30 protein-coding genes and 1 CRISPR repeat array (1 of these 31 running past the window's edge) are annotated in these 45,714 nt (G+C 70.9%); of the genes, 23 read left to right on the top strand and 7 right to left on the bottom strand.

What is annotated here, in order from left to right; translation table 11 throughout:
- The 16 genes from ACWGSR_RS15900 to cas2e form a co-directional block, all read left to right on the top strand.
- A partial coding sequence (locus ACWGSR_RS15900) for a CARDB domain-containing protein (protein ID WP_453566916.1) occupies positions 1 to 2,844 on the top strand: 2,844 nt, incomplete at its 5' end.
- Between the two features lie 350 nt (positions 2,845 to 3,194).
- Entirely contained in the window at positions 3,195 to 4,613 is a 1,419-nt protein-coding gene (locus ACWGSR_RS15895; RefSeq protein ID WP_453566914.1) for an extracellular solute-binding protein, read from the top strand.
- 122 nt (positions 4,614 to 4,735) lie between these two features.
- Positions 4,736 to 5,695 carry a carbohydrate ABC transporter permease gene (locus tag ACWGSR_RS15890; protein WP_453566912.1) on the top strand — a complete coding sequence of 320 codons (960 nt, stop codon included), beginning with the start codon at positions 4,736 to 4,738 and terminating at the stop codon, positions 5,693 to 5,695.
- Between the two features lie 15 nt (positions 5,696 to 5,710).
- Positions 5,711 to 6,586 carry a carbohydrate ABC transporter permease gene (locus ACWGSR_RS15885; RefSeq protein ID WP_376238121.1) on the top strand — a complete coding sequence of 292 codons (876 nt, stop codon included), beginning with the start codon at positions 5,711 to 5,713 and terminating at the stop codon, positions 6,584 to 6,586.
- 120 nt (positions 6,587 to 6,706) lie between these two features.
- Positions 6,707 to 8,317, top strand: coding sequence for a glycoside hydrolase family 13 protein (locus ACWGSR_RS15880; RefSeq protein ID WP_453566909.1), 1,611 nt, complete (start codon positions 6,707 to 6,709; stop codon positions 8,315 to 8,317).
- A gap of 231 nt (positions 8,318 to 8,548) precedes the next feature.
- On the top strand, positions 8,549 to 10,603 hold the full coding sequence (locus ACWGSR_RS15875; protein ID WP_453566907.1) for a glycosyl hydrolase family 28-related protein: 2,055 nt from the start codon (positions 8,549 to 8,551) through the stop codon (positions 10,601 to 10,603).
- Between the two features lie 161 nt (positions 10,604 to 10,764).
- Positions 10,765 to 12,036: a hypothetical protein gene (locus tag ACWGSR_RS15870; protein WP_453566905.1), complete on the top strand. Its 1,272-nt coding sequence runs from the start codon at positions 10,765 to 10,767 to the stop codon at positions 12,034 to 12,036.
- 14 nt (positions 12,037 to 12,050) lie between these two features.
- The gene (locus ACWGSR_RS15865; protein WP_453566903.1) at positions 12,051 to 13,661 is read left to right on the top strand and encodes a tetratricopeptide repeat protein; all 1,611 of its coding nucleotides are present in this window, start codon (positions 12,051 to 12,053) and stop codon (positions 13,659 to 13,661) included.
- A 1,029-nt stretch (positions 13,662 to 14,690) separates the two neighbouring features.
- Positions 14,691 to 15,940: direct repeats of the CRISPR family, unit length 29 nt; unit sequence CTGCTCCCCGCACCCGCGGGGATGGTCCC.
- Between the two features lie 373 nt (positions 15,941 to 16,313).
- On the top strand, positions 16,314 to 19,253 hold the full coding sequence (cas3, locus tag ACWGSR_RS15860; RefSeq protein ID WP_453566901.1) for a CRISPR-associated helicase Cas3': 2,940 nt from the start codon (positions 16,314 to 16,316) through the stop codon (positions 19,251 to 19,253).
- Positions 19,237 to 20,925: a type I-E CRISPR-associated protein Cse1/CasA gene (gene casA, locus ACWGSR_RS15855; RefSeq protein WP_453566899.1), complete on the top strand. Its 1,689-nt coding sequence runs from the start codon at positions 19,237 to 19,239 to the stop codon at positions 20,923 to 20,925. Before cas3 ends, casA begins: the two co-directional genes overlap by 17 nt.
- Entirely contained in the window at positions 20,922 to 21,638 is a 717-nt protein-coding gene (casB, locus tag ACWGSR_RS15850) for a type I-E CRISPR-associated protein Cse2/CasB (RefSeq protein WP_453566897.1), read from the top strand. Before casA ends, casB begins: the two co-directional genes overlap by 4 nt.
- Complete coding sequence (gene cas7e / locus ACWGSR_RS15845; protein WP_453566895.1) at positions 21,635 to 22,831, top strand: type I-E CRISPR-associated protein Cas7/Cse4/CasC; 1,197 nt, start codon at positions 21,635 to 21,637, stop codon at positions 22,829 to 22,831. Before casB ends, cas7e begins: the two co-directional genes overlap by 4 nt.
- A complete protein-coding gene (gene cas5e, locus ACWGSR_RS15840; RefSeq protein ID WP_453566893.1) occupies positions 22,828 to 23,532 on the top strand; it encodes a type I-E CRISPR-associated protein Cas5/CasD in 705 nt (234 codons plus the stop codon). The genes cas7e and cas5e overlap by 4 nt, the downstream gene beginning before the upstream one ends.
- Positions 23,532 to 24,311: a type I-E CRISPR-associated protein Cas6/Cse3/CasE gene (gene cas6e / locus ACWGSR_RS15835; protein ID WP_453566892.1), complete on the top strand. Its 780-nt coding sequence runs from the start codon at positions 23,532 to 23,534 to the stop codon at positions 24,309 to 24,311. The genes cas5e and cas6e overlap by 1 nt, the downstream gene beginning before the upstream one ends.
- A complete protein-coding gene (gene cas1e / locus ACWGSR_RS15830; RefSeq protein WP_453566890.1) occupies positions 24,308 to 25,291 on the top strand; it encodes a type I-E CRISPR-associated endonuclease Cas1e in 984 nt (327 codons plus the stop codon). Before cas6e ends, cas1e begins: the two co-directional genes overlap by 4 nt.
- A complete protein-coding gene (gene cas2e, locus ACWGSR_RS15825; protein ID WP_453566888.1) occupies positions 25,288 to 25,659 on the top strand; it encodes a type I-E CRISPR-associated endoribonuclease Cas2e in 372 nt (123 codons plus the stop codon). The genes cas1e and cas2e overlap by 4 nt, the downstream gene beginning before the upstream one ends.
- Positions 25,660 to 27,540: 1,881 nt before the next feature.
- Here cas2e and ACWGSR_RS15820 read toward each other — a convergent pair.
- Positions 27,541 to 29,190, bottom strand: a complete 1,650-nt coding sequence (locus ACWGSR_RS15820) for a purine-cytosine permease family protein (RefSeq protein ID WP_453566886.1) — start codon at positions 29,188 to 29,190, stop codon at positions 27,541 to 27,543.
- Between the two features lie 333 nt (positions 29,191 to 29,523).
- Here ACWGSR_RS15820 and ACWGSR_RS15815 point away from each other — a divergent pair, with 333 nt between their 5' ends.
- Genes ACWGSR_RS15815 through ACWGSR_RS15795 form a run of 5 tightly spaced genes read left to right on the top strand, consistent with a single transcriptional unit; the run spans position 29,524 to position 35,017 of the window.
- A complete protein-coding gene (locus ACWGSR_RS15815) occupies positions 29,524 to 30,783 on the top strand; it encodes an NAD(P)/FAD-dependent oxidoreductase (protein ID WP_453566884.1) in 1,260 nt (419 codons plus the stop codon).
- A complete protein-coding gene (locus ACWGSR_RS15810) occupies positions 30,780 to 31,547 on the top strand; it encodes a DUF1365 domain-containing protein (RefSeq protein ID WP_453566882.1) in 768 nt (255 codons plus the stop codon). The genes ACWGSR_RS15815 and ACWGSR_RS15810 overlap by 4 nt, the downstream gene beginning before the upstream one ends.
- A 34-nt stretch (positions 31,548 to 31,581) precedes the next feature.
- Positions 31,582 to 32,916, top strand: coding sequence for a class I SAM-dependent methyltransferase (locus ACWGSR_RS15805; protein WP_453566880.1), 1,335 nt, complete (start codon positions 31,582 to 31,584; stop codon positions 32,914 to 32,916).
- Complete coding sequence (locus ACWGSR_RS15800; protein ID WP_453566878.1) at positions 32,913 to 34,199, top strand: class I SAM-dependent methyltransferase; 1,287 nt, start codon at positions 32,913 to 32,915, stop codon at positions 34,197 to 34,199. The genes ACWGSR_RS15805 and ACWGSR_RS15800 overlap by 4 nt, the downstream gene beginning before the upstream one ends.
- A complete protein-coding gene (locus ACWGSR_RS15795) occupies positions 34,196 to 35,017 on the top strand; it encodes a DUF1295 domain-containing protein (protein ID WP_453566876.1) in 822 nt (273 codons plus the stop codon). Before ACWGSR_RS15800 ends, ACWGSR_RS15795 begins: the two co-directional genes overlap by 4 nt.
- Positions 35,018 to 35,042: 25 nt before the next feature.
- On the opposite strand, the gene sbnA is transcribed toward ACWGSR_RS15795, so the two are convergent.
- The 5 genes from sbnA to ACWGSR_RS15770 are packed head-to-tail and all read right to left on the bottom strand — an operon-like array spanning position 35,043 to position 43,184.
- Positions 35,043 to 36,041, bottom strand: a complete 999-nt coding sequence (gene sbnA, locus ACWGSR_RS15790) for a 2,3-diaminopropionate biosynthesis protein SbnA (protein WP_376238148.1) — start codon at positions 36,039 to 36,041, stop codon at positions 35,043 to 35,045.
- A gap of 60 nt (positions 36,042 to 36,101) precedes the next feature.
- Complete coding sequence (sbnB, locus tag ACWGSR_RS15785; protein WP_376238151.1) at positions 36,102 to 37,148, bottom strand: 2,3-diaminopropionate biosynthesis protein SbnB; 1,047 nt, start codon at positions 37,146 to 37,148, stop codon at positions 36,102 to 36,104.
- Positions 37,145 to 38,137, bottom strand: a complete 993-nt coding sequence (locus tag ACWGSR_RS15780; protein ID WP_453566874.1) for a TauD/TfdA family dioxygenase — start codon at positions 38,135 to 38,137, stop codon at positions 37,145 to 37,147. Before ACWGSR_RS15780 ends, sbnB begins: the two co-directional genes overlap by 4 nt.
- A gap of 26 nt (positions 38,138 to 38,163) precedes the next feature.
- Positions 38,164 to 40,668, bottom strand: coding sequence for a non-ribosomal peptide synthetase (locus ACWGSR_RS15775; protein WP_453566872.1), 2,505 nt, complete (start codon positions 40,666 to 40,668; stop codon positions 38,164 to 38,166).
- Positions 40,668 to 43,184, bottom strand: a complete 2,517-nt coding sequence (locus tag ACWGSR_RS15770) for a Pls/PosA family non-ribosomal peptide synthetase (protein ID WP_453566870.1) — start codon at positions 43,182 to 43,184, stop codon at positions 40,668 to 40,670. The genes ACWGSR_RS15775 and ACWGSR_RS15770 overlap by 1 nt, the downstream gene beginning before the upstream one ends.
- Before the next feature lie 179 nt (positions 43,185 to 43,363).
- Between ACWGSR_RS15770 and ACWGSR_RS15765 the strand changes: the two genes are divergently transcribed.
- Positions 43,364 to 44,845 carry a glutamate synthase subunit beta gene (locus ACWGSR_RS15765; protein WP_453566868.1) on the top strand — a complete coding sequence of 494 codons (1,482 nt, stop codon included), beginning with the start codon at positions 43,364 to 43,366 and terminating at the stop codon, positions 44,843 to 44,845.
- On the opposite strand, the gene ACWGSR_RS15760 is transcribed toward ACWGSR_RS15765, so the two are convergent.
- Entirely contained in the window at positions 44,817 to 45,266 is a 450-nt protein-coding gene (locus ACWGSR_RS15760; protein WP_453566866.1) for a hypothetical protein, read from the bottom strand. The two genes, ACWGSR_RS15765 and ACWGSR_RS15760, sit on opposite strands and share 29 nt — an antisense overlap.
- Before the next feature lie 291 nt (positions 45,267 to 45,557).
- On the opposite strand from ACWGSR_RS15760, the gene ACWGSR_RS15755 reads away from it, so the two are divergent.
- Positions 45,558 to 45,714, top strand: partial view of an ATP-binding protein gene (locus ACWGSR_RS15755; RefSeq protein ID WP_376238818.1) — the 5' portion only. It continues 278 nt past the right edge of the window; the window shows 157 of its 435 coding nt (coding positions 1-157); the start codon lies at positions 45,558 to 45,560; the stop codon falls past the right edge of the window.

Below are 45,714 nucleotides of genomic sequence, written 5' to 3'. Positions count from 1 at the left end.
GGCAACCAGTCGGTCAACAGCAACACCGTCACCCGCAACGGCAGCGGCTCCACGGGCTCCAACCTGGCCGTCGGCAAGCCGATCAGCGCCTCCTCCACCGTGCACAGCTTCGTCGCGGCGAACGCCAACGACAACAGCACCGGCACCTACTGGGAGGGCGCGGGCGGCAGCTACCCGAACACCCTCACCGTCAAGCTCGGCTCCAACGCCGACCTCGACCGGCTCGTCCTGAAGCTCGACCCGGCCACCGCCTGGGCCGCGCGCAACCAGACCGTCGAGGTCCTGGGGCGCGAGCAGAGCGCCTCGGGCTTCACGAGCCTGGTCGCCGCGAAGAGCTACACCTTCGACCCGGCCGGCGGGAACACCGTGACCGTCCCGGTCACCGCCCGCGTCGCCGACGTCCAGCTCAGGTTCACCGCCAACACCGGTTCCTCGGCGGGCCAGCTCGCCGAGTTCCAGGTGATCGGCGTGCCCGCGCCCAACCCGGACCTGGAGGTGACCGGCCTGACCACCACGCCGGCCGCCCCCGTCGAGTCGGACCAGATCACGGTGAGCGCCACCGTCCGCAACAGCGGCCCGGCCGCCGCTCCGGCCAGCGCCGTCGCGCTGCGCCTGGGCGGCACCAAGGTCGCCACCGCCCAGGTCGGCGCCCTCGCCGCCGGGGCGCAGACCACCGTCAGCGCCTCCATCGGCGCGCGGGAGGCCGGCTCGTACGAGCTGAGCGCGGTCGCCGACGAGGCGAACGCGGTCATCGAGCAGAACGAGTCCAACAACACCCACACCAGCCCCGCCCCGCTCGTGGTCAAGCCGGTCACCAGCCCCGACGTGGTCACCGCCTCGGTCACGACCACCCCGTCCAGCCCGTCCGCCGGCGACACCGTCTCCTTCCGGGCGACCGTGCGGAACCAGGGCAACCAGGCCACCTCGGCGGGCGGCCACGGCGTCACCCTGAACCTGCTCGACAAGCAGGGCGCCACGGTCAAGACCCTGACCGGCTCCTACGGCGGCAGCCTCGCCGCCGGTGCCTCGACCGTGGTGACCCTCGGCCCGTGGACCGCCGTCAACGGCTCGTACACGGTGCGGACGGTCCTGGCCGACGACGCCGGCGAGCTGCCGGTCAAGCGCGCCAACAACACCGCCTCCCAGCCGCTCTTCGTCGGGCGCGGCGCCAGCATGCCGTACACCACGTACGAGGCGGAGGACGGCACCGTCGGCGGCGGCGCCACCGTCGTCGGACCCAACCGCACCGTCGGCGACATCGCGGGCGAGGCCTCCGGCCGCAAGGCCGCCCACCTGGACGCGACGGGGGAGTACGTCGAGTTCACCGCCCGCGCCGCCACCAACACCCTGGTCACCCGCTTCTCCGTCCCGGACGCCCCGGGCGGCGGGGGCATCGACTCCACGATCAACGTCTACGTGGACGGCGTCTTCAAGAAGGCGCTCCCGCTGACCTCGAAGTACGCCTGGCTGTACGGCTCCGAGATCGCGCCCGGCAACTCCCCGGGCTCCGGAGGCCCGCGTCACGTCTACGACGAGGCGCACCTGCTCCTCGGCGAGACCGTCCAGGCCGGCAGCAGGATCCGTCTCCAGAAGGACGCCGCCAACAGCGCCGCGTACTACGCGATCGACTTCGTCGACCTGGAGCAGGTCGCCCCGGTCGCGAACCCGGACCCGGCGGCGTACACCGTCCCGGTCGGCTTCACCCACCAGGACGTGCAGAACGCCCTGGACAAGGTCCGCATGGACACCACCGGCAGGCTCACCGGCGTCTACCTGCCGCCCGGCGACTACCAGACGTCCAGCAAGTTCCAGGTGTACGGCAAGGCCGTCAAGGTGGTCGGCGCCGGGCCCTGGTACACGAAGTTCCACGCGCCCTCGACCCAGGACAACACCGACGTCGGCTTCCGCGCCGAGGCGGCGGCGAAGGGCTCGCTCTTCAAGGGCTTCGCCTACTTCGGCAACTACACCTCGCGGATCGACGGCCCGGGCAAGGTGTTCGACTTCGCGAACGTCACCGACATCGTGATCGACGACATCTGGAACGAGCACATGGTGTGCCTCTACTGGGGCGCGAACGCGGACCGGATCACGATCAAGAACTCCCGGATCCGCAACATGTTCGCCGACGGCGTCAACATGACCAACGGCTCCACGGACAACCACGTCGTCAACAACGACGCCCGGGCCACCGGTGACGACAGCTTCGCGCTGTTCTCGGCGATCGACGCCGGCGGCGCCGACATGAAGAACAACGTCTACGAGAACCTCACCAGCACGCTCACCTGGCGGGCCGCGGGCCTCGCCGTCTACGGCGGCTACAGCAACACCTTCCGCAACATCCACATCGCCGACACCCTGGTCTACTCCGGCGTCACCATCTCCTCGCTCGACTTCGGCTACGCCATGAACGGCTTCGGCACCGAGCCGACGACCTTCGAGAACATCTCGATCGTCCGGGCGGGCGGTCACTTCTGGGGCAACCAGACCTTCCCCGGCATCTGGCTCTTCTCCGCCTCGAAGGTCTTCCAGGGGATCCGGGTGAACCACGTCGACATCGTCGACCCCACCTACAGCGGCATCATGTTCCAGACGAACTACGTGGGTGGACAGCCGCAGTTCCCGATCAAGGACACCGTCCTCACGGACATCTCCATCACCGGGGCCCGCAAGAGCGGCGACGCCTGGGACGCCAAGTCCGGCTTCGGCCTCTGGGCCAACGAGATGCCCGAGTCGGGGCAGGGCCCCGCCGTCGGCGAGGTGACCTTCAACGGGCTGCGGATGAACGGCAACGCCGTCGACATCCGCAACAACACCTCCACCTTCAAGATCAACATCAACCCGTGATCCGCCCGCCCGCGGGTGTCTCCCGCGGGTGACAGTGGCCGGTCCAGGCCCTCTCCCGGGGTCTGGACCGGCCGCGGCGCCACGAGGCGCCCCGGCGCGCCCCCACGGCCGGCCCGTGCCGCGGGGGTCCTGGCGCGCCTCCGTGCGAGCCCCGGCCCCTGTCGGCCAGGTACACGCCGGTCACGTTTCGATTACACCCCCCTGTCGCACAATTGCGAAATCAGCGCGAGATATTGCGTTCACTTGTTGGTGGTGGTTGAGTGTGCCGCACCCCCGCAACGCCACCAGCGGTGGGGTGACCTCCACGTTCACGCATCGCTTTCCTCATCCATGCCCAAAGGGGTCCACTCATGAGAAGTGCCCGGTTCCGCCGCAGCCGTCGTGCCGCCGCGATCACCCTCGTCTCCGCCCTGTCGCTGACCGCGCTCGCGGCCTGCGGCACGAGCAGCAGCAGCGACGACAGCAGCGACGGATCCCAGCAGAACGGTTCGTCCGACCCCACCGCACCGCTGGACCCCAAGACGAAGGTCACGCTCACCATCGACTGCATGCCGCCCACGGCGAAGGCGGCCGAGCTGAAGGAGTGGAAGGAGGACGTCGCCGAGTTCAACAAGACGTACCCGAACGTCACCATCGAGGGCCGCTCCACCCCCGGCCAGTGCCTGGAGCCCCCGCGCTTCACCGCGATGCTCAAGGCCAAGTCGCAACCGGACGTGTTCTACACGTACTTCACCGACCTGCCGCAGGTCCTCGACAACGACGGCGCCGCCGACATCACCGCGTACGTCAACGACAAGACCGTGCCGCTCCTCAAGGACATCGACCCGAACGTCCTCGGCTCCCTCAAGCACGAGGGCAAGCTGTACGGCCTGCCCACCAGCAACTACACCATGGGCCTGCTGATCAACCGCAAGCTCTTCAAGGACGCCGGACTCGACCCCGACGCCCCGCCGCGCACCTGGGACGAGGTCCGCGCCGCCGCCAAGAAGATCGCCGGCCTCGGCAACGGGACCGCCGGCTTCGGCGAGTACAGCGCGGGCAACACCGGCGGCTGGCACTTCACCGCCCAGATGTACAGCGTCGGCGGCGACGTCGTCGACGCGAGCGGCAAGAAGGCCGCCTTCAACAACGACCTCGGCAAGCAGGTCGCCCGGAACCTCCACGCCATGCGCTGGGAGGACGACTCCATGGGCAAGACCCAGCTCCTCCAGTGGGGCGACCTCCAGAAGCAGATCGCCACCGACAAGCTCGGCATGTTCCTCGCCGCGCCCGACGACATCGCCTACATGGTCCAGCAACTCGGCGCTAAGTACGAGAACTTCGGCATGGGCCCGATCCCCGGTGGCAAGAACACGCTCGCCGGCGGCAACAACTACATGATCAAGAAGGGCATCTCCGGCGACAAGATCAAGGCCGCGATCGCCTGGCTGAACTTCAAGAACCTCACCGTCGGCAAGGGCCAGTTCGACTGGGCCCGCACCAAGGCCGACAAGCTGCCCGTCGGCGTCCCGCAGCCCAACTTCTGGCTGAACGGGTCCAAGACGAAGGACGACGCCGCCCGCGTGGAGCACGCCACCATGCCGGTCGCCAACTTCAAGACCTTCACGGACAACCCCGTCGCCGGCAAGGCCGAGCCGCCGAAGGCCCAGGAGGTCTACAAGGTCCTCGACAACGTCATGTCCGGCATCCTCACCAACAAGGACGCCGACATCGACAAGCTCCTCTCGACCGCGGAGACGCAGGTCAACCAGGTCCTCGCCAACCAGTGACCGGTCGGGCGCGGGGCGGGCGCACGCCCGCCCCCGCCCAGCGGGACCGGCCGGACGCCGCCCCGCCCCATCAGCCCGCCCGATCGGGCACCAGAACCGGCAGACAGCACCAAGGAGCGACCATGTCGGCCCCCAGCCTGACCCCGAGCAAGGCGGACCCCGCCCGCCCGGCCCCGCCGCGGGAGAAGACGACCGCGCCCGCCCCCGGCGGCCTCGCCCGTGCCCTGCGGCGCAACCTGACCGCCCACGGCTTCCTCATCGGCGCGGTCCTCTGCTTCGGCGTCTTCTCCTGGTACCCGATGGTCCGGGAGTTCCTCCTCGCGTTCCAGAAGACGGAGAACGGCCGCACCACCTGGGTCGGCCTCGACAACCTGGTGACGGTCGTCAACGACCCGGCCTTCTGGCAGGCATGGGGCAACACCGCCCTGTTCACCGTCCTCGCCCTGCTCCTCGGGTTCGCGGTGCCGTTCCTCGTCGCGGTGGTCATCAACGAGTTCCACCACGGCCAGGGCTACCTCCGGCTGCTCGTCTACCTGCCGGTGATGCTGCCGCCCGTCGCCTCGGTCCTGCTCTTCAAGTACCTCTACGACCCCGGCTACGGCCTCCTCAACGAGCTGTTCACCTCGATCGGCCTGCCCGAACAGCAGTGGCTCCAGGACCCGGACATCTCGATGCTCGCCGTCGTCATCGCCTCGACCTGGATGAACATGGGCGGCGCGACCCTGATCTACCTCGCCTCGCTCCAGTCCATCCCCGGCGAGCTGTACGAGGCCGCCGAGCTCGACGGCGCCGGACTGCTGCGCAAGATCTGGCACGTCACCATCCCGCAGACCCGGCTCATCCTCTCGCTCATGGCGCTCATGCAGGTCATCGCCACGATGCAGGTCTTCGTGGAGCCGTTCCTGCTCACCGGCGGCGCCGGCCCCGAGGGCTCGACGACCACGATCGTCTACCTCATCTACCAGTACGCCTTCAACTTCAACAACTACGGTGCCGCGGCGGCGCTCGGCCTGCTCCTGCTCGTACTGCTCGCCGGATTCTCGGCCGTGTACGTCAGGCTCAGCCGCGCCGAGGACGAATAGGACCGGAGACCAGCCATGTCCACACGTACGCTCATCTCGCCGGCCGTCCTCGCCAGGCCCCGCGGCAAGGTCCTCTACTGGACCGTCTTCGCCGCCGTCGTCCTCCTGTTCACCCTGGTCTTCCTCGGCCCCCTCTACTGGCTCGTGTCCAGCGGCTTCAAGGACGCCCAGGAGGTCATCCAGACCCCGCCCACCCTGGTCCCGAACACCTTCGAGCCCGAGAACTACTCACGGGCCTGGGAGGTCATGGACCTCGCCACCCTCCTCTTCAACACCCTCTACTACGCCTTCGGCGCCCTCGCCTTCCAACTGGTCCTCGACGTGGCGGCCGCCTACTCGCTGTCGAAGCTGCGGCCCGTGTTCGGCAAGGCGATCCTCGGCATGATGCTCGCCACGCTGATGATCCCGGCGACCGTCCTCGTCGTCCCGCAGTACCTGACCGTGCTCGACGTGCCGGTCGTCGAGCGCAACCTGCTGAACACGCCGTGGGCGATCTGGCTCCCGGCCGTCACGAACGCCTTCAACATCTTCCTGCTCAAGCGGTTCTTCGACTCCATCCCCAAGGAGCTGCTCGACGCGGCCTCGATGGACGGCGCCTCGCCCACGCGGGTGCTGTGGTCGATCGTGCTGCCGATCTCCCGGCCCATCCTCGGCGTGGTGTCGATCTTCGCGATCGTCGGGGTCTGGAAGGACTTCCTCTGGCCGATGCTCACCCTGCCCGACCCGTCGAAGCAGACCCTCAACGTCGGCATCTACTCGCTCTCCAACGGCGTCCCGGTGAACGTCCTGATCGCCGCGCTCACCATCGCCTCCCTCCCCACGCTGCTGATCTTCCTGGTCTTCCAGCGGAACATCATGAGCGGCCTCACGGCCGGCGGCCTCAAGGGCTGAACAGGCCCGAGCCCCCGCCCCGTCACGAGCCCGCACCCCATAAGCCTTCGCCGCCGGCCCACCCGCCGCCCCGCCACCGGGCCGGCGGCGAAGAACCGCCCTGCCCGAAAGGAACGTCCCGTGGCAGCCCCTCAACCGCCCCGCACCGACGACTGGTGGCGCGACGCCGTCATCTACCAGGTGTACCCACGCAGCTTCGCCGACGGCGACGGCGACGGCACCGGGGACCTCGCGGGCGTCCGGGCGAGACTGCCCCACCTCGCCGAACTCGGCGTCGACGCGGTCTGGTTCACCCCCTGGTACGCCTCCCCGATGGTGGACGGCGGCTACGACGTCGCCGACTACCGGGCCATCGACCCGGCCTTCGGCACCCTCGACGAGGCCGAGAAGCTCATCGCCGAAGCGGCCGAACTCGGCCTGCGCGTCATCGTCGACATTGTGCCCAACCACGTCTCCGACCGGCACGCCTGGTTCCGGGAGGCCCTCGCCGCCGGCCCCGGCAGCCCCGAGCGGGAACGCTTCCACTTCCGCCCGGGGCGCGGCGAGCACGGTGAACTCCCGCCCAACGACTGGCCCTCGCAGTTCTCCGGGAACACCTGGACCCGGACCCCCGACGGCGAGTGGTACCTCCACCTCTTCACCCCGGAACAGCCCGACCTCAACTGGGCCCACCCCGACGTCCGCCGCGAGCACGAGGACGTCCTGCGCTTCTGGTTCGCGCGCGGCGTCGCCGGCGTCCGCATCGACTCCGCCGCCCTCCTCACCAAGGACCCCGACCTCCGCGACTTCACCGAGGGCGTCGACCCCCACCCGTACATCGACCTCGACGAGATCCACGACGTCTACCGCTCCTGGCGGGCCATCGCGGACGAGTACGGCGGCGTCTTCGTCGGAGAGGTCTGGCTGCCCGACGCCGAGCGCTTCGCCCGCTACCTGCGCCCCGACGAACTGCACACCGCCTTCAACTTCAACTTCCTCGCCTGCCCCTGGGACCCGGACCGGTTGCGCCGCACCATCGACGACACCCTCGCCGAGCACGCCCCCGTCCACGCCCCCGCCACCTGGGTCCTCTGCAACCACGACGTCACCCGCACCGCGACCCGCTACGGCCGCGAGGACACCGGCTTCGACTTCGCCAAGAAGCGCTTCGGCACCCCCACCGACCTGGACCTCGGCACCCGCCGGGCCCGCGCCGCCGCCCTGCTCACCCTCGCCCTGCCCGGCTCGGTCTACCTGTACCAGGGCGAGGAGCTCGGCCTCCCCGAGGCCGACATCCCCCGCGACCGCATCCAGGACCCCATGCACGCCCGCTCCGGCGGCACCGACCCGGGCCGCGACGGCTGCCGCGTCCCCCTGCCGTGGGAGGCCGACGCCCCCGCGTACGGCTTCGGCACGCACGCCGGTACGGAACCGTGGCTGCCGCAGCCCGCCGACTGGGCCCGCTACGCCGTCGACCGGCAGGCCGCCGACCCCGGCTCGATGCTCGGCCTCTACCGCACGGCGCTGCGGCTGCGCCGCGGCGAGCCCGGTTTCGGCGACGGCCCCCTGGAATGGCTGCCGTCGCCGGAGGGGGTGCTGACCTTCGCCCGCGCCGAGAACCTCCTCTGCGCCGTCAACCTCTCCGACCGCCCCGTACCGCTTCCGCCGCACACCGGCGTCCTGCTGGCCAGCGACGAGCTGTCGGCGGACGGCACCCTCCCCCCGGACACCGCCGTCTGGCTGCGTACCTGACCACGCCGCCCACGGCGGGACGCCCGGCGCGCGGCCCCTCGGGGGAGGGGCCGCGCACCGGGCCTGCCGCTCCCACGCTCCGGGCCCGGGCCCGGGCGACGCCCGCATCACCCCGGACGGGCCCGCACCACCCAGCGCAGACGCGCATCGCCCCGGACGGGCCCGCACCACCCAGCGCAGGCGCATCACCCCGGACAGCCCCGCGTCACCTCAGACAGAAGTGAGCCCGACATGAATCCGAGCCGATCCGGACGCGGCGCGCGCAGCGCCCGAAGAGCCTTCCTGGCCGCCGCCGCCCTCGCCCTGAGCATGAGCGTCACCCTCGACGGCGTCGCGGCGGCGGGTACGGCGGACGCGGCGGACCGCAAGCCGGCCGCCGGCACCGCCCGCCCTGTGGTCACCAGGGCGGCCCTCGCCCCCGAGCTCGTCACCGGCCGCGGCGCCACCGTCGCCTTCGACGAGCAGGAGGCGGAGAACGCCGCCACCGACGGCACGGTCATCGGGCCGGACCGCACCCCGTACACGCTCCCCTCCGAGGCGTCCGGACGCTCCGCGGTACGGCTGGCCCCCGGACAGCACGTCGAGTTCGTCCTGCCCCGGAACGCCAACGCGCTCACCGTCCGCTACAGCATCCCCGACGCGCCCGGAGGCGGCGGCATCACCGCTCCGCTCGACGTCACCGTCGACGGACGCCACCGCGGGACGATGACGCTGACCTCCCAGTACTCCTGGCTGTACAACCAGTACCCCTTCACCAACGACCCGCGCGCCGACCTGCTCCACCCCGACTGGTGGATCACCGAGTGCGCGTGCGTCCCGGCGGCCACCACGCCGAAGCCGGAGATCACCAAGCCCTTCCGGCCCACCCACTTCTACGACGAGCAGCGCCTCCTCCTCGGCCGCACCCACCGCGCGGGCGACCGGATCCGCCTCACCGTCCCCGCCGGCAGCCCCGCCGCCTGGACCGTGATCGACCTCCTCGACACCGAACTGGTCGCCCCGCCGCACGTGGAGCGCGCCGGCGTGAACGTCCTGGCCTTCGGCGCCGACCCCACCGGCCGCCGGGACGCGGCCCCCGCCATCGAGCGCGCCATCGCCTTCGCCCGGCGCGTCGACCGGCCCGTGTACCTCCCGCCGGGCACCTTCCGGGTCGACCGGCACATCGTCGTCGACGACGTCACGATCGTCGGCGCCGGCAACTGGCACACCGTCCTCAAGGGCCGTCAGGTCACCCTGGCCGAGCCCGCGCCCGACGGCTCCCGCCACACCGGCGTCGGCCTCTACGGCAGGAGCGCCGCCGAGGGCGGCAGCCGCGACGTGCACCTGCGCGGCTTCTCGATCGAGGGTGACGTCCGCGAGCGGATCGACACCGACCAGGTCAACGCGATCGGCGGAGCCATGAGCGACTCCACGATCGACGGCCTCCACCTGCACCGCACCAAGGTCGGCCTGTGGTTCGACGGCCCGATGTCGAACGTACGGGTCACGAACAACGTGATCACCGACCAGATCGCCGACGCCCTCAACTTCCACACCGGCGTCACCGACTCGCTCGTCCACAACAACTTCGTCCGCAACACCGGCGACGACGGCCTGGCCATGTGGTCGGACACGACCGCCGACGCGCGCAACACCTTCTCCCGCAACACCGTCCAGTCCCCGACCCTCGCCAACGGCATCGCCGTCTACGGCGGCGAGGACAACACCGTCAGCGGCAACCTCGTCGCCGACCCGGTCCGCGAGGGCAGCGCCCTGCACGCCGGCTCCCGCTTCGGCGCCGAACCCTTCACCGGCATCCTCCGCTTCACCGGCAACACCACCGTCCGCGCCGGCACCCTCGACCTCAACTGGAAGATCGGCCTCGGCGCCATCTGGTTCTACGCCCTGGACCGGAGCATCGACGCCGACGTCCGCGTCACCGGCGACCACTACCTCGACTCCACCCACAACGCGATCATGCTCGTCAGCGAGTACGGGGTGAAGGACCAGGTCGACCTCCCGGCCGTCCACTTCAAGGACATCCGCGTCGACGGCACCGGCAACTCCGTCCTCAGCGCCCGGGTGAAGGGCTCCGCCACCTTCGAGAACGTCGACGCCCGCAACGTCGGGGCCGTCGGCGTCAACAACTGCGGCTCCTTCAACTTCCCCGCCACGGGATCCGAGTTCGCGCTGACCGACCTCGGCGGCAACGACGGCGGCTGGCTCGCGCCCTGGATGCTGCCGAACACCCTCACCTGCGACGACCGCCCCCCGGTCGTCGCGCCGCCGGCGCCGTCCACCTGGTGACGCGCCCCCGGCGGGCGTGAGGGCTGCGGGATCTCCGTCCGGAAGCGCGCGATCGGCCGCGCTCGCGGCGTCGGCCGGTCACACTGGGCGGGTGGGCAGTCGGGCTCGGCGAGGCCGGTCCGCGGTTCGGGGGGTGGAGCGTGGGGCGCAGGTTCCGGTGGGTGTCGGTCGGGGTGGCCGGCGGTCTGGGGGCGACGGCGGGTTCGTGGGCCGCGCTGGCGAATTTCGTGCCGGCGCCGGTGGCCGCGGGGCTCGGCGCGGGCGCCGGCGGTCTGGTCATGCTCGCGGACGCCTGGCGGCAGCGCCGGCAGGGAGTGGCGCAGGCCGACGCTTCGTGGTCGCGGTGGGTGCTGGCGGCACCCGCGGTGGCCGTGGGGTCCCGCCCGGGGGACCGTTCGGGAGGCGTCCTCCAGGCACTGAACCCCGACGAGAGGGTGGTGCCGTTCTCCCCCCTGCGCCGGACGGAGCTGCTGAGCCTGGCCGAGTGGTGCCGGGGCACCCGCGACGGGCGCGTGTGGCTGGTGACGGGTGACGCGGGAAGCGGGAAGACGCGCCTTCTGGTCGAGTTGGTGGAGCACCTGGAGGGTGGGCGCGTGGCGTGCGGTTGGGTCGGGCACGGCCATGCCGTCGCCGCGATGGAGACCGCGGCCGCCCGCCGTGACCGCGTCCTGCTGATCGTCGACGACGTGGACGCCTCGCCCCGTCTCCAGGAAGACGTCGCGGGCATGCTGCGCGTGCTGGCGGAAATACCCGAGGGCCGGGTCAAGGTCGTCCTGTGCGGTCGGGAGTTCTCCTCCTGGTGGGCCGGGCTCCGGGCGTCGATGGACCCGGCCGAGCAAGCGGCCCTCGTTCCGGCCGGACGCACGACCCTGAGCGGTCTTCTCGCCGGTCCCGAGGACCAGGCGCAGCAGTTCCAGGGCGCGGTCCGGCATTTCGCCCGGCACTTCGGCCGTCCCGTCCCCGTCGTCGCGCTGGACGGCGCGGACACGTCGTTCTCCGTGGCGGAGCTGCACGCCGCGGCGGCGATCGCCGCCTACGGCGGTCTTGCCGGATCGGTGGACCCCGCCACGGCCCTCCGGCAGTTGTTCACCGCCGAGGAAGCGTGGTGGCGGGTCGACGCGGCCGCCCAGCACCCCGCCGTCCCCCTGCCCCTGACGGTTCTGCAGCGCGCGATGACAGCGGCCGCCCTTCTCGGCGCCGACAGCCTGGAGCAGGCCGTCCGGCGCCTGGCCCACCTCCCGGGACTGACGGGCAGCAGCGTCGAGCAGCGCACCGAACTGGCCCTGTGGCTGCGCCAGTTGTACAAGCAGCGGGGAGGTCAATGGCTGGATCCCCATCTGCCCGCCCATCTGGTCGATCGCTACGCCGCCCTGCGCGTGGCCGCCGACCCCGGCCTCGCCGCCGCTCTCGCCGGCGCCGCCACGACCGCGTGACAGGAGCCCGGCCCATGACCGACGCCGCTGCGGTACCCGAGGCCGCGACACGACTGATCCACCGCCTCGTCCGCGGGGCCCACGCCTCCCCGGAGGCGGTCGGAGGACTCCTCGCGGTCCTCCGCACCGATCCGGCGCTGTTCTTCCCCCTCGTCCTCGCGGAGCGGGGCCACGGACGTCTCGACGCCGTCCTCGCCGAAGAGGTGCGGTCGGCCGCGCTCACCCACGAGATGGCCGACACGTGGCATCGCATGCTCCCCTGGGGTCCCGGTGTCTTCCCCCGAACGGCACTCGCCCTGGCCGAGCGGTGCTGCGAGCAGGCCGGCACCGACACCGACCGCGCCGCCGCCCACCGCAGACGGGGCGCCCGTCTGAAGGCGGTCGGCCGACTGCGCGAAGCGGTGGCCGCGACCGAGGAGTCGGTGGAACTGCACCGGCGGGCAGCGGCCCCGGAGGACCACGAGCGCCGCGCCGATCTCGCCGGCGCCCTGCGTAACCTCGCGCTCGGGCTCAGCGAGATCGGCCGCCATCGCGAGGCCGTCGCCGCGGGCGAGGAGGCCGTGGCCATCCTCCGACTTCCCGTCACCGCCGGCCGAGAAGCACGCACCACCGAACTCGCCCACGCCCTCCTCTCCCTCGGAACGGCCCTCGACGCGATGGGACGAACGCCGGAGGGCCTCGCGTCGGCCGAGGAAGCCGTAGCGCTCGTCAGGGAGCTTTCGGAGCGGGACCCGCGGGCGCACGCGGTCGGCCTGGCCGAAGCCCTCACGGGGCTCGGCGGACACTTCACCCGTGTCGGCCGCTCGCGCGAGGCACTCGAGGCCGCCCAGGAAGCGGTGGCCACATGGCGGCGGCTCGTCACGGAAGACCCCGAAGCCCATACCTCACGACTCGCCCGGTCGCTCCTGAACCTGGGCGTGCAGCTCCTCCAGGTCGGCCGGCGGCGCGAAGGGATCGAAGCGACCCGGGAGGCCCTGCACGTGGGGCGACGCCTCGCCACCGAGCTTCCCGAGGTCGCGGCACCCCTCGTCGCCCTGGCACTGCACAATCTCGGTGCCCAGCTGGGGGTGACCGGCGAGCGGAACGAGGCGTTCGAAGCCGCCAAGGAAGCCGTCCACCTCTACCGGCGGCTGGCGACCGCCGACCCCCGTACGTACACGCTCAGGCTCGCCGAAGCACTGCACAGCTTCGCGGCACGGTGCGGCGTCCTGCGGAGGCGCGGTCAGGCCCTCCGGGCCAACGAGGAGGCGGTGACGCTCCTGCGCCGGTTGGTGGCGGACTCTCCCGGAGCCCATGAGGCGGCACTCGCCACCGCGCTGGGAGGCCTGGCCGTCGAGCACGAAGAGGCGGGGCAGCACCTCGCCGCGCTCGAAACCACGCAGGAGGCGGTACGGATGTTCCGCGGCCTCGAGATCCGCAACCCGCAGGCACACACACCCCACCTCGCGCTACTGCTCCGCAACCACGCGGTCCTTCTGGAAAAATCCGGGGAACGACACGCCGCGCTGGCCGCGGCCGAAGAATCACTGGCGCTCTTCACGCGGCTCCACGGGGATCTGCCCCAGGTCTACGCCGACGGCGTGAGAGCGACCCGAACCCTGCTCGACGGCCTGCGCGAGGAGTGACGACGAGGGGCGGAGCCGGCTTCACGCCGGCAGACGCGCACTCCCATTCGACCACGACCTCTTCAGGGCCGAAGCCACCGAAAGGGAGCGACGTGCGTACGCGTCGCGGACCACCCACGTTTATGACCGGCCGGACGGTGCGCCGAGCGCATGGCGGTCACGAGCCGATGAAACGGCCGAAGAGACCATGTCGGTCCGGGTCTTCTCCGGGATGTCTCGTTCCTGTGCCGAGAGCGGCATACTCTCACCGCCGGCCAGGCTGCCCGATATGTACTGGCGGACGAACCGGGCCGGCACAGACCCGAACTCTGAAACGGGGTCTGAGGACACGTTCAGCGTGTTCTTGATCTGGCTCGCACAGCATGTGTGCCATGGCCAAAGCTGCGTTGTGTTGCTGGAACGGGAAGTCGTCCCTCAAGGGCGTTGCCACACCACCGCTGTCACCCGCACATCCCTCCTACGACGGAAGAAGCGGATTGCACGCTCCACATGCTGCATCGATAGGCCAAGGCGCAGACAGGGCACCCTCCTGCCCGTCCGCCTTCCAGCTCACCACGACGACGAAGACGGGAGAACCGCGCGTCGCGCCGGAAGGCAACGCGGTCAACGTCCTCGTACGGGACATGCGGGACCTGCACGCTGACGCTCGCCCACCGACGCCAGGATCGCGAGCGGGGGTTGCCCTTGCGGAGGTCGGCGAAGTCGAGGGCCGACAACTGAGACAACCCTGGGGGTGTACCGCAGGAATGGCCGGTGGCTGTTTTGTCTGCTCCGGTCGGCCGGGGCATCGTCACGGCCGGACCGGGATTACCGCCTGCTCGGGCGAACGGCCCCTGGTCCGACAGGCCTGGCTTACCGAGTTAGTCCCTCTTCCCTCACTCGCGCGCCGATCCGTCGGTTGTTGCAGGGCTTTTCGCGGTTCGTTCTGTCGGATTGTCGAGGTGAATTGGCTAAATGGTGGATTTGCCGGTCTCGGTGAAAGTGGTTCAGTCCGGGGTGAGACTGAGGTAGAACTGCAGGTCAAGGAGGCTGCTCCCCGCACCCGCGGGGATGGTCCCCTAAGGCCGCCTGATGGCCCGCCGCAAGGCCGCTGCTCCCCGCACCCGCGGGGATGGTCCCGAGTCCACGGCCTCGCCGGGTCTGCGCCGGGGCTGCTCCCCGCACCCGCGGGGATGGTCCCGTCGCGGCGAAGGGGTCGCGGCCGGTGGCTTACTGCTCCCCGCACCCGCGGGGATGGTCCCCCCGCGATCGGTAACGGTTCGATCCTCGGCCGCTGCTCCCCGCACCCGCGGGGATGGTCCCATGCCGGTACCGGCCGACAGCGCCGTCGACTGCTGCTCCCCGCACCCGCGGGGGATGGTCCCACCCGGCGGCCGCCGCCGCGGTGACCGCCCTGCTGCTCCCCGCACCCGCGGGGATGGTCCCAACGCGCTGTTCGCGCCGTCGCACTGGCAGGTCTGCTCCCCGCACCCGCGGGGATGGTCCCTGGGCGGCGTGCACGAACTCGTGGATGAGGGTCTGCTCCCCGCACCCGCGGGGATGGTCCCTCCACGATGCCTGGCTGATCCATGGCATGACGCTGCTCCCCGCACCCGCGGGGATGGTCCCCTGATGACGCTCGACGCCGAGCTTCCGTGGATCTGCTCCCCGCACCCGCGGGGATGGTCCCGCCGATACATACCCGGCGAAAGCCCGCACCAGCTGCTCCCCGCACCCGCGGGGATGGTCCCCGTCCCTCAAGGTCGCGCAGTCGGCCGTCAGCCTGCTCCCCGCACCCGCGGGGATGGTCCCTTACCGGCACCGAGCTGGATCGTCTCGATGTCCTGCTCCCCGCACCCGCTGGGATGGTCCCCCGACGGTCTCGGGACCGCCCTCCCCCTGGGGCTGCTCCCCGCACCCGCGGGGATGGTCCCCTGGCGGTCTTGGAGGCGACCGTGAGGCGGGTCTGCTCCCCGCACCCGCGGGGATGGTCCCAAGGTGGAGACGGCGATCCCGGTGGTCGTCGACTGCTCCCCGCACCCGCGGGGATGGTCCCGACCGGTACATCAGCCGCCGTGACGGCGCCGTCTGCTCCCTGCACCCGCGGGGATGGTCCCGACCACGTTCGATCCGGGCCGCGCGTACAAGACTGCTCCCCGCACCCGCGGGGATGGTCCCGTCACGTAGGTCGGGACGTCGCTCGGTCCCGTCTGCTCCCTGCACCTGCGGGGATGGTCCCTCGGGCGGCACGGCCGTGATCAAGGCCCACAACTGCTCCCCGCACCCGCGGGGATGCCCCCACGGGCCAGTGCTCCTACACGCTGTGTCTGACCTGCTTCCCGCAGACTCGGGAAACAGCCGCGGTCGATCTGTGCTCAACGAAGCGGACGAGGCCTTTCCTTCTTCGGCCCGCGAGGACCAGTTCCGTTCTTGCTGTGCGTAACGTGTCAACCGGAAGTCATCTCCGAGCGTGTGGACCACAGCGAGTCCGTCGAGCGGTTGGAAGGGCAGCTCTGGGCGTACCGGCTTGGTCGGCCGATGTCCTTAACGGGATCCGATCGACGTTACACGTCGGGTCGTTGCGTATAACTCTTTTCGTGGAAAGTAATGTGGTTTTCCGCCTTTTCCCTGGAGTGCGCTCCTCGGCACGGGAGCGCGGTGTATTCCTCTTCCATGGCAATTGAGGACGAGGGCCGTTCGGGCCTTCGGAGCAGGCTCGACGGAGCGGTGCTCGTACTGTGGGCCAAGCACGACAGGGATACGGACGGGTGGCTGCCGTTGTGGCAACACATGGAGGACAGTGCTTCTGTCGCCGGGATGCTGTGGGATCACTGGCTGCCCTGGAACGTGCGCCGGCTGATCGGGGAAGCGCTGCCTGGCGGTGAGGCCGACGGGCGTCTGCTCGCGGTGTGGCTGGCTGGGTTGCACGACATCGGCAAGGCCACCCCCGCGTTCGCCTGTCAGGTGGAGGGACTGGCCGATGCCATGCGGTCCAGGGGCCTGGACATGCGAACACAGGGGGCCATGGGCCCCGATCGCAGGCTGGCGCCGCACGGCCTTGCCGGTCAGATTCTGCTGGGAGAGTGGCTGGAGGAGCGTCACGGCTGGGAGCCTGAGCAGTGCTGGCAGTTCACCGTGGTCGTGGGCGGCCACCACGGGATTCCGCCCGAGGACGCTCAGATCAATGCCCTCGAGAACCGCGGACACTTGTTGCGGTCGTCGGGCGTGAGCCGGGTCGTGTGGCGTCGAGTGCAGACGGAGCTGTTGGAGGCGTGTGCCGATGAGTTCGCTGTGCGGAACCGGCTGGAGGAATGGCGTGCGGTGAAACTGCCGCAACCGGTACAGGTTCTGCTGACGGCACTGGTGATCGTCTCCGACTGGATCGCCAGCAATCCGGAGCTCTTTCCCTACTACCCGCTCGACGTACCACGCACGGGGGCGGAACGGGCGGCTGCGGCATGGCGGGGTCTCGATCTGCCCGGCGCCTGGCGTCCCACGGATCCGGCGGGTTCCGCGCAGGAGCTGTTCGCGTCCAGGTTCGCGCTTCCCGAGGGAGCGAAGGCGCGTCCGGTCCAGGAGGCGGCCGTCGTGCTGGCCCGGTCCATGGAAGTTCCGGGTCTGATGGTGATCGAGGCGCCGATGGGAGAGGGGAAGACGGAGGCGGCACTGGCCGTCGCGGAGATCTTCGCAGCCCGATCGGGCGCCGGGGGAGTGTTCTTCGCGCTGCCGACGATGGCCACGGGCAACGCCATGTTTCCCCGACTGCTGAGATGGCTGAAGGGGTTGCCTTCGCTGGAGGGCCGGTCCCACTCGGTGTTGCTCGCGCACTCCAAGGCCGCGCTGAACGACGATTTCACCGAGCTCATGCGGGGTGACCGGCCTGTGGCCGCCATGGACGTGGACGCCGGTCGGCAGGACCGTCGGCCGCCCCGCGCACATCGTGAAGCTGTGGCGGAGTTGGTGGCCCACACCTGGTTGCGGGGCCGCAAGAAGGCGACGCTGTCGTCCTTCGTGGCCGGGACCGTGGACCAGCTACTGTTCGCCGGTCTCAAAAGCAAACACCTGGCGCTGAGGCATCTGGCGGTCGCGGGCAAGGTCGTCGTCATCGACGAGGCACACGCGTACGACACACACATGAGCGTCTACCTCGATCGTGTCCTTTCGTGGCTGGGGGCCTACAAGGTCCCCGTGGTCATCCTGTCGGCCACTCTGCCAGCGGGCCGGAGGCGTGAACTCGTCGAGGCCTACGCCGGCTCCAGTGTCTGCACGGGTGACGCCGCGGCGAAGGACGCCTTCGACGCGGTTTCGACGGCTTCGGAGTATCCGCTGCTCACCGGGGTGTCCGCAGGCGGGGCCCCCGTCGTGCGGCGCCCAGCCGCCTCCGGACGAGGTGTGTCCGTACGGCTGGAGTCCCTCGACGACGACCTCGACATCCTCACGGACCGACTGGAGGAGGAACTCGCGGGCGGTGGGTGCGCGCTGGTGGTGCGCAATACGGTGAAGCGTGTGGTGGATACGGCGCGTGCCCTGCGTGAGCGGTTCGGCGACGATGTCACCGTCGCACACGCTCGTTTCCTGGACATGGACCGTGCGGTGAACGACAAGGAACTCCTGCGCAGGTTCGGGCCTCCGGGAGATGCGGCCGACCGGCCCGGGGGCCGGCACGTCGTGGTCGCCAGCCAGGTCGCCGAGCAGTCTCTCGACGTGGACTTCGATCTCCTGGTCACCGACCTGTGTCCGGTGGACCTTCTGCTCCAGCGTATGGGGCGTCTGCACCGGCACCGGCGTGGAGTGGACCAGGGGGACCGGCCCGAGCGGTTGCGTGAACCCCGGTGCCTGGTGACCGGCGCCGACTGGTCCGAGCGGGTCCCGGTGCCGGTGCGGGGTTCCGTCGCCGTGTACGGGTCGTATCCGCTTCTGCGATCGGCAGCGGTCCTGCGCCCGCACATCTCTGCGGGCGACAGCAGTCCGGTACGGCTGCCCGAGGACATCAGCCCACTGGTGCAGGGCGCCTACGGGGACGGAGCCGTGCAGCCCGAAGGGTGGGCCGAGGCTCTGGACGACGCACGGGTACAGCACGAGAAGCACCGTGCCCGGCAGAGGGAGAAAGCGGCCACGTTCAGGCTCGGTGACGTCTGCAAGCCGGGTGAACCGCTTTTCGGCTGGGTGGCCGCGGGGACGGGGGACGCGGACGACACACGGGCAGGGCGCGCCCAGGTCCGTGACAGCAGGGAGAGCCTGGAGGTCATCGTCGTCCAGAAACGGGAAGACGGAAGGCTGACGACCGTTCCATGGCTCGGTGAGGACCGCAAAGGCCGGTGGCTTGGCGGGCTGGAGCTGCCGCAGGACCAGGTGCCCGTCTCTCTGGCAGCCCGTGCGGCTGCGGCGAGCGGACTGCGTCTCCCGCAGGAGTTCTCCGGCGATGTCATGGACCGGGCCATCGCCGAACTCGAGGGACTGATCGTCGAGGCCTGGCAGTCGAAGGAGAGTTCCTGGCTCGCCGGTGAGCTGGTCCTTCCCCTCGACGAGCACGGTCGGGCCTGCCTGGCAGGCTTCTCGCTCCGGTACTCCAAGACCGAGGGACTCGAGGTGACCCGTGTCCGAGACGTATGAGGCGGACGGGAGAACACTGTCGTTCGACTTGACGGAGCAGCCGTGGATCGGAGTGCTCCAACCAGATGGTGAGCAAAGGGAACTGTCCCTACGTCAGGTTTTTGAGCAGGCCGGTCATCTGCGTCGGGTCACCGTTGATCTGCCCACGCAGGAATTTGCCCTGCTACGACTACTGCTCGCGATCGCCCATGACGCGCTCGACGGTCCGAACGACATCGAGCACTGGGCGCGGCTGTGGAACGATCCTCGGTGCTTCGCCGAAGTGGTCGATTACCTCGACACTCACCGCAGCAGGTTCGACCTGCTGGACGCGGAAGCGCCGTTCTTCCAGACGGCACAGCTGCGTACCCCGAAGGACGAGGTGTCCTCGCTCAACAGGATCGTGGCGGATGTGCCGAACGGCGAGCCGTTCTTCTCCGCACGGCTTCCTGCCGTCGACCGGCTGAGTTTCGCGGAAGCCGCGAGATGGGTGGTGCACGTGCACGCGTACGACACCTCCGGCATCAAGAGCGGCATGGTGGGCGACGCACGGGCCAAGGGCGGGAAGGTCTACCCTTTGGGGGTCGGCTGGGCCGGCAACCTCGGCGGGGTCTTCGTCGAAGGACGCGATCTGCGCGAAACGCTGCTGCTCAACCTGATGGCAGCCGATACGAGCAGCTCGGTCATGAAGGACGGGGACCGGCCCGCGTGGCGGCGCGAGCCGGACGGCCCCGGAGGATCGGAGCGCACCCCGACGGGATTGCGCGACCTGTACACATGGCAGAGTCGGCGTCTGCGCCTGCACGCCGATACGGAGGGCGTGCATGGGGTCGTCCTGGGCTACGGCGATCCCCTGGCCGCCCGGAACATGCACACCCGCGAGCCGATGACCGCCTGGCGGCGCAGCCGGGCACAGGAGAAGAAGCACGGGGAGCCCCTGGTCTACCTGCCACGCGAGCACGATCCGGCACGGTCCGCGTGGCGCGGACTTGCCTCGCTGATCGCCGACCCCACCCAGTACCAGCAGGACAGCGCCGGTGTGTCTTCCTACCTGCGGCCCGGGATCCTGGACTGGGTGGCCCGTCTCGTGACGCGGCGCAAGCTGCCACGGGGCTTCCTCATCCGGACCCGTGTCGTCGGCACCACCTATGGAACGCAGCAGTCCGTCATCGACGAAGTCGTCGACGACCACCTGACGATGGACGTAGTACTGCTGCACGAACAGGACCGTGAATACGCGCAACAGGCCATCGACGCGGTCGGAGACGCCGACCAGGCGGTCAATGCACTCGGTGACCTTGCCACCGACCTGGAACGTGCGGCTGGAACGGAGAACGAAAGTCCTCGCCTCGTCGCGCGCGACCGAGCCTTCGCGGAGCTGGAGGGCGCCTACCGCGGGTGGCTTGCCGCTCTGGGGCAGTCGGACGACCCGCTCGGGGAACGGGTCGCCTGGCAGGCCCAGGTCTACAGAATTGTCTCCCGGCTCGGCCATCGGATGATCGTCGACGCCGGCGATGCCGCACGGCAGGGACGGGTGGTGCCGTTCAAGCAGGGCACCGTGTGGCTCGACTCCGCCCTGGCGGACCGATGGTTCCGCAGACGGCTGCGCACGTGCCTGGGCCAGCCCTTTCCCTCCGATTCCCTGTCCGACACGGACGACGGGCCGGAATCTCCCCCGAAGGTGTACGTATGACGACCGCCCTCACGAATCTGCCGCTGGTGGGCGAGTTGGTCGCCCAACTCGCCCACCAGCGCATCAGCAAATGGCAGTACGGATACCTCAACGACGAAGCCAAAGCGGTCGCGGCTCTGGCCCGTCTGCGCCGTGGAGCGGGCAAGTCCGCAGGGCAGGTGCCCGACCTTTGGGAACTTGTCGATACCCGGCTCCTGCACGACGTGCGCCGCGAGGGCCGCCCGCTGAGCGAGGATGAACTGCTACGGGCCGAGGACGCCCTGTACGTCTGCTTCACTCTCTGGGCCCTGCACCAACAGTCGCGAGGCACCGGAATGCATCAGCTGCACAGACGCGAGCGCCCCAGGGGCTTGGGAGCCGCGGTCCACCGGCTGATGCCGCCGAACGACATCGACGACTCCCTGCGCAAGCGACTGGTCCGTGCCGGGAGCGCCCCCGACCTGACCGCCCTCGCCCAGCGGTTGCGGGACATCATCACGCTCCTGCGGCGCGAAGAAGTCCGCCTCGACTACGGCCTGCTCGCCGGACAGCTCTACCAGTGGCAGTGGCCCGGTGGGCCGGACCGGGTCCGCACGGCATGGGGCCGCTCCTTCCACGCCTGGCAGGACCGTCATGACCGCACACCCGATGATGCCGCTCCTGCGGAAGCAGCTCCCGGCACCTCCCCCCACACCCTCGGCTCTGCCTCTTCCACCGACAAGGACGCTTCGTGAACCGCTTCTACCTCGACGTGCACGCGCTCCAGACCGTCCCGCCGAGCAACCTCAACCGTGACGACACCGGCGCCCCCAAGACGGCGGTCTACGGCGGAGTACCCCGCGCCCGTGTCTCCAGCCAGGCGTGGAAGCGCGCCACCCGGTCGTACTTCGAGGAGGAGAAGCTCCTCGACCCGAGGGAGCTGGGCGTCCGTACCAAGAAGATCGTCGAGGTGATCGCCGGCCGCATCGCCTCCGCCGACACCTCACTCGAAGGCGGTCCGGCGCAGCAGCTGGCCGCCGAGGTCGTCCAGGCCGCCGGCCTGAAGATCGAGGTTCCCAAGCGCAAGGCGGACGCCGCATCGAAGAACGGTGACTCCGAGCCGCTCGCCGAAGCCAAGTACCTGATGTTCCTCAGTTCCCGCCAGCTCGACGGCCTTGCCGAACTCGCCGTCGAGGGTGCTGCCGACAGCAAGGCCTTCTTCAAGGAGAAGAAGAACAAGGAGCGGGCCAAGGCGTTGGCCGACACCCGCCACTCCGTCGACATCGCCCTGTTCGGCCGCATGGTCGCTGATGTCACCGACATCAACGTCGATGCCGCCGCCCAGGTTGCCCATGCGATCAGCGTCCACCGCGTCGAGAACGAGTCGGACTACTACACGGCCGTCGACGACAGGAACAAGGACGACGAGCCAGGCGCCGGCATGATCGGCACCGTCGACTTCAACTCCGCCACCCTCTACCGTTACGCGGCACTCGGCATCCATCAACTGGCACACAACCTCGGCCAGGGCCTGCGTGAGGACGAGTCGAAGACCACGCCGGTCCGCCGTGCCGTCGAAGCGTTCGTCCGCAGCTTCATCGAGTCCCTGCCCAAGGGAAAGATCAACACCTTCGGGAATCACACCCGCCCCGAGGCGGTGATCGTCAAACTCCGCACCACCCGCCCCGTCAGTTTCGTCTCCGCCTTCGAAGAACCGGTACGAGGCGGCCAGGGCGGCCACCTCCGCGAAGCGGTCGAGCGCCTGGCCGAGTACATCCCCGACATCGAGCACAAGTACGGTGACGAGGCCTCCACCCTCACCTGGGTTCTGCGGGTCGGCCCGAACACCCAGAAGCTCAGCGGCATCGGCACCGAGGCGGAAACGATCGGCGACCTCACCGCAGCCGTCGGGCGAGCCGTCGCCGTACGCCTGGACACGCCCGCATGAGCGTCCTGACCCTCAGGCTCGCCGGCCCCCTGCAGTCGTGGGGGGCCACGGCCCGATTCACCCGCCGCACCACCGAATCCGCACCGACCAAGAGTGGTGTCATCGGCCTGCTCGCCTCGGCACAAGGCATCCAGCGCGGTGACGACGAACAGCTCAGGCCCCTGGCCGCCCTCCGCTTCGGTGTACGGATCGACCAGCCGGGCACCCGGCTGAGGGACTTCCAGACGGCTATCCATTGGAACACCGACAAGTCCATGCCCCTGTCGGAGCGGTTCTACCTCGCCGACGCCGTTTTCGTCGCCGCCGTCGCAGGAGACCTCGGCCTCCTCACCGACCTGTACGCGGCTCTGCGGACACCGGCCTACCCGCCGTTCCTCGGACGCCGGTCCTGCCCGCCGGCCCAACCCCTCGAACTCGGTCTCCACCCGGAACTGAACCTGCTGCAGGCCCTGGAACGCGAACCGTGGCAGGCATCCGCCTGGCACATCAGACTGCATGCCGACAAATCGGTCGTGAGGCTTCCCGTCCTCTACGAAACACCCGAGAACGCCGTGGTCGCGGACACGGTCCGCGACCAGCCGGTCAGTTTCGCCGCCGAACACCGACGCCACGCCCTGCGCACGATCACGCGCAAGGAAGTCGAGATTCCGGTAGTCCCCCGACACGACCCGTTCGACGCGCTGCCAGAAGAGAGCGACTGATGTACCTGACCCGCTTCCGGGTGAACACCGCCCGCATCGGCGCCCGACGCCTGCTGTCCTCCCGCCAGGTCCTGCACGCAGCCGTCATGTCGTCGTTCCCCACTTTGCTGCCCACCGACCAGCCCGCGCCCGAGACCCCCCGGGTTCTGTGGCGCCTGGACCACAACGCTCCCGGTGAAGTACTTCTCTTCCTCGTCAGTCCTCATGCCCCCGACCTCACGCATCTGGTCGAACAGGCAGGGTGGCCGACAGCCCTGGTCGACGGCCCCGGGTGGCAGACCCGCCCCTATGCCCCGTTCCTCAGCCGCCTGACCAAAGGGGACCGGTGGGCCTTCCGGCTGACGGCCAACCCCGTGCATCACATCCGCCGCGCCGATGGCGGGCCCCGCAAACGGACGGCCCACCTGACTCCGTACCACCAGATGGGTTGGCTGCTGGACTCCGACCGGCAAGAGCACAGCGGATTCCGCATCCTCGAAAAGCCCAAGGAGAAACAACTGCTGTCCGAAGGGACCACGCACCAGGGCCGAGAACACCACGGCGACCGGTATGAGCTGACGGTCCACGACCGGCGTTCCCTGGCCTTCGACAAGTCCCGTGCCACCGGTGTGAGGCGCGGCAAGCCGGTCACCCTCGTCACGGCCACCTTCGACGGCCGCCTGGAGGTCACCGACCCGGACCTCATGCGTCGCACCCTCACCCAGGGCCTCGGGAAGGCGAAGGCCTACGGATGCGGCCTGATGACCCTTGCCCCCTTCCTGCAAGGAGCGTCCCGTTGACGACCGTCTCCCGGCGCGGCGCACTCACTCCGCGCGCGCTGACTCGCGCGAGCGAGCGCCTCTCCTTCGTCTACCTGGAGCGGTGCACGGTGCACCGGGACGCCAACGCCATCACCGCCACCGATGCCGACGGCATCACCCACATCCCGGCAGCCACGATCGGCACCCTGCTCCTCGGGCCCGGCACCCGCGTCACCCACCAGGCGATGAGCGTCCTCGGAGAAACCGGGGCGGCCGTCGCATGGGTGGGAGAGCGAGGCGTGCGCTACTACGCCAGTGGCCGCGCCCTCACCCGCTCCTCGGCACTCGCCGAGGCGCAGGCCGTTCAGTGGACCAATAACCGTTCACGTCTCGCCGTCGCGCGCGCCATGTACCGGCTGCGGTTCCCCGATGAGGACCCGAGTGGGCTGACCCGCCGCGAACTCCTCGGCCGCGAGGGCGACCGCGTCAAGAAGTGCTACCACGCCCAGGCCGCTCGTACCGGGGTCCCGTGGCGCGGCCGCAAGTACGTCCCGGGGGACTTCGCCTCCGGTGACGCCGTCAACCAGGCGATCACCGCAGCGGCCCAGTGCATGTACGGCGTCGCCCACGCCGTCGTCACGTCACTGGGCTGCAGTCCTGCGCTCGGTTACGTCCACTCCGGCCACGAACTCTCCTTCGTCCTGGACATCGCCGACCTCTACAAGACGGACATAGGCATCCCACTGGCCTTCGACGTCGCCGCCGAGGGCGAGGAGGACATCGGGCCCCGCACCCGCAGAGCCCTGCGCGACCGCATCCACGAAACAGCCCTGCTCGACCGTTGCGTGAGTGACATCAAGCGGCTCCTCCTCGGAACCGACGACACCACGCCGGTGAACCTGGAAGTCGCCTGGGACGTCGTGACGCTGCAGAGCGACAGGAACGAGCAGGTGCCCGCCGGCCGGAACTACGGAGACGGCGAGAGGAACAACTACGAGGAAACGGCGTTGACCTGGTGACCGTCATCGTCCTGACCAACTGCCCCGCGGGCCTGCGGGGCTTCCTGACCCGGTGGCTCCTCGAGATCTCCGCCGGAGTCTTCATCGGCAACCCCTCGGCACGGATCCGCGATGTCCTGTGGCACGAGGTCCAGCAGTACGCCGGCCAGGGCAGAGCCCTGCTCGCCCACACGACCAACAACGAGCAGGGATATACCTTCCGCACCTTCGACCATGCCTGGCACCCCGTCGATCACGACGGAGTGACCCTCATCCACCGCCCTGCACCGGAGGCACCCGCATCGATAACCGATGCGACGGACAAGACCACAACGACCAAGACCGGATGGAGCAAGGCATCCAAGAGACGCCGTTTCGGCCGTAGGTAGCCCTTTGCCGGACTGAGCGACGGCCCCGCTCGCTTCTCAACAATCCTTTTTTCGCACATTTGGACGACTGGGGGGTTCCGAATCTCCATGTGACTCGGAGGTGGAGATAGTTGCATTCGGAACAATGTGGGAAGGCCCGGATACCTGCTTGGAAACCGCGATGAGGAGGGCGCTGACGGGGCCCGCAGGGTTCGGGCGGGAGGCTGCCGAGCGCGGTGACGTACGGATGGGTAATGGTCTAGTGGCCTGTATGGAAGGCAAGGGGTGGTCGCCTCTAATGCCGATGCTGTCAGAAGGTCTTTAACGAGGATCGCGGTATCGGATCGTGATGAAACCCACGGGGGTGTCGCGGGCTTTTCCGCACGCTTGACCAACGTGGCGAGGCCAGCAGGATCTGGGTCCCGAGGCCCGCGGGGAGAAGGGGTCGAAGCACTAGGATCCGTCATGGTAAGTGTGCCGATCCATCCCCATGGTGGTGGGGAGCAAAGTGTTGAGAAAACTCAACCAGTCCACTACATCGGGACCATCCCCGCAGGCCTGGGGTGTGTCACGGTAACAAACGCGATGACGTAGGCCGCGGACCCGCCGTCCGTTGGGTGAGTTAGGCCTTCTGGTTAGATTGAGTAGACCACTCCACTACATCCTTCTTAAATCGTTGCTCGATTGGTTTCATCAGGTCAAAGGTGTCCCGCCTCGCCTGCATCCGGGTAAGGCGCCTCAGAAGGGATCGGGCAGATTCGCATGCAGTCACAGAAGAGGCAGGTCGCCTTGCCGGCGATTTTCCCAAGCGATGGCCAACGCGGCGACACAGCGTCAGAAGGCGAGTCGGGCGATGCGAAATGGTGGAGACGTCCAGAGTGGTGGCAGGTCGTCCTGGCCGCTCTAGGGATCATCGTTTCATCGGTCCTCTGCTTCTTCTCGAACTGGCGTTAGCCCGGTTCACGGCTGCCCCGATAGGGGCAGCCGTTGTCCGTTTATCCGGTCAACTTCCCTTCTGGGGATATGTTTTTCGGCAATTTATCCCTGCTGGTGTGTGTGGGGTAGACCTTGTCCCGCGTGACGGCGCGCAGGACAGCGGGGCCATCCCCGCGGGTGCGGGGAGCAGGCCGTCGATCAGCAGCACCGTTCCCCGCAGGAGGGACCATCCCCGCGGGTGCGGGGAGCAGCGGTTACGCCAGGCCATCGCGTACTTCGGGCAGGGACCATCCCCGCGGGTGCCGGGGAGCAGACCTCGCTCACCGTCCATCCGGCATCGGCGACGGGACCATCCCCGCGGGTGCGGGGAGCAGCACTTCGACGTGGAGACCCGTCAGCACGAGCTGGGACCATCCCCGCGGGTGCGGGGAGCAGTCGGTGACGGTGAAGAGCGTCCGGTCCGGGCCGGGACCATCCCCGCGGGTGCGGGGAGCAGACTCCTTGACCTGCAGTTCTATCGTGGGTCGGGCTCTCGGTAAACCACTTTTGCTGAAACCGGCAAAGGTCCCGTAAGGGTGTTTCTCTTCCTTATGGTTCAGTGGTCGAGATCGGGAGTCCTGCTTACTTGTTCCCCGCGCCCGATGGCCCGTGATTTTTCGTCACCGAGCCGTCCTCTTCGGTGCAAGGGCCAGGGCATTGATTGGGTGGCTACTGGACGGGTTGCCCTGGGGAGGTCGGCGGACACCGACAAGGGAAACTCCGGCCGTCAGGTGCGGTTGAGCTTCCTGGGTGGCCGGGGCGACCAGGATCGTCGTCTCGGTCGCCGGTGGCCTTGAGCCTCATCGGGTGGCCGGTCTCCTTCGCCACGCGCAGTGCCAGGGCGTGGGCGCTGCGGGCGGACTCTCCCGGGTCGGCGGCGAGCAGGGCGTCGAGCGCGGTGACGATTCCCCGGGCGGCGGCGGAGGCTCAGGCGGGCGACGGCTGTGCGGGCAGGACGTGGTCGCCGGCCTTGTCGGTGCTCAGGCAGAGGGAGCAGACGACGGCGTCGTGGGTGGCGCAGGCCGCGAGGTCGGGGCGCTCGTAGGACTGGTGGCAGACGTGGCAGTCGTACGTCGTCCCGCTGGGGTTGCCCCCGGCGTCGAGCAGGGGCTCGTCGATGCCGTCGGCGGTGCGGCGCAGGTAGTACTTGCCCCGGGTGACGATCGCCATCAGCGGGGTGAGGACGAAGGCGATGACGGCCGCGGCGACGGGGGAGTACGGCTGGAGGGTGTCGCCGAGGGCGTGGAAGTACAGGGCGATGGACAGGCCCGAGGCGGCGACGAAGGCGACGACGCCGACCGGGTTGACCGTGTGGAGCATGCCGCGGCGGAACTCGGGCTGGAGCGGGGAGAGTTTCAGCAGGTACTTGTTGACGCCGATGTCCGTGGCCACGGTGACGATCCAGGCGATGGCGCAGTTGGAGTAGAAGCCGAGGATGTCGTTGAGGAAGCTGAACATGTCGGCTTCCATCAGGACGAGCGCGAAGCCGAGGTTGACCAGGACGAAGACCATGCGGCCGGGATAGTGCTTGGTGACGCGGGTGAAGGAGTTCGTCCAGGCGAGGGAGCCCGAGTAGGCGTTGGTGACGTTGATCTTGATCTGGCTGATGACCACGAGGACCACCGCCAGCGGGACGACCATCCAGGACGGCATCATCGCGTCGAAGGCGCTGCGGAACTGCTGGATCGGCTCGGGCGCGGCCTCCGCGCCGACCTCGGCGATGATGTACACGGCGAGGAAGACGCCGATGGCCTGCTTCAGGGCGCCGAGCACGACCCAGCCGGGGCCGGCCATGACGACGGCGGTCCACCAGGTGCGCTTGTTGGCCTCGGTCTTGGGAGGCATGAAGCGCAGGTAGTCGATCTGCTCGCCGATCTGCGCGATGAGCGAGAGGCACACGCCGGCACCGAGGAGCACGGACGCGGTGTTGACGCCGCCCTCGCCGTCGGTGCCCGCGTAGGAGAGGAAGCGGTCGACGCTGCCCGGGTCGTTGGCGACCAGGTAGACCAGCGGGGCGACCATCAGGACCAGCCAGAACGGGGTCGTCCACACCTGGAGCTTGCTGAGCGCCTTCATGCCGTAGATCACCAGGGGGATCACCATCAGCGTGGAGACCAGATAGCCCAGCCACAGCGGCAGTCCGAGGCCCAGCTTCAGCCCCTGGGCCATGATCGAGCCTTCGAGGGCGAAGAAGATGAAGGTGAAGCTGGCGAAGATGACGCTGGTGAGGACGGAGCCGTAGTAGCCGAAGCCGGAGCCGCGGGTGATCAGGTCCAGGTCGATGTTGTAGCGGGCGCCGTAGTAGGCGAGGGGGAAGCCGGTGACGAAGATGACGACCGCGGCGACGGCGATCGCCACGAGCGCGTTGCCGGTGCCGTGTGCGAGGCCGATGCCGGCGCCGATGGAGAAGTCGGCCATGTAGGCGATGCCGCCGAGCGCGGTGGTGGCCACGACCATGGGGGACCAGCGGCGGTAGGTGCGGGGCGCGAAGCGGAGGGTGTAGTCCTCCAGGGTCTCCTTCGTCGCCTGGGACGTCGGCGACGCCGTGGTCCGCACCGGTGATTCGGTGGTGGTCATGATCATTCCTTCGGGGGTGCGGGTGGGCGTGAGGGGGAGTCCCCGTCCCCGCGGGCGGTTCCGCGCGGCGAGGGAGCGGACGCCGCGGCCGGACCCCGGAACGCGTCCGGCCGTGTATACGACTTCGCATCCATGAGCGGACACGCTAGGAACGGCTCGTTTCCCGCAGGGCCCGCTCGCGGTGAACGGCCTGTTTCCGGGGCCTCACCCGGCGTCACACCCCGGTCCGTCACAGCGCTTTCGGAGATCACTGCCCAATCCATCCGCCCGGCGGCTGCGAAGTACGGGTGAATCACGTCGCGGCCGCGGCGTGTCGGAGGGCGGGAGACGCGTGTGGAACAACGCAAGGTGGCAGTGGTCGGCGCCGGGGTGGCGGGGCTGACCGCCGCCTACGTCCTGTCCTCCGCGCGCGAAGTCACCCTGTACGAGGCGGACGGACGTCTCGGCGGCCACGCCCACACCCGGGAACTGGCCGGGCCCGGAGGCCGGCCCGTGTCCGTGGACTCCGGCTTCATCGTCCACAACGAGCGCACCTACCCGACCCTGTTGCGGCTCTTCGACGAACTGGGCGTCGCCACGCAGGACACCGAGATGAGCATGTCGGTACGGTGCGACGGCTGCGCGCTGGAGTACGCGGGCGCCCGCGGGCCCGCCGGGCTCTTCGCCTCGCGCGCCGCCCTGCGCGGCCGCCATCTGCGGCTGCTGACCGAGGTCCCCGCCTTCCACCGGGCGGCCCGGCGCCTGCTGGCCCGAGGGGGAGATCCGGGCGTCACGTTCGGGGACTTCCTGCGCGACAACGGCTTCTCCCCCTACTTCGTCAGCCACTTCGCGCTCCCGCTGGTGTCGGCGGTGTGGTCCTGCCCGGCCCGCACCGCCCTCGTGTACCCGGCCGCCCACCTCTTCGCGTTCCTCGACCACCACGGCCTGCTGTCCGTCACCGGGTCCCCGCGGTGGAGGACCGTCACCGGCGGCTCGGCCGCCTACGTCGCCACCGCCGCCAAGCACGTTCAGCGCGTCCTCGCGGCCAGCCCCGTCGAGACCGTCCGGCGGACCGGCCGCGGCGCGCTCGTCACCACCCGGGACGGCGTCACCGAGACGTACGACGCCGTCGTCGTCGCGACCCACCCCGACCAGGCGCTGCGGATGCTCGCCGACGCGACCCCCGACGAACGGCGGGTGCTCGGCGCCTTCACGTACTCCCGCAACCCCACCGTGCTGCACACCGACACCTCCGTCCTGCCCCGCTCGCCGCGCGCCCGGGCGTCCTGGAACTACCACCTGACCGGCTGCGACCCCTCCACCGACCCGGTGCGGGTCAGCTACGACATGCGGCGCCTGCAACGCCTGCCGGCCGGGGCCGAGTACGTCGTCACCCTCGGCGGCGACGACCTCGTCGCCCCGGACCGGGTGGTGGAGCGCATGGTGTACGAACACCCCGTTTACACACCCGCCTCGGTCGCGGCGCAGAGGGAACTCCCCGGGCTGAACACGGGGGTGACGGCGTACGCGGGCGCGTGGCACGGCTGGGGGTTCCACGAGGACGGCTGCCGCTCCGGCGTGCTCGCCGCGCTGTCCCTGGGAGTGAGGTGGTGACCGGAGCCGGTCCGGCGACGCCCGCGCTGTACGAGTGCGTGGTCGCCCACGCGCGCACCGCGCCGCTGCGCCACTCCTTCCGGCACCGCACGTACCTGTGGTGCGTGGACCTCGACGCGCTGCCCGTGCTGCCCGCCCCGCTCCGGCCGCTGGCCCGCTTCGACGCCCGCGACCACTTCACGGGCCGCGCCGGGTCGATCCGGGCGGGCCTCGACGCGTACCTGGCCGGGCACGGTGTCGACCTGGGCGGGGGACGCGTCGTGATGCTCGCGCACGCGCGGGTGTTCGGCTTCGTCTTCAACCCGCTGAGCGTGTACTGGTGCCACGACGCCTCCGGCGCCCTGGTGTGCGTGGTGGCCGAGGTCCACAACACGTACGGGCAGCGGCACTGCTACCTGCTCCGCCCCGACGACGAGGGGACCGCCGAGGCGGACAAGACCTTCTACGTCTCCCCGTTCTTCGGCGTCGAGGGCAGCTACCGGATGCGCCTGCCGCTGCCCGGCGAGCGACTGCGCCTGGCGGTGCGGCTGCGGACCGAGGACGGCCGTCCGTTCACCGCGACCGTACGGGGCCGCCGGCGCCCCGCGACCGTCGCCGCCCTCCTCGGGTGCGCGGTGCGCAGGCCGTGGTCGACCGCCGCCGTGTGGGCCGGGATCCGCCGCCACGGCATCCGCCTGTGGCTGCGCGGCCTGCCCGTACAGCCCCGCCCCGAGGACGGCCCGCCCTCCCGGCCGTGCGGCCGACCGGCCGCCCGCACGCGCTGACCCCACCGCACCCCACGCAGAAGGACACCCCGCTGTGAACCCCTCCTCCCCGGTCTTCCCCGATCGCGCCCGCGCTCCGCGGCGGGCCGCGTCCGTGCCGGTCCAGCCCGGTCCGGTCGCGGCCGTTCGCCCCGCCGACACCGTGGGCGTCGTGGACGCCGGCCGATGGCCGGACGTGGCCCGGCCGCCGAAGGCGACGCCCGGCCGGACGGCCCTCGCCCGCCACCTGGTGCGCAAGGCGCTGAAGGACCTGTCGCTCCTCGCGCCCGAGCGCGTCGCGGACCCCGCCGTACCGTCCCGGCCCGGCCTCGTGCTCCACGATCCGGACGCCTTCTACCGCAGGATCGGCAGCGCCGGCCTGATCGGCTTCGGCGAGTCCTACATGGCCGGGGAGTGGGACAGCGACGACCTGCCCGGGGTCCTGACCCGCCTCGCCGAGCACGTCGACGACCTCGTGCCCGCCCCGCTGCGCCGGCTGCGCTCCCTGTGGGTGCCGTCCCGGCCGGCCGCCGACCGCAACACCCCCGACGGGGCACGGCAGAACGTCCACCGCCACTACGACCTGTCGAACGAGCTGTTCGCCACGTTCCTCGACCCGACCCTCACCTACTCCTCCGCGCTGTTCCCCGCCCTCCCCGCCCGCTTCACGTCCCTGCGGGACGCCCAGCACCGCAAGATCGACCGGCTCCTGGACCTCGCCCGGGTCGGCGCGGACACGAGACTCCTGGAGATCGGCACCGGTTGGGGCGAGCTCGCCCTGCGGGCCGCGGCCCGGGGCGCGCGGGTCACCACCCTCACCCTCTCCCGCGAACAGGCGGACCTCGCACGCGCGCGCGTGCGGGAGGCCGGCCTGGCCGACCGGGTCGACATCCAGCTGCGCGACTACCGGGACGCCGAGGGCCGCCACGACGCCGTCGTCAGCGTCGAGATGATCGAGGCGGTCGGGGCCGAGTACTGGCCCTCCTACTTCCGGACCCTGCGCGGCGCGCTCGCCCCCGGCGGCAGGATCGCCCTCCAGACCATCACCATGGGCCACCGGCAGATGCTGCACACCGCCGCCACCCACACGTGGATCAGCAAGTACGTCTTCCCCGGCGGCCTGATCCCCTCCCGCGAGGCCGTCGACGAACACTCCACCGCCGCCGGACTGCGCACCGTCGCCGACAACGGATACGGCCCGCACTACGCGGAGACCCTGCGCCTGTGGCGGGAGCGGTTCACCGCCCGGCGCGACGACGTCGCCGCCCTCGGCTTCGACGCCGTCTTCCGGCGCATGTGGGAGCTGTACCTCGCCTATTCGGAAGCCGGTTTCCGCTCCGGCTACCTCGACGTCCGCCAGATCCTCCTGACCGAAGGGACCCCCCGATGAGGCCCGCCGCCGACCGTCTCGCCGAACTGCTCGGCCACTTCGTCACCGGCCCCCTGCCGGTACGGCTGCGCGCCTGGGACGGCAGCACGGCCGGCCCCGCCGACGCGCCCCACGTCTCGCTCCGCTCTCCCGCGGCCCTGCGCCGCCTGCTGTGGCAGCCCGGCGAACTGGGCCTGGCGGAGGCGTACGTCACCGGGGACCTCGACGTCGAGGGAGACCTCGCCCGGGCCCTGTCCCGTGCGGGCCGTGCCGTCCGCGACCAGGGGACCGTCCGGCCGGGACCGGCCGCCCTGGCGGCGGCCGGCGCCCTCGCCCTGGGCCTGGGCGCGGCCGGACCGCCGCCGCGCCGGCCCGACGGCCGCGCCCGCCTCGGCGGACGGCTGCACACCACGGGCCGCGACCGGGCCGCGATCAGCCACCACTACGACCTCTCCAACGACTTCTACGCCCTGCTGCTCGACGAGTCGATGGCGTACTCGTGCGGGTACTGGACCCGCCCCGACGACCCCTCCTACGGTCTGGCCGAGGCCCAGCGGGACAAGCTCGAACTGATCTGCCGCAAACTCGGCCTGCGCGCCGGGGACCGGCTGCTCGACGTCGGCTGCGGCTGGGGCTCGCTCGCCGTGCACGCGGCCCGCGAGCACAAGGTCCGCGTCACCGCCGTCACCCTCTCCCGCGCCCAGCGGGACTTCGTCGCCGACCGGTGCGTCCGCGAGGGCGTGGCCGGCCTCGTGGACGTCGAGCACGGGCACTGGCGCCACATCGACGCGGCGGGCTTCGACGCGGTGTCCACCGTCGAGATGGGCGAGCACGTCGGCGACGCCGAGTACCCGGAGTTCGCGGCGAAGCTGCACGGCGCGCTGCGCCCCGGCGGCCGGCTGTTCGTCCAGCAGATGTCCCGGGGCGCGAACGCGCCGGGCGGAGGGCCGTTCATCGAGACCTACATCGCCCCCGACATGCACATGCGCCCCGTCGGCCGGACCGTGGACGTGCTGGAGACCGCCGGTTTCGAGGCCCGCCACGTCGAGTCCGTCCGCGAGCACTACACGCGGACCATCGACGCCTGGCGCGACCGGCTCGAATCCGAGTGGCCCCGGTTCGAGGCCCTCGTCGGCACGACGACCTGCCGTGTCTGGCGCCTCTACCTGGCCGGTGCCTCCCTCGCCTTCTCCGAGCGGCGCATGGGCGTCGACCAGATCCTCGCCGTCCGCCCCACCCGTGAGGGCGGTTCGGGCGTGCCGCCCACTCCCGCCGTCTGGTACGGCCCGGACGGCCGGCCGTGAACCCGCCCGACTGGGGCGCGCTCGTCCCCTGCCTCCTCGCCACGGCCGCCGCGGCGGTGGCGGTCCTGCTCGTCACGTTCGCCGTCGCCGTCCGCCTGGGCCTGCACCGGATCGTGGACATCGCCTGGGGCCTCGCCTTCTGCGCCGTCGCCGTCGTCTCCTTCGCGCTGTCCGACGGGCACGGCGACGACGGACGGCGGCTGCTGGTCACCGCGGCCACCGTCGTCTGGGGCCTGCGGCTCTCGCTGCACATCGCCCACCGCTCCCGGGGCCACGGCGAGGACCCGCGCTACACCGAACTCCTCGACAAGGCTCCGGGCAACCGCACGTGGTACGCGCTGCGCACCGTGTACCTGTTGCAGGCGGGCCTCGTCTGGCTGATCTCGCTGCCCGTCCAGCTCGCCGCCCACAGCCCCTCGCCGCTGGGCCCGCTCGACGCCGTCGCGGTGGCCGTGTGGGCGGCCGGGCTGGTCTTCGAGGCCGTCGGCGACCACCAGCTGGCCCGGTTCAAGGCCGACCCCGCGCACCGCGGCCGCGTCATGGACCGGGGACTGTGGGCGTGGACCCGCCACCCGAACTACTTCGGTGACGCCCTCGTCTGGTGGGGCCTGTACCTCCTGGCCTGCACCACCTGGCAGACGGCCCTCGCCGGGCTCGTCTCCCCGGTCGTCATGACCCTGCTGCTGACCGTCGGCAGCGGCAAGCGCCTGCTGGAGAAGCGCATGGCCGACCGCCCCGGCTACGCCGCGTACGCCGCCCGGACCAGCGGTTTCCTGCCCAGGCCACCGCGCCGTACCCCTTCACGGCACAGGAGGTGACGATTCCGCGGCACGGGGACGACGCTCACCGCCCGGTCCCCGCCCCGCCCGCGTCGACGGTCCTCCTGTCCGGCAGGAGGACGTCGTCGCCGTACAGCGCCTGCGCCCAGTTGGACTGGTAGATCGTGTCGAGGTAGCGCTCGCCGAGGTCCGGGGCGATCGCGACGGCGGTGGTCCCCCGGGTGCCGTGGCGGGCGAGCCAGCCGGTCGCGCCGCTGACGACCGTGCCGGTGGAGCCTCCGAAGAGGAACCCGCGCCGGGCGAGCATGCGGCAGGTGCGCACGGTGTCCGCCTCCTCGACGGCCACCGCCTCGTCCACGTACGCCTCGTCGAGCAGCGGCGGCTTCATGCTCATGCCGAGGCCGGGGATCATCCGGCGTCCCGGTGCGCCGCCGAAGATGGCGGAGCCGACGCTGTCCACGGCGACGATGCGCACGGCCGGGTTCCAGGCGCGGAAGAACCGGGCGCAGCCCATCAGGGTCCCCGTGGTGCCGACGCCGACGAAGAGGGTGTCGAGCTGCGGGAACGCGCGGGCGATGGCGGGCGCCGTCCTGCGGTAGTGGGCCTTCCAGTTGTTCGCGTTGGTGTACTGGCTGAGCCACACGCACCGGTCGTCGGAGGCGCACAGGGCGCGGACGAGGGCGAGCCGTGCACCGAGGAGGCCGTTGCCGCCCGCCTCGTCGGAGACGACGTGCACGTCGCTTCCCATGGCCTCCATCATCAGACGGGTGGTCAGGTTGCAGTGGGAGTCGGTGACGCAGAGGAAGCGGTAGCCCTTGCCGGCCGCGATCATGCTCAGCGCGACGCCGAGGTTGCCCGAGGAGGACTCGACGAGGATCGAGTCCTCGGTGAGGATCCCGCTCCGCTCGGCGGCCTCCACCATCTCGGTCGCCGCCTTCAGCTTGATGGAGCCGGCGAAGTTGAAGCCCTCGCACTTGAGGAACAGGGGGTGCCCGGTCGTCGGCCCGAGGTCGACGTACAGGTCCTCCTCGTTGAAGGCCTGCGGGACGGATATGACGGTCACGGTGCTCTCCTTCTCGTGGTCGGACGGTCCGGCCGAACGGTCCGGCAGGACGGGACCGCCTCATCCGTAGCGGTTCAGCTCGTCGAAGAAGCTGTCGACGAGCAGCAGTCGGCCCGATCGGGCCACCTCGTCGTAGACGTACTTGCCGACCGCGAGGTCGAGGACTCCGAGCCCGAAGGGCGAGAAGATCACGGGGCGGTCCGGCGGCGGCGTCACGCGTCCGGCCATGACGTCCTCGAGCGTGCCGTCGAGGAAGGACCGGTTGCCGGTGAGCCGTTCCGTGAGGTGGGGCGAGGTCGACTCCCTGAGGACGTGCTCGACGTCGTCGACGATGTTGGTCGCGGACAGCAGCACCTCGGGTGCGAGGTCGCGCAGCGAGATGTGCAGCACGAGGGGGTTGTGGTCGAACCACGAGGCATCGGTGACGTGCGGTCGGCCGGCGACGGTCGCGAAGACCACCAGGTCGCTGGTGCGGATCAGCGTCTCGGCGTCGTGGTGCACGGTGACGGGCCCGGTGTTCCCCGCCTGCTCCAGGTAGAGCCGGAAGCCGGCCGCGCTGTCCGCCGACAGGTCGTGGACGCCGGTGTGCTCGAACGTCCATCCGGTGCCGGCGAGATAGGTGTGGATGTAGCGGGCGATCAGGCCGGTGCCGACGAACCCGACGCGGGTGGGCCGCGGCCGGCCCCGGCTGAGCCGGTCGGCCGCCGCCGCCGCGGACGCGGCCGTCCTGGCGGCGCTGATGACCGAGCTCTCCATGCAGGCGAAGGGGTAGCCGGTGACGGGGTCGTTGAGGATGAGGACGGCCGAGGCCCTGGGAATGCCCGACCGCACGTTCGCGGGGAAGCTCGCGATCCACTTGAGGCCGTCCACCCGGGTCTCGTCCCCTCCCAGGGAGGCCGCGAGGGCGATGATGCGCGACGCGGGCCGGTCGGTGAACCGGAGGAAGGAGGAGGGCGGGTTGACGGTGTGTCCTTCGGCGTGCAGCCGGTAGGTGTCCTCGACGACCTTCGTCACGGCGCTCTCCCGGCCGTGGAGGACCTCCTTGACCTGCCGTCCGGGAACGACGGCGAACGGCGGCACCACGGGTGCGGCGACGGAAACGGTCATGCCTCGGCCCTCCTCGACGATCCGTCCGGGGACGGTCGGCCGATCGGTTCGGCCATGGCCACCAGGACGTCGCGCGGCCCCGTGTAGGCCTCCCGGCTGTGGGCGGTGCGCAGGTTGTCGACGATCATCAGGTCACCGGCCCGCCACGGCCGGCGGACCGTCGCCCCGTCGTAGGCCGCGTTGATCCGTTCGACCACGTCCCGGGGCACCGGGTCGCCGCCGCCGTAGCGCGTGGTGAAGGGCAGGCCGTTCGGGCCGTACTCCTCGATCAGGAACTCCCGCACTTCGGGGGCCATCGTCCACTCGCTCAGGAAGGCGATCTGGTTGAACCAGCAGCGTCGGCCGCTGTCCGGATGCCGCACCACCGCGGCGCGCCGCTGGCGCGTGCGCAGCGTCCCGTCGGGCTGCCACGCGGTCTCGATGTCGTTGGCCCGGCAGTACGCGTCGACGGCTCCGCGGTCCTCGGTGCCGAACGCCTGGGGCAGGGTGGCGCCGATCTCGCCGTTGTAGGAGCGTTCGAGCAGCCAGCCCTCCTCCTCGAAGCGCTCGACCAGGCCGGCGGGAAGGGCCTCCAGGACGGCGGCGGCGTCGGCGAGGGCGGTGGCTCCGCCGTCGGTCGGCGGTTCCAGGCAGGCGAACAGGAGCAGTCCGGGGCAGTGGCGCGCGTAGCTCAGCTCGTGGTGCATGCACATCGGCTGGTTGGCGGGCCAGACGGCCGACGAGTAGAGGCCCTCGCCGCGCGTCTCGCGGGGGGCGAAGCCCTCCGTCTCCCGCACGGGGCGGTCGGTCACCTTGCGGACGACCGTCTCGACGTCGGCCGCGCCCCGCAGGTCCAGTCCGCCGACGAGGACCGCGCCGTGCTCGGCGACCCGGTCGAGCAGCTCCTTCCGGTAGGAGTCGGGCCAGGCGGCCGGGTTCGGGGGCGCCGCGCTTTCGCGGATCGCCGTGGGTTCCGGTGTCTGCGGCTTGTGGAACAGTGCGGACAACATGTCGTTCCTCTCCATCGGTGCGTGCTTCACGAGGTCGTCGGCGGTGCGGCGGTACGAGCGGTCTCGGGGTCCGCCGGGGTCCGGCGGGCCCGTTCGTCGATCAGGGCGGCCAGGTCGGCCAGGACGGGGTGGGCCGTCAGGTCGCGCGGGGAGACGGCGCGGTCCAGTACGACGGCCAGGCGCACGGCGGACAGGGAGGTGCCGCCGAGGTCGAAGAAGTCGTCCCGGCGGCCGATGCCGTCGTCCGGTACGCCGAGGACGTGCGCCCAGGCCGTGGCGAGCCGCCGCTCGGTCGGCGTGCGGGGCGCGTCGCGCCCGCCGTCGGACCGGCCGAGGTCCCGGGCGAGGGCGCCGAGGGCCGCGCGGTCGGTCTTGCCGTTGGCCGTGAGCGGCAGGGTCCGCCGCCAGTGCGCGGAGGACGGGACCATGTAGGCGGGCAGCAGCTCGCCGAGTCGCCGGAGCAGGACGTCCTCGGCCTGCGGCCGCGGCCCGGTGCAGAACGCCACCAGCTGCCGCGCGTGGGTCTCCCCGCCGGTGACGACGACGGCGCCGTCGCGCACGCCGGGAAGCCGCAGCAGGGCGTTCTCGACCTCGCCGATCTCGACGCGGAACCCGCGGATCTTCACCTGGGCGTCGTGACGGCCGTGGTATTCGAGCTTTCCTCCCGGCAGCCAGCGGCCGAAGTCCCCTCCGCGGTAGAGGCGCTGTCCGGGGTGGTAGGGGTCGGGGAGGTAGGAGTCCCGGGTGCGCTCCGGGTCGTTCACGTAGCCGCGGCCCACGCAGACTCCGGAGAAGACGACGGCTCCGGGGGCTCCGAGCGGAACCGGTGTCAGGTCGTCGTCGACCACGTAGATCCGCACGTTGGCCACGGGCCGGCCCAGGGGTATCCGGTCGCCCTCCGGCACGCCCGTCATCACTTCGTGGTTGGTGTCGTCCGAGGTCTCCGTCAGCCCGTAGGCGTTGACCAGGGGGACCGAGGGCAGCGCGGCGAACCAGCGCCGGACGAGTCCCTTGTGCAGTGCCTCTCCGGTGACCGACACGCGGCGCAGGTCGGCCATTCGGCGCGGCGTGCGCTCCAGGGCGGACAGCAGGACGTCGAGGTACGACGGGACGACCTGGAACACCGTGACGCGCCCGTCGGTGACGGTGTCGAGGAACCTGTCGGCGTCGAGGACGGCCTCCTGGTCGACGAGGAGCGTCCGTCCCCCGGCCAGTGGCCCGGCGAGGAGCTGCCAGAGCGAGATGTCGAAGCACTGGGAGGCGGTCTGCGCCACGACGTCGCCCTCTTCGATGCCGAGGTCGTCGACCTTCGCCAGGAGGTGGTTGAGCATGCCGGCGTGTTCGCACAGGGCGCCCTTCGGCTCGCCGGTGGAGCCGGAGGTGAAGTAGACGTAGGCCAGTCGGTCCGCCGCCACCGGGACGGCGGGGTCGTCGGCGCGGGCGGTGCCGCCGGCGACGGCGGGGACGACCAGGGTGCGCGTGCCGGGCCGGGTTTCGAGGGCCCGGTCGAGGTTCCGGGAGGCGTCGGGCTCCGTGAGCACGAGGGCGCAGTCCGCGCGGGTGAGCATCGAGGCGATGCGCCCGGGCGGGTAAGCGGGGTCGACGGGCAGGTAGGTCCCGCCCGCCTTGAGGACGGCGATCACCGCCGCCATCCAGTGCAGCGTCCGTCCGGTGACCACGGCGACGACGTCCTCGGGCTCCAGCCCCTCGGAGAGCAGGGCCCGGGCCAGGCGGTTGGCCCGCTCGTTCAGTTCGCGGTAGGTCCAGTGCGTGCCGCGGTGCTCGGCCGCGACGGCGTCGGGCCGTTCGCGCGCCCGCTCCTCGAACAGTTCGTGGAAGCGGCGGTCCGGTACCGGCCGGGCGGGGCCGGCGAGTTCCTCGGTCTGGAACCGGATCTCCTCGGCGGACAGCAGGGTGCGGTGCTCGTGGTGTTCCCCGGGGGCGGCGGCGATCCGTTCGAGCGCGCGGAGGTGGTAGCCGCCGATGCGGGCGGCGGCGGCGCCGTCGAGCACGTCGGTGCGGTAGCGCAGCCGCAGGACGCGCGGGTCGTCCTCGGACACGCTCACGCACAGGGCCGTGCCGTCCGGCGCGCGTCCGTCCCCGGACGGGTCGAACACGACCTCGGGTGGAGTGTCGGAAAGCCCGTCGGTTCGCGGGCGCTCCGTGCGGGGCAGGAGCCGGAGGGCGTGGTGGGCGTCGGTCACCAGACGCCGCCAGGTGCCCGGCCGGACGTCCAGCCGGCAGGCCGTCGGGCGGGAGGACCCCGGGAGCAGACAGCCGGTCGTGACCCCGGCGTCGGCGGACAGGACGGCGAGCACCTTCGCGTGGGCGGCCAGGAGGACCGCGGCGACCGGCACCCCGAACTCGTCGGCGCGGGCGCGCAGCGCGGTGCCCAGCCGGTCGGGGAGGACGGCCCCGGCGTACTCCGCCGTGCCCGGCACCGGATGGGGGGCCCACCTCGGCACGGTCGTGAACGCGTGGCCTCCGGTGGCCTCCTCGGGCGGTACGCGCGTGATCGCTGTGTCCGTCATCACCGTTCGCCTCCGTGGGCGTCGTGCTCGGGGGCGGTCGGTCGTGCGGGGTTTCCCGACCACCGGTCGTGTGCGGGGACCGTCTCGCCCTTCATCAGGAAGCAGTCCGCCGCCAGGCGGGCGCCGTCGCCGACCGTGACGCCGTAGTGGACGAGGGCGCCCACCCCCAGCGTGGAGCCGGCGCCGATGCGGCTGGTGTCGGACTTGAAGGTGCCGTCCTCCTGCGAATGGCACTGGACGACGCTGCCCGCGTTGAGGGTGCAGCCGTCCCCGATGGTGACCATGGTCCGCTCGGTCAGGCTGCAGCCGTCGTCGAACACCGACCTGCCGATCCGGACGCCGAGCAGCCGCCACACGAGGCTCTTGAACGGGGTGCCGTTCAGGATCTGCAGGTACGTCTCCGACGGCACCTTCCAGTACCGTTCGCGCCGCCAGAAGCGGATGTCGTAGATCGAGCAGAAGAGCGGTCCGAGCGGGTGCGCCGCCGTGACCAGGCGCTCGATCAGCACGTAGTACAGGACGGTGAACGGCAGCAGCGCGGTGTTGGCGAGGGCGAGGGCCGTGACGCCCCACTGGGCGTACAGGTCGGCCGCTCCCGCGTAGAGGAGGGTGACCGCGAAGAAGTAGAGCCAGGCGGTGAACAGGAACCACGCCATGGTGGCGGCGTTGTGCCGGTTCTTGGCGAGCAGGCGGCGGCGCAGGCCCTCGCCCTGCGCGAGGGCGTCGAAGGTGCCGTCCCGCGCCACCGAGCGGGGGATCTCGAAGCTCGGTGATCCGAGCAGGCCCACGTCGTGCCGGAGCGGGCCGTCGACGGGAACCATGACCTTGGTCGCCAGGAGGCAGTTGTCGCCGGTCCTGCCCCGGGAGGGGTAGGCGATCCTGTTGCCGAGGAAGTTGTGCGCGCCGACGGCGGTGCGGGTCACGCGGAAGGACGTGCTGGAGTAGTCGGCGTTCATGAGCGACAGCCCGTCCGCCACCATGGTCCCCCGGCCCACGGAGCTCAGCAGGGGGCTCTCGTGCTTGACCGCGGTGCCGAAGTTCGAGCCGGTCTGTTCCGCGGTGGACAGGTCGTAGCCGATCCAGCGCAGGTAGTGCACCACCGCGGAGCTGTCGCCGAAGAGGCGGGTCATGAACCTTCTGTTGGTCAGCAGGGCGACCGCCCGGTGCGCCGCGTGGTGGACGCCGTACAGGGGGTACACCCGGCCGGGGATCACGAGCCGGCCGAGCACGCGGGGGACGACGGCCAGGGCGATCAGGGCGATCAGGACGCCGCCGAAGAAGACGACGCCCGTCACGAGCAGCAGGTCGGCGTAGAAGACCCAGTCGGCGAGTGCGGTGGGCTCCGGTTCCAGCACCGTCGTCAGCTGCGGGGCCTTCGAGAGCAGCACGTCCAGGCATCCCACGGCGAGCGGTGCGAACACCAGCAGCGCCATGACGATCTGGGCGGCGGCGTGGCCCGCGCGCCGTACCGCGCCGCAGCGGGCCGGAGCCACCGCCAGGAAGTCCGCGTCCGTCGGCTGGCCCGGTGATCCGTGCCAGTGCTCGCCGTCGGGCACGTGCTGGCCCGGATGGAGCGAGGACGCGTGGCCGAGCTGTGCCCCGTCGCCCATCGACGTGCCGATGTCGAGGACCGTCGCCTCGCTGACGACCACGTCGCGCCCGAGGGTGACCGTGCCCGTCTCGATCGCGGCGTCGTGGGCGCGGTAGCAGCCGAACAGGACGTCCTTGCGGATGACCGTGCCGTCGCCGACCGTCAGCAGGTCGGTGCACACGGGAACGCTGCGGGAGAGGACGGTCACTCCGCGTCCGATCCGCGCGCCGAGCGCCTTGAGGTAGAGGACGTAGAGCGGGGAGCCGACGGTCAGGGCCATCGGATTCGCCCGCATCAGCGTCTTGACCAGCCAGAAGCGGACGTACGCGAGGCTCCAGACCGGGATCCGCCGCGACTTCCAGTGGCCGACGAGGACCCACTTCGCGACGATCGGCAGCGTGCACAGGACCAGCAGGGCCACGGCGCCGAACACGACCGACCGCAGGTAGTCGTCCCAGAGGTCGGCGCCGGCGGAGATCCAGTCGTAGCCGCGGGCGGTGACGAGGGCGAGGAGGAAGGCGTAGCCGACGAAGCACAGCAGTTGCACCGCACCGCACAGCACCTGGCGCCGGCGTTCCGGCGGGGGCGCGGGGCCGGGCGGTGCGGGGCCGGGCGGGCGGGCCTCGGGGGCGGCGACGGCCACGGTGACGGCGGGAGCCGGTTCGTCGCCGCCGAGGACCGTGCTCAGGCTTCTGATCGTCGGATGCCGGTAGACGTCCCTCATCGACACGTCGGGAAGGTCGCCCTGCTTCCTCACCCGTGCGCAGAAGTGCGCCATGACCAGGGAGTCCGTGCCCAGCTCGTCGAAGAAATGGCTGTCGAGGGGCACGTCGTCCAGATGGGCGACGTCCGCGAGCAGCCGGGCCAGCGCCTCCTGCGTGCCGGTGCTCTCGCGCTGCTCGGCGTCGAGCGACTTCTGTGTCATGGGAGAACTCCCCGGATCGGGCTCTGACGGCCGCGTCGGATGGTCTACAGGTGATTCGTCGCCGTCCCCCGGATCGACGAAGATCCCTTCGAACTTCTCGCGCTTCGGACGGTCCCGCGCCACGGACGTACGCTGGGAGGACTCCCGCCGAACCCCCGAGCAGCGTTGCGGAGGGCGGCATGACCGACCCCTTCGGCTTCCTCACCACACCCCGCAGGCCCGTCCCCGCACGGCCCTCCGGGGAACGCCTCGGCGACTGGGACGAGGTGTACGCGGGCCAGGCCCTGCTGCCGCTCGTCTCCGGGCAGGCCCGCCGCTGCATGGACTGCGGCGTCCCCTTCTGCCACGGGGGCTGTCCGCTCGGCAACCTCATACCCGAGTGGAACGTGTACGCGGCCCACGGCGACTGGCGCACCGCCTCGGAACGGCTGCACGCGACCAACAACTTCCCCGAGTTCACCGGTCGGATCTGTCCGGCGCCCTGTGAGGACGCCTGCGTCCTGGCGCTCACCGGAGAGCCGGTGACCATCAAGAACGTCGAGCAGACCATCGCCGACGAGGCCTGGGCGCGGGGCCACGTCCGCGCCTGTCCGCCGGAGCGGCTGACGGGCCGGTCGGTCGCGGTGGTGGGCTCCGGTCCGGCCGGGCTGGCGGCGGCGCAGCAGCTCACCCGGGCCGGCCACGGCGTCACCGTCTTCGAACGGGCCGACCGCGTCGGCGGGCTGCTGCGCTACGGCATCCCCGCCTTCAAGCTGGAGAAGCGATGGCTGGACCGGCGCGTCGCGCAGATGCGGGAGGAGGGCACGCGGTTCCGCACCGGCGTCGACGTCGGCACCGATCTGGACGCGGCCGCGATGAGGAGCGCGCACGACGCGGTGATCGTGGCCGTCGGGGCGACGGAGCCCCGTGAACTCGCCGTACGCGGAAGGGCATTGGAAGGCGTCCACCAGGCCATGGAGTACCTGACGGCGGCGAACCGGGTGGCCGAGGGCGACTGCGCGCGGCCGTCCGTGACGGCCGAGGGCAGACACGTGGTGATCATCGGAGGGGGTGACACGGGGACGGACTGCCTCGGCACCGCCCTGCGCCAGGGCGCCGCGTCCGTCGTGCACGTGGACATCAACCCGATGGCGGGCCCGTCCCGGCGGGAGAGCGAGCCGTGGCCGCTGGTCCACCCGAGGATCCACCGCGTCTCCCACGCCCACGAGGAGGCCCGCGACCGGGACGGTGACGACCCGAGGGTGTTCGGCGCGGCCGCCGTACGGTTCGAGCACGACGCCGCCGGTCGTGTCGAGGCGGTGCGCCTCACGGAGGTGGACCCCTCGGACAGGACTCCGCGTGCGGGAACCGGGCAGACGCTGCCCGCCCAACTGGTTCTGCTCGCCCTGGGGTTCAGCGGCCCCCCGCACGGCACGCCCCTCACGGAGGCCCTCGGGCTCGTCCCCGACGACCGGGGCAACTTCGCCCGCACCGCCGACTTCGCGGCGCGGACGGCGACCCCGGAGGGGATCTTCGTGGCGGGCGACGCCGGGCGCGGACAGTCCCTCGTCGTCTGGGCGCTCGCGGAGGGCCGGTCCGCCGCTGCGGCCGCGGACCGCTACCTGAGGGGCTCCAGCGACCTCCCCGCTCCGATCACGGCCGCGGACGGGCCACTGGTGTAGCCGAGCGGGCCCCGACGCCGGGGCGCCGGCCGTCCGACGCGGTGGGGCGGGGCCGGCAGTCCCAGTGTCCCTTCACCCAGACGTGGTCCCAGTGGCCGGGAACGTAGATCCACTTGTAGGAGTGGTCATCGCTCCAGTAGCCGTTGTGCCACTTTCCCTGCTTGTCGTGATGGCCCTTGTGCCAGGTCTTGTGGGAGAGGTCCTTCTTCTCCCAGTGGGCCTTGACCCACTTCTTCTCCCCGTGCCCCTTCTTCCACTCGCACCGGTCGTGGTGGTCGACCGTCACCACGCCGGTGGCGACGGACGCGGGTGCCGGGGCGGCGGCCGCCGTGCCCGACAGGCCGAGCGCGGCACCGCCGGCCAGCAGGCCGGACGCCGCGGCGCCCGCCACCAGACGGCGGACTCGGGTGGATGCCGTCATCGGATCCACCTCCTTCGAACGAATCGCATCAGTGCGCACGTACGAGAACCGGCGTGCGCGTTCGAGGGGGCCGTCCTGTGACGGCCGTCGCTCCATCGCCGGTCCCGCCGTGCAGGACATGAGGGGTTCGGAGCCGAAGACGCCGTGGACGAACCGGACACCGGAGAACTTCCCGACCGCGACGGGCCGATCGCTCCCGAAACACCGGATGCGACATCCGGCGGCCGCGCGGCTCCGAACCCCCAGTACACATCCGTGTCCACCGGCTCGATCCCCTCCGAGGGGGTAGTCATGATCACCACGATGCCGTCGCCCGGCATGACGCGTCACAGCGTCACCCTGCCCTACGACCCGAGGACTCCGGCGGCCGCCCGTCGCGCCGCCGGACGCTGGCTCGAGGGCTCCCGGGCACGGCCGGCCCGGGCGGAGGAGGCCGTGCTGGTCGTCT

Source organism: Streptomyces sp. NPDC055632, from assembly GCF_053618675.1.
Note: the sequence above shows the minus strand (reverse complement) of the source record. Positions and strands in the feature narration are given on the sequence as shown.

Bases quoted from the DNA above. Each gene is read 5' to 3' on its own strand.
- ACWGSR_RS15820 (WP_453566886.1), bottom strand. From the start codon at position 29,190: ATGACCACCACCGAATCACCGGTGCGGACCACGGCGTCGCCGACGTCC.
- ACWGSR_RS15800 (WP_453566878.1), top strand. From the start codon at position 32,913: ATGAGGCCCGCCGCCGACCGTCTCGCCGAACTGCTCGGCCACTTCGTC.
- ACWGSR_RS15885 (WP_376238121.1), top strand. From the start codon at position 5,711: ATGTCCACACGTACGCTCATCTCGCCGGCCGTCCTCGCCAGGCCCCGC.
- casB (WP_453566897.1), top strand. From the start codon at position 20,922: ATGACGACCGCCCTCACGAATCTGCCGCTGGTGGGCGAGTTGGTCGCC.
- ACWGSR_RS15780 (WP_453566874.1), bottom strand. From the start codon at position 38,137: ATGTTGTCCGCACTGTTCCACAAGCCGCAGACACCGGAACCCACGGCG.
- ACWGSR_RS15895 (WP_453566914.1), top strand. From the start codon at position 3,195: ATGAGAAGTGCCCGGTTCCGCCGCAGCCGTCGTGCCGCCGCGATCACC.
- ACWGSR_RS15865 (WP_453566903.1), top strand. From the start codon at position 12,051: ATGACCGACGCCGCTGCGGTACCCGAGGCCGCGACACGACTGATCCAC.
- ACWGSR_RS15890 (WP_453566912.1), top strand. From the start codon at position 4,736: ATGTCGGCCCCCAGCCTGACCCCGAGCAAGGCGGACCCCGCCCGCCCG.
- cas5e (WP_453566893.1), top strand. From the start codon at position 22,828: ATGAGCGTCCTGACCCTCAGGCTCGCCGGCCCCCTGCAGTCGTGGGGG.
- ACWGSR_RS15770 (WP_453566870.1), bottom strand. From the start codon at position 43,184: ATGACACAGAAGTCGCTCGACGCCGAGCAGCGCGAGAGCACCGGCACG.
- ACWGSR_RS15765 (WP_453566868.1), top strand. From the start codon at position 43,364: ATGACCGACCCCTTCGGCTTCCTCACCACACCCCGCAGGCCCGTCCCC.
- ACWGSR_RS15875 (WP_453566907.1), top strand. From the start codon at position 8,549: ATGAATCCGAGCCGATCCGGACGCGGCGCGCGCAGCGCCCGAAGAGCC.
- sbnB (WP_376238151.1), bottom strand. From the start codon at position 37,148: ATGACCGTTTCCGTCGCCGCACCCGTGGTGCCGCCGTTCGCCGTCGTT.
- ACWGSR_RS15775 (WP_453566872.1), bottom strand. From the start codon at position 40,668: ATGACGGACACAGCGATCACGCGCGTACCGCCCGAGGAGGCCACCGGA.
- cas3 (WP_453566901.1), top strand. From the start codon at position 16,314: ATGGCAATTGAGGACGAGGGCCGTTCGGGCCTTCGGAGCAGGCTCGAC.
- cas6e (WP_453566892.1), top strand. From the start codon at position 23,532: ATGTACCTGACCCGCTTCCGGGTGAACACCGCCCGCATCGGCGCCCGA.
- ACWGSR_RS15760 (WP_453566866.1), bottom strand. From the start codon at position 45,266: ATGACGGCATCCACCCGAGTCCGCCGTCTGGTGGCGGGCGCCGCGGCG.